General features: G+C 48.1%; 52 protein-coding genes (1 of these 52 only partly in view). 16 read left to right on the top strand and 36 right to left on the bottom strand.

What is annotated here, in order from left to right; all coding sequences use genetic code 11:
• On the bottom strand, nt 1-1,358 hold the start of the coding sequence (gene ileS / locus K7B07_RS12010; RefSeq protein WP_223709911.1) for an isoleucine--tRNA ligase. It extends 2,029 nt beyond the left edge of the window; only the first 1,358 of its 3,387 coding nucleotides appear in the window; the start codon lies at nt 1,356-1,358; its stop codon lies off the left edge, out of view.
• A gap of 264 nt (nt 1,359-1,622) precedes the next feature.
• On the opposite strand from ileS, the gene K7B07_RS12005 reads away from it, so the two are divergent.
• The gene (locus K7B07_RS12005) at nt 1,623-1,793 is read left to right on the top strand and encodes a hypothetical protein (protein WP_223709909.1); all 171 of its coding nucleotides are present in this window, start codon (nt 1,623-1,625) and stop codon (nt 1,791-1,793) included.
• Nucleotides 1,794-2,547: 754 nt separating this feature from the next.
• Here K7B07_RS12005 and K7B07_RS12000 read toward each other — a convergent pair.
• From K7B07_RS12000 to K7B07_RS11930, 15 genes are all read right to left on the bottom strand, one after another.
• On the bottom strand, nt 2,548-3,450 hold the full coding sequence (locus K7B07_RS12000; RefSeq protein ID WP_223709906.1) for a DUF6607 family protein: 903 nt from the start codon (nt 3,448-3,450) through the stop codon (nt 2,548-2,550).
• A 19-nt stretch (nt 3,451-3,469) separates the two neighbouring features.
• Nucleotides 3,470-4,546: an HmuY family protein gene (locus K7B07_RS11995; protein ID WP_223709904.1), complete on the bottom strand. Its 1,077-nt coding sequence runs from the start codon at nt 4,544-4,546 to the stop codon at nt 3,470-3,472.
• A 9-nt stretch (nt 4,547-4,555) separates the two neighbouring features.
• Complete coding sequence (locus tag K7B07_RS11990) at nt 4,556-6,598, bottom strand: TonB-dependent receptor plug domain-containing protein (RefSeq protein ID WP_223711363.1); 2,043 nt, start codon at nt 6,596-6,598, stop codon at nt 4,556-4,558.
• 499 nt (nt 6,599-7,097) lie between these two features.
• Entirely contained in the window at nt 7,098-7,628 is a 531-nt protein-coding gene (locus K7B07_RS11985) for a GNAT family N-acetyltransferase (RefSeq protein WP_223709903.1), read from the bottom strand.
• Nucleotides 7,629-7,719: 91 nt separating this feature from the next.
• Nucleotides 7,720-8,304, bottom strand: coding sequence for a DUF6882 domain-containing protein (locus K7B07_RS11980; RefSeq protein ID WP_223709901.1), 585 nt, complete (start codon nt 8,302-8,304; stop codon nt 7,720-7,722).
• Nucleotides 8,305-8,338: 34 nt separating this feature from the next.
• On the bottom strand, nt 8,339-8,653 hold the full coding sequence (locus tag K7B07_RS11975) for a DUF4253 domain-containing protein (RefSeq protein WP_223709900.1): 315 nt from the start codon (nt 8,651-8,653) through the stop codon (nt 8,339-8,341).
• A 118-nt stretch (nt 8,654-8,771) separates the two neighbouring features.
• Entirely contained in the window at nt 8,772-9,026 is a 255-nt protein-coding gene (locus K7B07_RS11970) for a hypothetical protein (RefSeq protein ID WP_223709898.1), read from the bottom strand.
• A 72-nt stretch (nt 9,027-9,098) separates the two neighbouring features.
• The gene (locus tag K7B07_RS11965) at nt 9,099-9,425 is read right to left on the bottom strand and encodes a four-helix bundle copper-binding protein (RefSeq protein WP_223709896.1); all 327 of its coding nucleotides are present in this window, start codon (nt 9,423-9,425) and stop codon (nt 9,099-9,101) included.
• A gap of 157 nt (nt 9,426-9,582) precedes the next feature.
• Nucleotides 9,583-11,616, bottom strand: coding sequence for a family 10 glycosylhydrolase (locus tag K7B07_RS11960; RefSeq protein ID WP_223709895.1), 2,034 nt, complete (start codon nt 11,614-11,616; stop codon nt 9,583-9,585).
• Between the two features lie 172 nt (nt 11,617-11,788).
• Complete coding sequence (locus K7B07_RS11955; protein WP_223709894.1) at nt 11,789-13,165, bottom strand: DNA/RNA non-specific endonuclease; 1,377 nt, start codon at nt 13,163-13,165, stop codon at nt 11,789-11,791.
• A 10-nt stretch (nt 13,166-13,175) separates the two neighbouring features.
• The gene (locus K7B07_RS11950) at nt 13,176-13,577 is read right to left on the bottom strand and encodes a nuclease A inhibitor family protein (protein WP_223709892.1); all 402 of its coding nucleotides are present in this window, start codon (nt 13,575-13,577) and stop codon (nt 13,176-13,178) included.
• A 318-nt stretch (nt 13,578-13,895) separates the two neighbouring features.
• On the bottom strand, nt 13,896-14,216 hold the full coding sequence (locus K7B07_RS11945; protein ID WP_223709890.1) for a ferritin family protein: 321 nt from the start codon (nt 14,214-14,216) through the stop codon (nt 13,896-13,898).
• Between the two features lie 91 nt (nt 14,217-14,307).
• Nucleotides 14,308-15,213: a DUF4267 domain-containing protein gene (locus K7B07_RS11940; protein WP_223709888.1), complete on the bottom strand. Its 906-nt coding sequence runs from the start codon at nt 15,211-15,213 to the stop codon at nt 14,308-14,310.
• A 93-nt stretch (nt 15,214-15,306) separates the two neighbouring features.
• A complete protein-coding gene (locus tag K7B07_RS11935; protein ID WP_223709887.1) occupies nt 15,307-15,894 on the bottom strand; it encodes a Crp/Fnr family transcriptional regulator in 588 nt (195 codons plus the stop codon).
• A gap of 86 nt (nt 15,895-15,980) precedes the next feature.
• Nucleotides 15,981-16,199, bottom strand: a complete 219-nt coding sequence (locus tag K7B07_RS11930; RefSeq protein WP_223709885.1) for a DUF4287 domain-containing protein — start codon at nt 16,197-16,199, stop codon at nt 15,981-15,983.
• A gap of 225 nt (nt 16,200-16,424) precedes the next feature.
• Here K7B07_RS11930 and K7B07_RS11925 point away from each other — a divergent pair, with 225 nt between their 5' ends.
• A complete protein-coding gene (locus K7B07_RS11925) occupies nt 16,425-17,432 on the top strand; it encodes a bestrophin family protein (RefSeq protein WP_223709883.1) in 1,008 nt (335 codons plus the stop codon).
• A gap of 1 nt (nt 17,433) precedes the next feature.
• On the opposite strand, the gene K7B07_RS11920 is transcribed toward K7B07_RS11925, so the two are convergent.
• On the bottom strand, nt 17,434-18,282 hold the full coding sequence (locus K7B07_RS11920; protein ID WP_223709881.1) for an SRPBCC family protein: 849 nt from the start codon (nt 18,280-18,282) through the stop codon (nt 17,434-17,436).
• A gap of 149 nt (nt 18,283-18,431) precedes the next feature.
• Between K7B07_RS11920 and K7B07_RS11915 the strand changes: the two genes are divergently transcribed.
• Complete coding sequence (locus K7B07_RS11915; protein ID WP_223709880.1) at nt 18,432-19,007, top strand: ORF6N domain-containing protein; 576 nt, start codon at nt 18,432-18,434, stop codon at nt 19,005-19,007.
• Nucleotides 19,008-19,077: 70 nt separating this feature from the next.
• The gene (locus K7B07_RS11910) at nt 19,078-19,596 is read left to right on the top strand and encodes a DinB family protein (protein WP_223709877.1); all 519 of its coding nucleotides are present in this window, start codon (nt 19,078-19,080) and stop codon (nt 19,594-19,596) included.
• A gap of 39 nt (nt 19,597-19,635) precedes the next feature.
• Here the strand turns inward: K7B07_RS11910 and hemL are convergent, their stop codons facing one another.
• The 3 genes from hemL to K7B07_RS11895 all read right to left on the bottom strand — a co-directional run bounded on the left by hemL (nt 19,636) and on the right by K7B07_RS11895 (nt 22,245).
• Entirely contained in the window at nt 19,636-20,928 is a 1,293-nt protein-coding gene (gene hemL, locus K7B07_RS11905) for a glutamate-1-semialdehyde 2,1-aminomutase (protein ID WP_223709875.1), read from the bottom strand.
• 159 nt (nt 20,929-21,087) lie between these two features.
• On the bottom strand, nt 21,088-21,927 hold the full coding sequence (locus K7B07_RS11900; protein WP_223709873.1) for an undecaprenyl-diphosphate phosphatase: 840 nt from the start codon (nt 21,925-21,927) through the stop codon (nt 21,088-21,090).
• A 66-nt stretch (nt 21,928-21,993) separates the two neighbouring features.
• Entirely contained in the window at nt 21,994-22,245 is a 252-nt protein-coding gene (locus tag K7B07_RS11895) for a DUF3098 domain-containing protein (RefSeq protein ID WP_223709871.1), read from the bottom strand.
• A 376-nt stretch (nt 22,246-22,621) separates the two neighbouring features.
• Here K7B07_RS11895 and leuS point away from each other — a divergent pair, with 376 nt between their 5' ends.
• The gene (gene leuS, locus K7B07_RS11890; RefSeq protein WP_420847744.1) at nt 22,622-25,495 is read left to right on the top strand and encodes a leucine--tRNA ligase; all 2,874 of its coding nucleotides are present in this window, start codon (nt 22,622-22,624) and stop codon (nt 25,493-25,495) included.
• Between the two features lie 79 nt (nt 25,496-25,574).
• Here leuS and K7B07_RS11885 read toward each other — a convergent pair whose 3' ends face one another.
• Nucleotides 25,575-25,967: a DUF4488 domain-containing protein gene (locus K7B07_RS11885; RefSeq protein WP_223709869.1), complete on the bottom strand. Its 393-nt coding sequence runs from the start codon at nt 25,965-25,967 to the stop codon at nt 25,575-25,577.
• Nucleotides 25,968-26,184: 217 nt separating this feature from the next.
• On the opposite strand from K7B07_RS11885, the gene K7B07_RS11880 reads away from it, so the two are divergent.
• Nucleotides 26,185-27,468, top strand: a complete 1,284-nt coding sequence (locus K7B07_RS11880; protein ID WP_223709867.1) for an OmpA family protein — start codon at nt 26,185-26,187, stop codon at nt 27,466-27,468.
• Between the two features lie 96 nt (nt 27,469-27,564).
• Nucleotides 27,565-28,803: a M16 family metallopeptidase gene (locus tag K7B07_RS11875; protein ID WP_223709865.1), complete on the top strand. Its 1,239-nt coding sequence runs from the start codon at nt 27,565-27,567 to the stop codon at nt 28,801-28,803.
• Here K7B07_RS11875 and K7B07_RS11870 read toward each other — a convergent pair.
• Genes K7B07_RS11870 through K7B07_RS11850 form a run of 5 tightly spaced genes read right to left on the bottom strand, consistent with a single transcriptional unit; the run spans nt 28,800 to nt 34,837 of the window.
• Nucleotides 28,800-29,762: a hypothetical protein gene (locus K7B07_RS11870; protein ID WP_223709863.1), complete on the bottom strand. Its 963-nt coding sequence runs from the start codon at nt 29,760-29,762 to the stop codon at nt 28,800-28,802. The two genes, K7B07_RS11875 and K7B07_RS11870, sit on opposite strands and share 4 nt — an antisense overlap.
• A gap of 60 nt (nt 29,763-29,822) precedes the next feature.
• Nucleotides 29,823-31,151, bottom strand: a complete 1,329-nt coding sequence (locus K7B07_RS11865; protein ID WP_223709862.1) for a serine hydrolase domain-containing protein — start codon at nt 31,149-31,151, stop codon at nt 29,823-29,825.
• A gap of 10 nt (nt 31,152-31,161) precedes the next feature.
• On the bottom strand, nt 31,162-31,824 hold the full coding sequence (locus K7B07_RS27800) for a LytR/AlgR family response regulator transcription factor (protein ID WP_223709860.1): 663 nt from the start codon (nt 31,822-31,824) through the stop codon (nt 31,162-31,164).
• A 35-nt stretch (nt 31,825-31,859) separates the two neighbouring features.
• Nucleotides 31,860-33,365 carry a TlpA family protein disulfide reductase gene (locus K7B07_RS11855; protein WP_223709858.1) on the bottom strand — a complete coding sequence of 502 codons (1,506 nt, stop codon included), beginning with the start codon at nt 33,363-33,365 and terminating at the stop codon, nt 31,860-31,862.
• Nucleotides 33,362-34,837: a sensor histidine kinase gene (locus tag K7B07_RS11850; RefSeq protein WP_223709856.1), complete on the bottom strand. Its 1,476-nt coding sequence runs from the start codon at nt 34,835-34,837 to the stop codon at nt 33,362-33,364. The genes K7B07_RS11855 and K7B07_RS11850 overlap by 4 nt, the downstream gene beginning before the upstream one ends.
• 220 nt (nt 34,838-35,057) lie before the next feature.
• Between K7B07_RS11850 and K7B07_RS11845 the strand changes: the two genes are divergently transcribed.
• The 3 genes from K7B07_RS11845 to K7B07_RS11835 all read left to right on the top strand — a co-directional run bounded on the left by K7B07_RS11845 (nt 35,058) and on the right by K7B07_RS11835 (nt 40,146).
• Entirely contained in the window at nt 35,058-37,337 is a 2,280-nt protein-coding gene (locus K7B07_RS11845; RefSeq protein WP_223709855.1) for an FUSC family protein, read from the top strand.
• Nucleotides 37,338-37,435: 98 nt separating this feature from the next.
• Nucleotides 37,436-39,562 (top strand): ferrous iron transport protein B, encoded by a 2,127-nt coding sequence (gene feoB, locus K7B07_RS11840; RefSeq protein ID WP_223709853.1) that lies wholly within the window; start codon nt 37,436-37,438, stop codon nt 39,560-39,562.
• A 191-nt stretch (nt 39,563-39,753) separates the two neighbouring features.
• Complete coding sequence (locus K7B07_RS11835; RefSeq protein ID WP_223709851.1) at nt 39,754-40,146, top strand: energy transducer TonB; 393 nt, start codon at nt 39,754-39,756, stop codon at nt 40,144-40,146.
• An 8-nt stretch (nt 40,147-40,154) separates the two neighbouring features.
• Here the strand turns inward: K7B07_RS11835 and K7B07_RS11830 are convergent, their stop codons facing one another.
• Nucleotides 40,155-40,304, bottom strand: coding sequence for a hypothetical protein (locus K7B07_RS11830; RefSeq protein ID WP_223709849.1), 150 nt, complete (start codon nt 40,302-40,304; stop codon nt 40,155-40,157).
• On the opposite strand from K7B07_RS11830, the gene K7B07_RS11825 reads away from it, so the two are divergent.
• Nucleotides 40,305-43,562 carry an amidohydrolase family protein gene (locus K7B07_RS11825; protein ID WP_223709847.1) on the top strand — a complete coding sequence of 1,086 codons (3,258 nt, stop codon included), beginning with the start codon at nt 40,305-40,307 and terminating at the stop codon, nt 43,560-43,562.
• Nucleotides 43,563-43,659: 97 nt separating this feature from the next.
• On the opposite strand, the gene K7B07_RS11820 is transcribed toward K7B07_RS11825, so the two are convergent.
• The 4 genes from K7B07_RS11820 to K7B07_RS11805 all read right to left on the bottom strand — a co-directional run bounded on the left by K7B07_RS11820 (nt 43,660) and on the right by K7B07_RS11805 (nt 48,014).
• On the bottom strand, nt 43,660-44,403 hold the full coding sequence (locus K7B07_RS11820; protein WP_223709845.1) for a M949_RS01915 family surface polysaccharide biosynthesis protein: 744 nt from the start codon (nt 44,401-44,403) through the stop codon (nt 43,660-43,662).
• Nucleotides 44,404-44,452: 49 nt separating this feature from the next.
• Nucleotides 44,453-46,195, bottom strand: a complete 1,743-nt coding sequence (locus K7B07_RS11815) for a hypothetical protein (RefSeq protein WP_223709843.1) — start codon at nt 46,193-46,195, stop codon at nt 44,453-44,455.
• A 32-nt stretch (nt 46,196-46,227) separates the two neighbouring features.
• Entirely contained in the window at nt 46,228-47,388 is a 1,161-nt protein-coding gene (locus tag K7B07_RS11810; RefSeq protein ID WP_223709841.1) for an ATP-binding cassette domain-containing protein, read from the bottom strand.
• 179 nt (nt 47,389-47,567) lie between these two features.
• Nucleotides 47,568-48,014, bottom strand: coding sequence for an MliC family protein (locus K7B07_RS11805; protein ID WP_223709839.1), 447 nt, complete (start codon nt 48,012-48,014; stop codon nt 47,568-47,570).
• A gap of 146 nt (nt 48,015-48,160) precedes the next feature.
• On the opposite strand from K7B07_RS11805, the gene K7B07_RS11800 reads away from it, so the two are divergent.
• Complete coding sequence (locus K7B07_RS11800; RefSeq protein WP_223709837.1) at nt 48,161-48,622, top strand: viral A-type inclusion protein; 462 nt, start codon at nt 48,161-48,163, stop codon at nt 48,620-48,622.
• 31 nt (nt 48,623-48,653) lie between these two features.
• On the opposite strand, the gene K7B07_RS11795 is transcribed toward K7B07_RS11800, so the two are convergent.
• Nucleotides 48,654-49,256, bottom strand: a complete 603-nt coding sequence (locus K7B07_RS11795; protein ID WP_223709835.1) for an adenylate kinase — start codon at nt 49,254-49,256, stop codon at nt 48,654-48,656.
• Nucleotides 49,257-49,406: 150 nt separating this feature from the next.
• On the opposite strand from K7B07_RS11795, the gene msrB reads away from it, so the two are divergent.
• Nucleotides 49,407-49,964, top strand: a complete 558-nt coding sequence (gene msrB / locus K7B07_RS11790) for a peptide-methionine (R)-S-oxide reductase MsrB (RefSeq protein WP_223709834.1) — start codon at nt 49,407-49,409, stop codon at nt 49,962-49,964.
• A 91-nt stretch (nt 49,965-50,055) separates the two neighbouring features.
• On the top strand, nt 50,056-51,057 hold the full coding sequence (locus K7B07_RS11785) for an SRPBCC family protein (protein WP_223709832.1): 1,002 nt from the start codon (nt 50,056-50,058) through the stop codon (nt 51,055-51,057).
• On the opposite strand, the gene K7B07_RS11780 is transcribed toward K7B07_RS11785, so the two are convergent.
• The 3 genes from K7B07_RS11780 to K7B07_RS11770 all read right to left on the bottom strand — a co-directional run bounded on the left by K7B07_RS11780 (nt 51,038) and on the right by K7B07_RS11770 (nt 55,371).
• Entirely contained in the window at nt 51,038-53,737 is a 2,700-nt protein-coding gene (locus K7B07_RS11780) for an alpha-L-rhamnosidase (protein WP_223709830.1), read from the bottom strand. The two genes, K7B07_RS11785 and K7B07_RS11780, sit on opposite strands and share 20 nt — an antisense overlap.
• A gap of 89 nt (nt 53,738-53,826) precedes the next feature.
• On the bottom strand, nt 53,827-54,840 hold the full coding sequence (gene obgE, locus K7B07_RS11775) for a GTPase ObgE (protein ID WP_223709828.1): 1,014 nt from the start codon (nt 54,838-54,840) through the stop codon (nt 53,827-53,829).
• Between the two features lie 99 nt (nt 54,841-54,939).
• The gene (locus K7B07_RS11770) at nt 54,940-55,371 is read right to left on the bottom strand and encodes an SET domain-containing protein (RefSeq protein WP_223709826.1); all 432 of its coding nucleotides are present in this window, start codon (nt 55,369-55,371) and stop codon (nt 54,940-54,942) included.
• A gap of 357 nt (nt 55,372-55,728) precedes the next feature.
• Here K7B07_RS11770 and pnuC point away from each other — a divergent pair, with 357 nt between their 5' ends.
• Together pnuC and K7B07_RS11760 are read left to right on the top strand one after the other, a co-directional pair.
• Nucleotides 55,729-56,328, top strand: coding sequence for a nicotinamide riboside transporter PnuC (gene pnuC / locus K7B07_RS11765; protein WP_223709824.1), 600 nt, complete (start codon nt 55,729-55,731; stop codon nt 56,326-56,328).
• Nucleotides 56,325-57,404, top strand: coding sequence for an acyl-CoA dehydrogenase family protein (locus K7B07_RS11760; RefSeq protein WP_223709821.1), 1,080 nt, complete (start codon nt 56,325-56,327; stop codon nt 57,402-57,404). Before pnuC ends, K7B07_RS11760 begins: the two co-directional genes overlap by 4 nt.
• Before the next feature lie 62 nt (nt 57,405-57,466).
• On the opposite strand, the gene K7B07_RS11755 is transcribed toward K7B07_RS11760, so the two are convergent.
• Nucleotides 57,467-57,655 (bottom strand): hypothetical protein, encoded by a 189-nt coding sequence (locus tag K7B07_RS11755; protein WP_223709820.1) that lies wholly within the window; start codon nt 57,653-57,655, stop codon nt 57,467-57,469.
• Nucleotides 57,656-57,671: the final 16 nt, after the last annotated feature.

Raw genomic sequence — 57,671 nt, 5'->3', positions numbered from 1 at the left:
CGCCAGCAATGAGGGTAGTTGTGTTCATATTTTTCTACCTTAAAAGCGCGGTTCTCCTTTTTCAGTCTTACGCTGATGTCCACATTTACATCCACGTAATCCTTCTCATCCTTATAATCTTTTACATAGCGTCCGCTGAACTCGCCGGTACCGTCAATAAATTTTCCTTCGCGGTCTACCAGCGTAAGGATACCGATATTGTTCTTCTTTCCTACTTTATAGTCATCCGCACCAAAGGCCGGGGCGGTATGTACGATACCCGTACCATCTTCAGTGGTAACAAAATCGCCGGTCATTACCCGGAAGGGGGTAGCACCTGGTGTGATCTCCTGTATCCGCTCCGGAGAATTGGATTCAAAAGGCAGGAGCTGCTCATATTCGACGCCCTCCAGCTGGTTACCTTTGAATTCCCCAAGGACCTTCCAGGGCAGCAGCTTGGTTTCTGCGGTGTATGCATCAAAGTCCCCGTTCTCTCCTTCCGCCTTGAAATATTTGCTTATCAACGCTTTAGCAATCACCACATTTACCGGGATATGGGTATAGGGATTGAAAGTGCTTATTAAAACATAATCGATATGACTGCCTACGGTAAGTCCCAGGTTGGAAGGCAGGGTCCAGGGTGTGGTCGTCCAGGCCATGAAGAAAAGTTCCGCTGGCTGAGCGCTGCCGGCTGACAGCTTAAACAGGAATTCGCTTTTTTCATTACGCACTGTTTTAAACAATACCGTGGCACTGGTGTCCTTTACATCCTTGTAGGTTCCGGGTTGGTTCAGCTCGTGCGAACTGAGCCCCGTTCCTGCAGCGGGTGAATAAGGCTGAATACTTACACTTTTATACAGCAACCCTTTGTTAAACAGCTGCTTCAATAAGTACCAGAGGGTTTCAATATATTCATTTTTAAACGTGATGTACGGATCATTCAGATCCACCCAGTAGCCCATCTTTCGGGTCAGGTCATCCCACTTGTCTTTAAACCGCAGTACCGCTTCCCGGCATTTCTGGTTGTATTCTTCTACAGAGATCTTTTTGCCGATGTCTTCCTTGGTAATGCCCAGCTCTTTTTCAACTCCCAGTTCTACGGGCAAACCATGAGTGTCCCAGCCGCCCTTGCGTTTTACCTGAAAACCCTGCATGGTCTTGTACCTGCAAACCAGGTCTTTAAGGGTACGTGAAATCACGTGGTGAATACCTGGCATACCATTGGCACTGGGCGGGCCTTCATAAAAAACAAAAGATTCCGCTCCGTCGCGCAGGGATACACTTTTTTCAAAAGCCTGTTGTTCCTTCCACTTTGCCAGTATCTCCTGCTCTATGGAGGGCAGGTTCAAACCCGTATATTCTCTGTATTTCACGCTCATATTTTACCAAAAAATGAGTGCAAAGGTAAGAAATATTAATGGGATGGAACAGCTAAAAACCGGGGTGATACAGGGTTAATGCGCCCGGAAAGGGCCAAAAAGGTGCTCTTTTAATAGGGTGGCGGGCCGGATGGCAGATTCCCGCCTGAAGAATCACTTATCAATCGATTGCGCCTGCCTGCCGGGCACTGAATGCCGGAAGTTCCCGGCTGTCTTTGGCTTTGTGACACCCGGGCAGCCAGAGGGCCTGCTCTGCAACCCGGAATGAGCCGAGCCTACGGCTCTCTTGTTTTATTGGTGGTGCTGATCAACAAACTGAAGTTTGTTGTTGGAAGACTAAGCGAGGCGCTGCCTCTTGCTTCTTATAGTCAGAGCGGGCCTGCGTGTCAGTTGGTGCATATTGGCCTGCTGGTGGAACATGTGCCGTTGTATTAAAACAGAAACCTCATACCCTTTTTTGCAAAGGCCGTAGGCCTGGTTCATTTTTACACCTCCGGAATTTATTCCGGAAACCGAAACTTGCTGCGGAGCACAGAAGTGCCGCAGCCACAGCCCATAAAAACATCCATCTGCCACACCAGCCCTCCTTATCCCGCCAATATAAACAACAACCTCATACCATTTTTTGCAAAGGCCGTAGGCCTGGTTCATTTTTATTCCTCCGGAATTTATTCCGGAAGACGGACCTTGCCGCGGAGCACAAAAGTGCCGTAGGCACGGCCCATAAAAACATCCATCTATCACACCCGCCCTTTTTATTCCACCCAATGCGGACAACAACCTCATACTCTTTTTCGCAAAGGCCATAGGCCTGGCGCATTTTTATACCTCCGGAATTTATTCCGGAAAACGGAACATACTACAGAGCACAAAAGTGCCATAGGCACGGCCCATAAAAACATCCATCTGTCACACCCGCCCTTTTTATTCCACCCAATGCGGACAACAACCTCATACTCTTTTTCGCAAAGGCCATAGGCCTGGCGCATTTTTATACCTCCGGAATTTATTCCGGAAAACGGAACATACTACAGAGCACAAAAGTGCCATAGGCACGGCCCATAAAGGCACCGCCCCGTCATACCAACCCTTTTTATTCCACCCAATGCAGGTCAAAAACGCAGCCGGGTTTCCGCACAAAAAAAGCCGCCCGTACAAATACGGAGCGGCTCAGCGATACATGAAGAAACTATTGGACGTGCTTTTCCAGCACTGTTTTTATCTTACTATTTACATCGGCAGCAGTAAGCTTTTTCTCCTTCCATTCATCTGCCATTTCAAACAGCCTTGCCATCAGATCGCTGTCCCCGGTCTTTTCCGTCAGCTTTATCCTGTTGCGACTGTCCAGGATCTTTGCCCATTCCTCTTCCAGCGCCAGCCAAAAGCCCTTGTGCTCCTCCCAGTATTTTTCACCGGCGGCACAGTCTTCCTTATCCAGTTTTTCATACCCATTCAATCCCCGCTCTTCCACCAGTAATTTATCGGTGCCGCTGGCCCGGATGATCTTTTTATTTTCCTGTACATGATCATACCCTTTTTCCGTAATCATCAGCCTGTTGGTACGGTTCAGGATATTATAATCCGAACGCTGCGTATATTCCCTTCTTGGCAGCGGTGCGTCGGCGGTACTTTCCCAGATAGTGCGGCCATTTACCACCTGCCAGGGAGCACTGCCCTGGTAGCGGGGTGCATCGGTTACTTCCCACACAGACTGGGACCACCTGCCTTTTACTTCGGCCGCAGGCAGGGAGGCTTTTTCCCAGACCTTATCTCCTTTGTATACCCATTGTACGGGGTTCTCATAAGTCCAGTCCTCGCGCCAGTGTTTTACGATGGTGCCATTGCCCATTACCAGCAGGTGCTGGATGACCACTTTCCGGTCTGTGTTTATAAGCGGCAGTGCCAGCTCTGTAACCCCAATGATCTGTTCCCGTTCGTGGAACTTATAGTCCTTTCCCGGGGCAAAGGTTTCTGCATATTTAAAACTTACTTCAAAACAGCCGCAGAGCTTGTCTACATTTTCTTTTCCTGTTTGTGCCATCGCTGTTGCCGTTGTAACAGCAGCACTCAGTATTAAAACAATTTTCTTCATGTGTTTGTGGATTTATATTCTAATTGATTAATGCATACTCGATCTGGGGTTTGCCGCGGGTGCCGCCATCCTGGGGAGCAAAACTCAGGAACTTCAGTTTGTACGTATTGCCGCTGCCATCTTTAACAATATAAAACCGGTTCTTTCTTACACCTACCGGTTCGCTTGATCCGCCGAGTGAGGAAGTAACCCGCCAGTTGCTGCCGATAATGTCTCTCCTGTTCTGAAAACTGTATTTGGCAACGCTATCCTTATTAAATTGGGAATAGGCGGCCGCTGCAACATCGGCTGAAGCATACACCCTTTCAAAAGCTGTTACACCGGCCAGGTTATTGATAAAAACAAGGTCCGAAAAGCTGTAAGGGATCGTCCCGAACTGGTATACACTCCAACCCCAAACGATGTCCCAGCCTGCTTTTTCCGGTTCCACATTCACCAGGGCGCCTGACAGCAATGAGGCGAACTGAAAATTAAAATCCGCATTTTTTGCGATCTCCAGTGTCCTGAACGTAGTAGCATTTAAAGAGGCATATTGCAATGTATACCCCGTTCCTTTTCTCAGCACCCTGATCTTAAAAATCTGATCTGCCGGCAATATAGAACCGTTGGTGCCGCCCTTTCTGTTTACCACATATACTTTGTTGTTGTCATCCGTTGCCGCCACTTCTGCGATCACGGTTTTAGTCAGGATACTTGATTCCCTTGGATCGTCAATAACAGCAAAGGAGCCATTGCCCTGTCCCAGTTTCAGGGTATCCAGGTCAACATCGGCTTCGGTTACAGCGTTGATATCTGTTTTGTTAATCGCTACAGCAGATACGCCATTGGTATTGTTCAGTATCACTTTAAATTCGTTCCCGCTGTAAAAGCCAAGATCCCAGCTGTCTCTTATCGCCGTTTTCTGTTTATCAGTGCTAAAATCTACAAAAACGGAATTCACCGCGGCGGCTTCACCTGTACCCCCGTCCAGTTGCAGGGTACTGCCCGATGAAGGGGGTATGATGATTAACGGGTCTTTATCCTTTTTGCACGCCACAAAAGCGGTAGCAATGAACGCAACTGCCATTGCCCTTGGTAAAATTGTTTTACGGTTCATGTTGTGTTTTTATTGTTTATTGAAACTAAAGCCCAACCCTATAAAGTATGATCTGCCATAGCTGACCGGTACCGGCCCGCTGCTGCTATGGGCGCCATCACCGCCGATCGTACTGTTTATATTGCTGATATTAAAAATATTCTTTACCCCTGCCTGTATGGAAAGCAGGCTCCATAACTTTTTGGTAAGGGTGACATCTGCCCAATGGAATGCCTCCGTTTTTGCCAGCTGTACTCCCTGACTGATATCTGTGGCATTTTTTAACTGGTATTGTTTCCGGGCGCCGGTAAATTTGTATGCAAGCGCCAGCTGCAGGGAGGGCCCGACAAAATTGTAATAAATATTCGCGTTCACTTCCGGCGACCAGTTCAGTTCGGGCAGCTCCTTATCCTCTTCTTTAAACCGGTTGTACCGGCCGATATAGCTCACACCCCAGTCCAGCTGCAGTTGCCGGAGCACCAGGTTCTGTTGCAACATCATACCGGCCGTTTTGAATTTACTTACGTTAAAAAGAAGGGTTGCCGTGTTATCATCAGGAGCGGTGGCATAATCGATCAGATCATCAAATACATTATAAAAGGCATTGACCGAAAAGGAGGTCTTCAGGTCAGCCCGGTTCCGAAATACATTCCAGGAGACGTTCAGGCTACGTGATGTTTCAGCCTTAAGATCCGGGTTGCCATAAATAGTGTGGTTGGCATCTACAAAATCAAAATACAGCTCGCGCAATGCCGGGGCCCGGTAACCATGTGCGTAAGACAAACGGAAATCGGAGGCTTTCGAAATGCCCAGTTTTATGTTTATTGCAGGAACTACCGGAGGTGCATCATAAATCGAATTTTTAATTACCCGGAAGCCCGGCCGGATATTGATCCGGCTGGAGGGCTTGTATTCCACCGATGCAAAAAGCGCATAATCTGTGATCACCGGATCTCCCTTAATGCGATTGCCCGAAGCATTATCCCGGTTGATCTCCATCCCCGGCTGCAATGAAAATTTTTCATTGATGGTATAAACGCCCTGTGTTCTGAAGAACAGGGTATTGAACTTTGCCAGATCCTGTTCTCCTGCGCCGGAGGTCAGTACCTCGTCCCCCGTTTCAAAATTATGACTGGTACTTTTGGTACGCCGCTGGTAGTCGGTATAAGAAAGAAAAGAGGTCAGGTTGAAACGGTCGCTCAGTTTCCATTGATCCTGTAACTGGTGCAGGTACCGGTTGGTTTTATACAACTGATCAAAGGCCCTGCGCACATCCAGGTTCAGTGCGCCTTTTTTTGTGATCGTTTCATCCAGTACATCCAGCCGGTAGTAAATATCATTTTTGGGAGTGTGATATCCCACGCGGATATTGCCCAGGTATTGTTCTTTGGGGAGCCAGGCTTTTTCTCTTCCGTAATCATCTCCTCCAAACCCGTTAAAAAGAATATGGCTGAGCCCCGCGCTGACTGACAGCGGTATTTTAAATTTATAAGATCCATTGATGGATTGCTGGTGCAGACCTTTGTAACTAAAGGGATAATATTCGTTCCCTGCTGTTTCTTCCTGTATCCTTGCCTGAATACTGTATTTTACAGCATCCGGATTTTTGGTGATGATATTGATCACCCCCGCAAGCGCATCCGAGCCATAGGTCACCGACATGGGCCCTTCCACGATCTCTATCCGGTCAATCGTCTGTACATCAATCTGGGAAAGGCTTTCACGCGTATCGTTCCGGTCCATTACCGGAACCCCGTCCAGCAGGATTTTTATAGAACGGCCGCTCATTCCCATCAGCTGTATGTCGGTTACGCCCAGTGTATTGTCATTGCTGAGCCGCATACCCAGCTGGGTATTCAGCACCTGCATAATGTTAACGGCACCCCGCGCCTGTATCTGTGCCGCAGTGATCACTCTTACATCGTAGACCGACTTTCTGAGGGATTGGGGCTGATACTGGCCCGTGATCACCACCACTTCTTCCATAGCCTGTGCAATGGTATCTGTTGTTACTTTTTGAGCCTGTGCCTGATAAGCAGCTGGCAGTAAACACAGGGTCAGCCAATATTTCATCAAAGTATTCGTCACGTTATAGGAATGAGGATGCAAAGATCGATCACCCACTACGGAACGCTTTTCGCATTCGGGAAAAGAAATTTCGAGATCGGGAAAAGTTTGAACAGGACGGCCGCAGCAACACTGAAACACAATACTGCCGGTTCTTTGACAGCCGCCAGGTCCTGCTTGTACAAAAAGCATAAAAAACCGCACGGATAAAAATCCGCACGGCTGTTCGATTGCTTATTATGAGAAGATCGTCCGTACATGCTTTTATGCATTGCCCGGGACGGGTGCCATAGGAGACAACTATTTATCCACTAACAATGATGCAAAGATGATCCATTCTTCCGGTATCTATTTTCAGAATCGGGAAAAGAAGTTTCGGGATCGGGAAAAATCTGAAACAGGATATCACAGCCACAACAGTGCTGAAACACGGTGCTGCCGGTACTTTGCTAAAAAAAGTTGCGGTCCGGGTTCACAATCGTGTATGCTGTGCTTTTTACTGCTGTCAGATATCCAGTCTTTTTTCATAGGCCCGCCGGGCGGCCCCGCGGAAATAGACTTCGCCGCAATACGTGTATCCCAGTTTTTCAAATACACGAAGCATGCCTGTGTTATCAAAGTTGGTGTCTACTTTAATGCTAAAAATGCCCTGCTTCCGGCATATCTCCTCCACGGCCTGCATCATCCAGGTACCCAATCCTTTTATTGCCTTTCCCTGATCGACAGCCAACCGGTGTATCACCGCATAGGGGCGTTCGGTAAGCCATTTGCCTTCCAGTGCTTCATAGGCCGGCTCCCCGTCAAAAATCAATGCCGTATACGCTACAATATGATCTGCATCATCGGTACAAACATATCCGTATTCTTTCCCGATATCTCTGGCTACGACGGCAGGGTTGGGATAACCATCCTGCCATTGGGAGCTTCCTTCCTGTTTTCTTTTTTCAATCGCCTGTTGGAGCAGCGTCCAGACAGGACCTGCATCGGTGTTGGTCGCTTTGCGTAAGGTCAGTTTTTTATCCGGTACTGATATCATTTAATATGTGCTTAATGTGCAATACTCGTTAAAAAAGGGGAAAAATCCATACATGGCCGACCAGCAATCCCTGCCGGGAAGGGATAGGTCATTATCGGCCGGAAGCAGAAGCAGTATCCACCCGGCGTATGTGTTTAAACAGCATAAAAGAAAAAAGAGAACTGTCTGAAGCCGGTGCCCTGTACGCGCCCTTTGCTTTTAAAAGATAAGCCGCTATAGCCGTCATCTCCCACCCATCCTGTTCATCAGCATTCCACTTGGCGGTCATCAGTTTTTTAAAATTCCGTTTAACACCAAATGCTTTTACTTTTCCTATTTCCGATTTTATTTTTGGTTCAATATATGGATTATCCCAGGCCCAAAGAAAGGTCTGTGATTCCATTGAAACAGACCCAACTTCTTCATAATCGATAGCCAGCTTTTTTATTCCCCCGTCACTAAAACTCAGCTCCCCTGTTAGCTGGTCATAGTACCAGCTCTCATATGCGCCTAAACCGTATAACTGTATACAACGATCCTGCTGCTGCTCCAGGTAGGCATTTGCTTTTTTTGAAAGGTTTTCATAGGAGATCGTATCCAGTTCTGCTATAGGCTTTGCAGGTTTTCCAGACCCGTTCCTGCAATTCGAAAACAAAACCAGGATCAGTAATAAAGTATATATACGGACAAACAGCATTTATAACGGATAATAAAATAATGTGCTCAATAACTTAATCCCACCAAAACTCCAGGCGCCGGTGTTGCTTTAGCTGTTTCGCAAGCGCCTCCACCGAACCCTCGCCCTGATCCACCACATCCGGACAAACGCGGTAGACCTCTTTTGCCAGCTGGTTCCAATCTACAGGCGGGCGGTGAATAATAAATTCACAATAATCTCCGGATGCACCGATCAGTTCCAGCTGGTATTTTTTGTCCAGCCCTTTTATTATAGCCAGCAGACTGTCGTTTGTAATATCATAATTGATACCATCCGTTTGCATCTGTTTCAGTAATTGATATTGATCTGTTCCCTTTACAATACCCATACTATGCCGCCAGTTATCTGAATCGCCTGTTAACTCTACACAGAAGATTGTGTACCCTCTGTTTTTCATACTGTCTTTCAGGCGGTAAATCAGATCGTAATTGTTGTCAATCGTTTCATTAAAAAATAACACCGGTCAAACGGATGGGTTCAAGCTCCGTCACGGTATTATTGGCGTACATTTTACTCCGGGAATAATGAAACGGCTCTACTTCGGCCGCAGTATATTTTCTCAGATCACGTATTATTGAGGGGTCCAGCTTCAGGCTATCACAAATGGCCTTTTCCGATCTGGTAAGTTGATAGCTGTCCTTATCCGGCTGTATAGCACAACTGGAAATAAGAGTGATCCACCCTGCTGCCCAAATTGCCATGAATATCCTTCCCGATTTCATCGCTGCCTTTTGAGCAGAAAGATACACAGATCGTGGAATATTTTCAACACTTTACGCCACCGCCGACTGACCGCATTCCACTGCACACTCATTACAGATCCCGGCACAGGCCCTGCAGTGGTCGTGATCATGTTTACCGCACTCATCCGCGCAAAGCTTACATACTTCTGCGCAGAGCAGTAACACATTCTGTTCGCCAATGCCCAGCTCCAGTAACTGTGCGGTGGTACGGCAAACAGTGGCGCAGGCAATGTCTGTACGTATACAATCGGCCAAGTGTTCCACGTCCTCCTCCCCGAGGCAGGCGGCAGCACAATGATCGCAAACAGCCGCACAACGGTTAAGCAGCGCCGCTAACTGATTTCCTATAAGTTCCATGATATATTTTTTTTATTAAAAACAGATCCCATGAAAGCGGCACAAACAATATGCCTTATTGAAGATCCTACCGGGTTATGACTAAAGCCCGGCAGTATATATTACCGGCTCCCTTCGTTACGAATGTAAGAACAGACCCTGTTTTCTCGCGGTCCTCTTATTGCTTCAGCAGTTCCTTTACCCTGTTTTTCACATACCCGTTCTCAAAAAAAGGGTAGATATTCTTGCCGGGGCAGGTGGTCATTTTACTATGGTTGCGATGAGTGGAAAGGGTTTCCGGTGCTATATTGTACTGTTTACAACATTGTGCAATAAGCCGGGAGAGTACGTCCAGCAAATGAGGCGTCAGTTCCTGCTGTTCATAATTCCCCAGAAAGCAGATCAGTAAATGTCCTGTAGGATCATATTCGGTATTGGTTTCTCCCACGGTCAGCGGGTCACGTCCTTCATATACAGTACCGTCCGGGGCAATAAGATAGTGGTAGGGAATATCGGTCCATTTACGATCGGGCCCCATGCACCAGGTTTGGATATTTTTTAAACGTCTGGCAGCACTGGATGTATCTGAGAGTACTTTGCCTCCCTCATGATGCACGGTTATACGCACCGGGGTATGTCGTTTATACGGTCTGGCCGGTGCAGCCTGCCAGCTGCTGCGGGATAATATGGTCACCTTATTCCATACCGCTTCGGTAGCTGCGCTTTCATTACCGCTGCGATCCACGGCAGATACTGCCACACGTTGCAGCAGGTGTCCGTCCACCTGCATGTTTAATTCCAGTGAACGAGTTGCCGGATCAAGGATCTTATAGTTCCAGCTATTGCCATATCGATAATAGACCACCCAGTGGTATACGTCCTTAGCATCTGTATGCGACCACTGTACCACAGCAGTATCTGCCTGCTGTGTGAGCGTTATGCGGGGAGCCGCGGGTGCCGCCGCATCCAGCCAGGAACTGGCAGGTACCAGTGCCTGTTTTTTATAGGGCCCTTCTGTCAGCGCATTTGCCAGACCAGGATTTTTGATAAGAGAAGAAATGCTCCAGTGCACCACCCCGCTGCCGGCAGGCTGCATACCCCGGTCGATCATGATCTGGTTAATAACCTCTGTTGTATTCGCCTTGCTCGTATCCCTTCCTACGCTGATGCCGGGCCAGAGATGGCGGCTCATCGTATTTTCCCCGGCCCACCATCCCAGCAGCACAGGATAGCTTTGGCCCAAACGGCTGGTGGGCCAGTAAAGCTGTGGCGAAAGATAATCCACCCAGCCTTTGTTGAGCCATAACCGGGCGTCCGCATACAATTCATCATACTGATCAAACCCGGTTACCGATGCAGGATGACCGGGACGCCAGATACCAAAGGGGCTGATACCAAACTTTACGTATTTTTTTTCTTTTTTTATCTCAGCATATAACCGCTGTATAAATGTATTTACACTGTTGCGCCGCCAGTCGCCGCGTGAAAGCCTGCCACCTGATTTCTGGTATTGTACCCAGCTAAGACTGTCCGGAAAATCCTGATTACCATTATAAGAAGGGTAGGGGTAAAAATAATCATCAAAGTGAACGCCATCGATATCATACCGTTTTACGATATCCATTACCACGCTGATGCCATGATCCTGTGTGGCTTTCAGCGAGGGATCAAACCACCAGTATCCCTCCTTCAGTTTCACTACCAGTTCCGGTTTTGTTTTTACAAGGGAACTTTCCGTTACCGGCCCACCGGAAATATGATGCGCACGGTACGGGTTCAGCCACACATGCAGTTCCAGCCCTCTCGCGTGTGCGGCATCGATCCAGAATTGGAGGGGATCATAGAAAGGTTCCGGCGCTTTTCCCTGTGTCCCTGTGAGATAATAGGACCAGGGCTCCAATGCACTTTTATATAATGCATCGGCCTGCGGGCGCACCTGGAAAATAACAGCATTAAAATGATGTACTTTTAAAAAATCCAGCAAAGTGATTGCTTCTTTTTGCTGCTCCGCCACCGGCAAACCAGGCTTTGAAGGCCAGCTGATATTGGCTACCGTGGGTACCCAGGCAGCCCGGAATTCCCGTTCCGCAACAGGAAAAGGCAGGTCTGCAGTAACAGTTGGCCTAACAGTACCGGCTACCGGCCTATGTGAAGTACAGGAATACAGACCAACGAGCGCAAACGAGTAAGCTGTAAAAAATAAAAAGCGCATATACATAGCAGATCAGAATAGATGGATAAATGTACTAAAGAATATAATACAGTGTGGAAATCAGCAACCGCTTTCACAAGAGTTCGTATTACAGGCACCATCGGTCATTCAATAAAAAACCCGCTCTTTAAAAAGCGGGTATCAAGTTAGTTAAAGGCACCGGTGTATTCCATTAGCCAGGGTCTTTTTTTGTTTCCACTGCATTCTGGATCTCTGTGCTTAATTGGGAAAGCAGGTTATATCCCGTTGCTGCTTCGATATCGCGCACTGTAGTGATATATTGTTTCCAATCCGCATTTACAGTGCTGGTATTGGGCGTATTTACCGCCAGCACCCGTGTATCGGCGGTCACACGCGTAAGATCGTTATCTCCGTTATCAATAAACACCACCACTTTCCATACATTGGCAGGCACCGTAATTTTACCGTTATCAATCGTACCAGCGGTTCCATAACTACCCATAATTACATAGGCTTCTTTACCCGCTGTTACCTGTGTACGGATGTATTGCTCCAGGTTATTCCAGGTCTGCTGATTATTCTGAGGCGTTTGGGGAATCATATTGGTCATCAGGAAGGTAGCAGAATTGGCGTCCACACTGCTGGTGCGGTCGGCGCTCGGGCAATTGTGGCCACGATCATAACCGGACCCCATGTAGGAACTGGACTGGACTTTATACCAACCACTGTACAAACCTGCCCAGGCTGCAAAATTATCCTGACGGTCCGCAGCGCCGGTAATATTGCTGGCGTCAATATGCCAGGCCACCCAGTTCGGTGTGGCCCTTGAACTGGAATAAGACTCGATATAGTAGTGCTGGTTGATAAGATAGTTCTCTGCCATAGTAAGCACGGAATCTGCACCGGACGGGTTTCCAAGCAGCAGGTTGGAGTTATCCCCTGTGAGCGGAGGTGCATCCGGCCCGGCGATCACATAGCGGCCCGCGGCCGGAACTGTCGTATCACCTCCTCCCGGTATCGTATCTGTCGGATCTTTAAATCCCGGGTCGCTGGACGCACCGGCAAAAATGATATTATCGATATTAATGCGGGTAGTTCCGGTTTTAATGATACGCACCTGTACCGGCTGTGTACCGGTGATAAGGAAACTGTCCAGCCGGAAGTCTTTGCTGTTTACCGTAACCGGACTGCCGATATTGGTAAAGGTCTGACCGTCGGTACTGGTCTGAAAATTCCAGGTAGAAGGTCCGTCCGATCCGTAAGTGGCAGACAATACATACACTTTTTTCAGGCCGTTGATTTTAAAATTGGTGGTGATGCTGCCTCCTCTTAAACGTACTGACCAGGAGCTGTCTTTTGTGTCGGCCGCCAAATTACCGATAAGGGCATCATTGAACGACCAGCTGCCCGTTCTTAATTCCACATCGGCCAGCGCATACGCAGTTTTTCGCCCGGACTCAAAACTTTCAGTAACTAAATAACTGCTGTCTTTTATCACGGGGGGCGGGGGCTCAATCGGTGGGTACTTGGAACAGCTGTAGAGGGCTACCAGCAACAGTAGCGTTAAGAAGGCGTTTATTTTTTTCATAACTGAGGGTTTACGATTCTATTGAGGTGGTCTTTATCCCGGCAACGGTCTGATCGGGCAACAGGCCCAGGATATAGATGGGCACCTGCACGCCCGCTTCCACACGGTAAACCTGCAGCTGCGTCAGCCGGGCATTTAAAAAGTCATACAATGCTTTTATCTTTTGTGCATTGGCCACAACGGGAGCGTCGGCGGGATCCGCCGTCCGTTGTACTTTTGAAAAAAACTGCTCCGCAGTATGGGCTTTTACCTGTGTGCTTTGCGCACCGGACAGCTCGGCTACTTTAGCAACTATTGAATCCGGGGACAGGGCATCCAGCTGCTGTATTTCAAAAGGATATTCCGATTCGCTGATAAAAACAACACCCCTGGTGTGTTCCTGCAATTGCGTTAAAAATTCTGATGTATTCATAAGGCTAAAGTAGCCAAATGCACTGCGTTATGATCCTGTTAACAGAAAAATAATCCACCGGCACAGCCGTCCGAATTGTTGTACAAACAGATCCGGTTGTGTTACAGGTAAATGTAACGGGCGAGGTTGGACCGGTAACACCTGGTATTGTTATTTTCCTGACAGGTAATAAAGAGTGTGCATCGGGCAGAGGGTATCACAGATCATAAAGGCCTATAAAAAATCATGCGGTAATCAAATAAATAACCCGGTAGTATACGGGGGCCCGATTCCCGTTATTAGTAACAGGAATTTACCCAAACCATAAACCGCGCACTGTTATGCACCCTCCGCTTTATCTTCGGCCTTTTCTGCGTTCTTTATAATATCTCCTTCCCTGAATAATATATTCTTCACAACAAGGCGCCATTCTTTCTTTTTACGCAGCAGGAATTCCAGGTCCATAGCAAAGTGGATGAACTCCTCCTGTTGGGCATGCTGCATTATTTTTTTGGCCTCCCGGTCCTTTTCAACGTGGATCCGTTGTTCGTACCAGTCGATGGCTTCTGCTTCTTCGATCAGCGACTGTATCATCCGGGCAAAAGTACGTACCGGTTGAGAGAGCTCTCCGGGCGGTTCATGGTATTGATCAAATCCCATTGTCTTTGATTTTTAAATGAACAGATATACAACGTAAAATACGATACAAATTTTAAGCCATGTTTATAGGTCGCTTTACGCAGTCTGGCTTTCAGGCTGGCATGGGAAAACAATAACGATTGATCAATGCATTTAACCGGCCGCATTTCCTGCCCAGCCAGGCAAGAAGCGCAAACAACGGCACAGCCATTTTAGCCATGCCTGCAGGTTTTGAATCGCTCAGGTATAAAAACAATGCCAGGTCGGTTAATCTTTTGGGAATTCCTCTTTTATTTGCCAAACCATCATTGGCCAGCCCGGTCAGTATTTGTCCGGCCTGTTCAAACCGGAGGTTACCCGGCGTTATAAGCGTTCTTATCCGGCAGCTCACGCCTGTATTATTATAAAACGAATGCAGCTCAAGGGCGTCGATTGTAATACGGTCCCCTTTTTTCAGTTGATAATAGTTACCGCTCTTGCCTACCTGAAGACGGCCTTCCAGCAATTCAAATGTTTCTGCAAACAAGGTATGATAATGCCAGGGCGTTTTATCTCCCGGGTAAATGGTGGCTTCTGTAACCGTTTCGGCATGACTGGCAGCAGAATGAATAACCTGCACCGGCTTACGCACAACAACAGGCACCTTCTTTTTACGTACAAGCAGTAACGGACCAATGATTATGCAAATAAGAACAGCTGTAAGATGTGGCATCAGTAACGCGAGATCATCGTTTTTGCTCCATACGATCAGCAGGTCTCCAAAAGGCACCACTGTTGCGGCCAGCAGACTGATCCCCAGCGCGCGACGCTGGTTGGTACAAACAAGCAGCAGAATCAGCAAACCGGAAAAGAGATCCCGGATACCCTTAATCATGTGAAAAGAAAAGTCACCGCTGGTATCAACGTTGACCCCGTAGGCCCGCATCGCAACTTCAGGATCGAGCAAAAAGCGGGCACCGATAAATAGCAGGCCCAGACCGGTAAGAAGGCAAACAGCCAATGCAATTTTTGTTGTCATATATTTTTATTTTGTTTCGACAACAAAATTCAGACAGGTATGCCGGCAATTGATGCACCTGGGTTAATAAATGATTTGCTCCTGTATGGTGTTTCAGAAATCTTTGGCACCCTGGTGAAGAATTCTTTTCCGGATGCGGCTAAGGGATTGAGGCTTTACCCCTACAAAAGATGCGATATGGTACTGGGATACCCGCTGGCCCAGGTCAGGATGTTCTGTGATGAATTTCCGGTACCTGGCTTCCGGAGTATCTGTATAAAAAGAATTAAGATCCGCCAGTGCCTGGATGAAGACCTGCTCAATAATGACCCTGCCCATCCGTTCGCCATGTTTTAATTCCTGATACAGCTTTTGCAGGTTGGCATAAGTGATCACATACAGTTCGCTATCCTCCAGTGCCTGTATACTTTGCAGTGATGGGATCCGGGGTACAAAGCTGCCGTAGTTGCTAATAAACTGGTGCTCCTGTAAAAAGCCGTAGGTCTTTTCCTCTCCGTCTACATTAATATAGAAACGCATCAGCCCCTTGCTGATAAAGCCTGCATACTTGCAAATCGCTCCTTCCGATAAAAAGTAAGATCCTTTTTTATACTTCCTCGCGGTAAAAAGCCGGCCAATGACCTGCTCCTCTTTTGAAGTCAGCGGAATAAGCGACCTGACCGCCTGGATTAATTGCTGCATGATTAAAAGCCCGTCTCGTTGGATAAATATAAGAAGGTTTTATGTGACAGAGGGTATCTGTTGTTTGTACCGTTGCATGCCTGAGATCATTCGGTCTTCCCCTTGAACGCCGCGTAGATCGCCATGGCATGCCCGTGCCCCAGTTCAAACTCCTCCTTAAGCCAGTTCGTGATCTCTGTTGCCTTTACCGCAGGTGCTATTTGTCCGCCTTTAAGAAACCCTTTCTTCTCTGCCAGTTTCTTAAAATCTTCGGGGCTTTTTCCCGTCTTCTTTTTAATGTTGTCTATGTACGCCTGAAATGACATGCTGATTCGTTTAAATTTATACCGGATAAGTTGTACTCTGCAAAAATAAATGGTCTTTACGAACATTAGGAACGAAAGCGCATTAAGAATGACCCATAACTCAACGGTGCTTAACTTCTTAATGGGTTAAAACATAAAGGAACTGCAGTATTCTATTGATTTTTGAAAGAGATGCAGCAATAAAGGAATTACTTATTAAATTCGTTGTACCTATTTTATACCATCATGCATACCGGACGAAGATATACTCCGCTTGAGTTTTTCAGGTGGAGTTTAAAAGATACGCTTTGGCTGCTTGTGATAGCCACGATCCCTACTGTATTGTACAAACTGGGTTTTTATTTCATTGCTCTTCCCTGGCAGCCGATTGCTATATTAGGCACAGCCCTGGCCTTCATTGTTGGATTCAAGAATAACGCAAGCTATGGACGGATCTGGGAGGCGCGGCAGATATATGGCGGTATCATTAATGACAGCCGCAGCTTTGCCTATACCCTTCGTGACACATTAGGCGGCGATCAGCCGGAACTGTTAAAAAAAATGTTTTACCGTCATTTTGCCTGGCTGACGGCTTTAAGATTTCAGCTCAGGGAACCCCGCAGCTGGGAGAATATGCAGCGGCACAGTAACCAGGACTTTTTGAAGGGACGATATCGTATTCCGGAACGGGAAAGCAGACTGGAGGATGAACTGAACAACTACCTGCCGGAAGATGAACTCCATTATATCCTTTCTAAAAAGAACCGGGCAACACAGCTTATTGCATTACAATCCGAGGCCCTGGCAATATTGAAAAAAGAAGGAACCCTGAACGATTTTCAGTGGGTCACGCTACAGAACAGTATTACTAAATTTACAGACGGACAGGGAAAGGCAGAACGGATCAAAAATTTTCCTTATCCCCGCAATTTTGCTTCTGTAACTACCTACCTGCTCTTTATCTTTATTGTATTGCTTCCTTTCGGCCTTTTAAAAGAGTATAGTAAACTTGGGGATGGCACGTTCCTGGAAGGATATACCATCTGGTTCAACATTTTTCTTTCGGCTGTGGTGGCCTGGGCCTTTCATATACTTGATACCATTGGGGAAAGCGCGGTAAACCCGTTTGAAGGCAGCGCCAACGATATTCCTATTACACAGATCAGCCGCACGATCGAGATCGACATGCGGGATATGCTGGATGAAAAAGCACTTCCGGAGCCGGTTCTTCCAAAGAACAATATTGTTTTGTAAATCAGGTGTCATACACTGCTATTGCGGCCTCCATGCTTCTTCCCGTACGATCAAACAACAAGGTAAGGTTTGTCTGAAAGGAAGACTGCATCAGTTTTTGTTCCCAATCTTCTGGGGTGAAAAGGAAGCGGTCTGACATTTTTTTCAGAAACCGCTCCCACCCCGGATACGATTCTTCAACAGTAATGCAGCTACCGTTTTTTGTAAACAGGTCAAGGCAAATTTCGTCGGTGGTAATAAGATCCCTTTTATAAGCAAAAATCGTTTCGATATCAGACCAGTAATAATAGCTGCGCAGGTATTTTTCCTGCAACAAAAATCCCTGGTTCGTGTAAGAAAAAACGCCGGCGCATTCCAGTACCTCTAACTTTTGTTCTGCATTCAATACATGCATTCCCATTGCTGATTCTGCAACAACTTTTATCACCTTGTTGCGCTCTGTTAAAAAACGGGTGAGGTATCGTTTCATAATAACGGCATCTACCAGGCGCCCCAGCATGCCCAGCGGCGATTGAAAACAAAATACATCTTTCATCAACGTACCGTTTTCCACTTTATGAAAATAATGATCGTGCTTTATAAACCGGAAAGCACCCTGGAGTTGCTCATCCCTGAAATGAACCGGCCGGTTGTATGCGGTGATCTTTGATGTCAGCTTTTGACGCACTCCAAAATGGGTTGCCTGCCAGGTTACGGTTTCTCCCGCACCAATAAGACCGCTGGTTCTTCCTCCAACGGCTTTTTCGTTTGTTTGTGCCGTGGACAAACTATGCAGATCGATACTCCTGGAAAGATCAAAACAGGTTTCCGCAGCTGCATGAATGATGGTTTCCAGTTCTATCACGGGCATATCTGCTCAGATTTTGAATGCTGAATAATAAAAACAAAGGTACAGCACGAAACGGACAAGGCGGGATATGCGCTCCGGCAGCATAACATCCTAGAAAAACAAACACTTTACAATTATTTTTTATATTTTAGCGTTAAATACCTGACCATATGCAAATCATCCGCAGTATCCAAAACCGCATCTATACCATCCGTGGAGAAAGAGTGCTCCTTGATTTTGACCTGGCACTATTATATGAAGTTGAAACGCGGGTTTTGAACCAGACGGTGAAAAGAAACAACAAGCGATTCCCTGCTGATTTCATGTTTCAGCTGACAAAAGAGGAGAAGCTGCTATTAATACCGCAAATAGAAGCATTAAACAATAATAATCAATCGACTACGGGTATGTCATCACAATTTGTGATGACATACCCTGGAAAACGGCCCAAAACAGCACTCCCTTACGCTTTTACGGAACAGGGAATAGCCATGCTGAGTGGTCTGTTAAACAGCGAAAAGGCCATCCAGATGAATATCGCTATCATGCGGGCCTTTGTGGAGATCCGAAGGATCCTGCTGGAGCAGGGCGATATAAAAGAACAGCTAAAACAGCTTCAGCAGCATATTACCGAACACGATGTACAGCTTTCTTCCATCTATGATGCTATAGAAAATCTGCTGGATGAAAAAGCGGCGCAACAAAAATGGAATGCCCGCGAACGGATCGGGTTTAACAGGCCATAGGCACTTTGATGAAGATCAAATACAATTAACAGTAAAGAAGTCGGTGGTAATTTGGTAAGTTCGCGACAAGATGTTAACAATTCCGGAATCACTATCTGCATTCAATAACAGCATCCAGCTGTGGATCGGTTATCTTGATGCTTACACACTGCAGCAACTGCAACAACGCCCCGCCCCGGTAAGCTGGTCGCTGGGTCAGGTTTACATGCACCTTATCAGTGATACCACATTTTATATGGAACAGATGGAAGCGGCCCTGGCAACAGATGAACATGTAAGCAGCGAAATGACGCCTGCAGCCACTGCTATGTTTACTTCCAATGCCTTCCCCGATCAGCGGCTGGAGAATCCTTTTAACGATATCAATCTTCCTCAACCCCTGAGTAAAGAACAGCTCTTCCGGGAATTAACGGCCATCAGGGAAAAAGTCATTCAGCTCTTCGCTGATGCAGATCACCGGGGAGGTAAAACACTGCATCCGGGGTTTCAGTATTTCAGCGCTGCTGAATGGCTGCAGTTTGCAGCGATGCATTTACAACATCATCTGCGGCAAAAAGAGCGGATCGATGCGGTAATCGCAGCAACCTGACCTTCCGGCAAACATATCAGCTTGGCAGCCAACATTAAATCATCCGATCTCTTCCAGGCTTTCTTTTACCGCCTGTATTGTTTGATCCAGGTCTTCCTGCGTCAATGCATTATTCAGAAACCAGCTTTCAAAAGCTGAGGGAGGAAGATAAATACCGCGTTTCAGCAACGCATGGAAGAATTGGTTGAACCGCGCAATATCCGATGCCGCCGCTGTTGCAAAATTTACCACCGGTTGAGCAGAGAAATGGATACTGATCATACTGCCAAACTGATTGACCACATAGGGCTGCCCCCAGGCGCCCAATACCTTATCCAGTCCGTCTTTCAGGTAGATCGTTTTTTCATCCAGTTCCGTCAGCAATTGCGGATGCTCTTTCAGTGCTTTCAGGAGGGTCAGCCCGGCCGTCATTGCTACCGGGTTACCGCTTAAGGTGCCGGCCTGGTATACGCCACCCAGCGGTGCCACCACCTCCATAATATGCCGTTTGCCCCCAAAGGCACCTACCGGCATCCCGGCCCCGATCACCTTACCATAGGTTACCAGGTCCGCATTAATTTTCAGCCGCTCCTGTGCACCACCCAATGCCAGGCGGAACCCGTTCATCACTTCATCAAAGATCAAAACAATCTGCTCTTCATCGCAGATCCGGCGCAGGCCTTCCAAAAATCCCGGCTCCGGAACGATACATCCCATATTACCCGCCACAGGCTCCACAATGATCGCCGCGATTTCACCTTTGTTCTCATTCACCAGTTGCGCTACTGCTGCCAGGTCATTGTACGCACAGGTAAGCGTGTCATTGGCCGCACCGGCAGTAATACCCGGAACGGTTTGAATATTAAAGGTAGCCACACCACTGCCGGCTTTTACCAGGAAGGGATCGGCATGACCATGATAGCAGCCTTCAAATTTGATGAATTTATTGCGTCCGGTATACCCCCGGGCCACCCGGAGCACACTCATACAGGCCTCGGTTCCGCTGTTCACCATACGGATCAGATCTACATTGGGCACCATGGATTTGATCAGTTCGGCCATTTCCACCTCGATCTCCGTAGGCGCACCAAAAGAGGTAGCTTTTTCCACTTGTTGTTGAATGGCTTTTACCACCGGCTCATACCCATGTCCCAGGATCATCGGGCCCCAGGAAGCGATATAATCGATATAACGTTGTCCTTGTACATCGTACAGGTAAGCGCCTTTTGCTTTCTCAAAAAATACGGGTGAGCCTCCCACACTTTTAAAAGCCCGTACAGGCGAATTGACTCCACCGGGAATACTTTGCTGCGCACGTTCGAATAATGTTTTGCTGGATTCGTATGTATACATGATGTGAATAGTGAATGGTCAATTATGAAGCGGCGGATACCGAACTTAAACGTAACAGGATGGCCAGCATTTTGTTCGTTAAGGATCGTCAATTTGGAGTCATGGTATTAAAGCGGCGGTGACTCTATGACTTTTCACGCTCCACTTTTTCCTATTTCCTTATCCGGCGATCACCCCTTTGTAAATCAATATCAGCAAAACCGCCCCGGCAATGATCCGGTACCAGCCAAAGGCTTTAAAACCATATTTTTTCAGAAAATCAATAAAAAATTTAATCGCCAGAATGGCCACCACAAAAGCCACCACATTCCCTACAATAAAGGCAATGGTATTGTCCTTTGAGGCAAGGATAAGTTCATAGCCTTTTTGGGTAACACCGCTTTGGGTCCATTTCTTTAAGAACAGTGAATACAGTGTGGCTGCTGCCATGGTGGGCACTGCCAGGAAAAAGGAAAACTCTGCTGCTACATTCCGGGTCATTTTCTGCTGCATACCACCGATGATAGATGCCGCACTACGGCTCACTCCCGGAACCATGGCCACCACCTGCCACAGCCCGGTGACAAACGCCCTGGAAAAGGAGACCTGGTCGATTGTTTTAACGGTTGGATGATTGAACATCCGGTCGATCACTAAAAGCACAAATCCCCCGGCCAGCAATGTTATTGCAACCACCTTTGGACTTTCCAGCAGTTCATCGATCTTATCAGAGAATAAATACCCCAATACCAGTGCAGGGATAACACCGGCGATAAGTTTAAGATAAAAGGTCCAGTTAATGCCGCCTTCCGCTTTTGAAGGAAAGAACCGGCGCCAGTACAGTACCACCACGGCCAGGATAGCGCCCAGCTGTATGGAGACCTCAAACAATTTGGTAAACTCTTCTTTTTCGATGCCCATAAACGAACTGGCGATGATCATATGCCCGGTGGAAGAAATGGGCAGGTACTCTGTAATACCTTCAACAATTGCGATAATGATGGCCTGAATTATACTCATAAAGTGCTTTTAAAAAATAAGGCGACACAAAAGTAGCCGCCTTAAATTTCTTTTATTGAAAAACGCTTAGTTTTTTTCCGTCGATGATTTTTTAAAAATGGCATAGATCTCAATGGCCAGGCCGATAAAAATAAGTATCGGTGCAACAGTAATGCGGGTAGCACTGTAGACCGCGTTCTTGTCGAACACATGCGGGTCGTCGCTTTTTCCGCCCGACATTAAAAACATACCCAACGCCATTACCACAGCTCCGATAAGCATCCACATATAATTGGACTTTGAAAACATGGAAGGAGTATTGCTGTTTGATGTAGCCATTGTCTGTCGATTTTTGGACTGCAATATAAGTAATTATGAGAAATGGCCCGGTGGGAACAACCAAATGGGGGTACATTTATTCATTTTTTACCAAATACGATCTACAGGTGACCGGTTATACTGCCCGGGCATCGAAGGGCTTCCGCAGACCCTGCCCGCTCAGCGCCGGTTGCACCCAGACCGGTAGCGGATGCCCTGGTGATTGCTTTTATTTGCGGCCACCTGAATCCGGCCACATCATTGTTTTCCTGTAGTCCGCCTTTATCTGCGGATCCGTGGCTTCATTTGCCTTCAAAATACCGCCCGGACCTGCTTTTTTGAGCATACATTGCTTAAATTTGCCCCCCAAGCCAGGTTTCCTGATTTTTTGTTGAAAATGAAGCACAAAAATCCTTTTCAAACGCTAAGGAAGGGACCGGATCAATACAGCATTATGGAGTATAATTTTAACGGAATAGAGAAAAAATGGCAGCGCTACTGGGCTGAGAACAGCACCTACACGGTTTCCAATAAAAGTGATAAACCCAAATATTATGTACTGGATATGTTCCCTTATCCCAGCGGGGCAGGGTTACATGTGGGACACCCCCTGGGCTATATTGCCAGCGATATTTATGCACGGTACAAACGGTTGAAAGGATTTAATGTGCTGCACCCTATGGGATATGACGCCTTTGGCCTTCCGGCCGAACAATATGCCATTGAAAACGGCATTCATCCGGCTGTCTCAACCGAAAAAAATATTACTACTTTCAGAAACCAACTGGATAATATCGGTTTTTGCTTCGACTGGAGCCGGGAGGTGCGCACCAGCGACCCGGGGTATTATAAATGGACCCAATGGATCTTCCTGCAATTGTTTGAAAGCTGGTTCAACCGTAAAACACAGAAAGCAGAAGGCATCCGGCAGCTTGTTGAACTTTTTCAGCAGGAAGGAAACAGGAATCACCCGGTTCCCAACGAAAAATTTCAAATCCCGGGTCTCGGTTCTCAACGGTTCACCGCAGAAGAATGGAATGCGTTTGATGAAACCACCCAACAGGCCTTATTGATGGAATACCGCCTGGCCTACTGCGGTTACGGGGAAGTGAACTGGTGTGAAGCCCTGGGCACCGTTCTGGCAAATGATGAAGTGGTGAATGGTGTAAGTGAACGCGGAGGCTATCCTGTAATAAAAAAGAAACTGCGCCAGTGGTACCTGCGCATTACGGAATATGCGGATCGCCTGCTGGAAGGCCTACAGCAGGTCGACTTCAGCGAAGCAATGAAAGAAATGCAAAGCAACTGGATCGGGAAGTCCAGCGGCGCAGAAATTGATTTTGACATCAAATCCCAGATCTCAGATCTCAAATCTCAAATAAGAGTATACACCACCCGCCCGGATACCATATTTGGTGTGGATTTTATGGTGATCGCGCCGGAGCTGGACCTGGTGGACCAGATAAAAACACCCGGACAGGCCGCGGCGGTAGACGAATACATTGCTTATGTAAAAAGCAGGAGTGAACGGGAACGGATGGCGGAAAAAAAGATCACGGGCGTATTTACAGGCGCTTATGCCATCAATCCCTTCGATGGCCGCGAGATCCCCATCTGGATCAGCGAGTACGTACTGGCCGGCTATGGCACCGGAGCCATCATGGCTGTCCCCTGCGGCGATGAGCGTGATTTTAAGTTCGCCGGGCATTTCAATATCCCTGTCACCAACATCATCGGTGCGCATTTTAATGGCGAAGAAGCAAATCCTACCAAAGATGCCATACTGGAAAACTCCGGTTTTTTGAATGGCGTTCCCATGCGGGAAGCCATGGAAACGGTGATCAAAGCGATCCAAGAAAAAGGGATCGGTACCCGCAAAGTAAATTATAAAATGCGCGATGCTGCTTTCAGTCGCCAGCGTTACTGGGGTGAGCCCTTTCCGATCCAATGGAAAAAAGGTACCGCTTACCCGCTGGACGCAGCTGCATTACCGCTGGAACTGCCACAGGTGGACAGCTACAAACCCGGGCCGGAAGGAGAGGGCCCCCTGGCCAATATCCCCGAATGGGTGGCCCGTGAGCTGGAGACCAATACCATGCCCGGTTATGCCGGATCCAGCTGGTACTTCCTCCGTTACATGGATCCCAAAAACGATCAGGAATTCGCCGGCAGGCAGGCCACCGATTACTGGAACCAGGTAGACCTTTATATCGGCGGTACCGAACATGCTGTGGGGCACCTGCTGTACAGCCGTATGTGGACAAAAGCCCTGTATGATCTCGGGTACATCGGTTTTGACGAACCATTTAAACGCCTGGTGAACCAGGGTATGATCCAGGGAAGCAGCCGCTTTGTATACCGGATCAATGGTACCAATGAGTTTGTCTCGCACGGACTGATTGCCGCTGATGAGACCTATAACGGCCAGGTACTGGATAAGATCCATGTAGACGTGAATTTTGTGGATGGGGTGGAGCTGGATCTTGAGGCTTTTAAGAAATGGAAAAATAATGAGTTTGCAGCCGCAACATTTATCCTGGAAAATGGGAAATACCTCTGCGGCACCGAGACCGAAAAAATGTCCAAAACCAAGTTCAATACCGTGAACCCGGATGACCTGGTGGTAAAATACGGGGCCGATACCTTCCGTATGTACGAAATGTTCCTGGGGCCGGTGGAAATGAGCAAACCCTGGGATACCAAAGGCATTGAAGGGGTGCACCGTTTTCTTAAAAAATTATGGCGGCTTTTCTATAAAGAGCAGGCCGACGGCAGCTTTGCCGCTGTTTGGACAGATGAAGCACCCACCGCCGCCGAACTGAAAGCATTGCACAAAAGCATAAAGAAAATAGAGGACGACAATGAACGTTTTAGTTTTAATACCGGTGTAAGCGCCTTTATGATCCTCGTGAACGAGCTGACAGACCTGAAATGCCATAAAAAACAGGTACTGGAACCCATGCTGATCATGCTTTCCTCTTATGCGCCGCATGTTGCAGAAGAGCTGTGGCAGGCACTGGGCAACCGTTCCAGCATCCTGGACGCCGCCTTTCCCGTATTTGAAGAAAAATACATCCGGGAATCCGATAAGGAATATCCCATTTCCATCAACGGGAAAATGCGTACTACCATGATCCTTTCACTGGAGGCCTCACAGCAGGAAGTGGAACAGCTGGTGCTGGGAAACGAAACCGTACAAAAATGGGTGGAGGGTAAGACACCCAAAAAGATCATCTATGTAAAAAACAAGATGGTGAATATTGTAATCTGATAACAGCCGCGCAAAGACGGATCATTAAAAGCCGAATAAAAGACCCTGCCTTTTATTCGGCTTTTCTGTCTGGTTTCAATCACTGACCGCCAATCAGCTTCAGTTTTTTATATTCCTCGGTGAAGGACTTCCCCTCAACCTTATACGAAAGATGCAGGAGGCTGTCGCCGGCAAGCCGGTATTGTACCAGCTTTTGCGTACCATTCTGTTCGCCGAAAGAAGAGCGGATCGTCTTTTCCACATACCTTCCGGATGGACGCAGTTCATAGGTCCCCTCCAGCGAGATTCCAAAGCCCTCATCCCCGAGACCAATGTTTATTGTGGTGCCATCCGCATTAAACTGCTTCAGCAGTCCTGTAGATGCCCCCTCCATCTGAAGCTCCCAGATGCCCAGTAACGGGTTTTGAGGTTGCGGTGCCAGCGCCATTAACAGGAGTGCCATTCCGGGGATCAAAAAAAAGCGCTTTTTCATGTTATTGAGATTTGATGATTGAAAGATAAAGGATTCTTCCCGTTGTACGGTTTTTGGCTGCGCGGGTCTTTTTTAACAGAATTCCGGATTTTACTTATATGTTCTCTTTCTTAGATGCCTCATTTTAAGTTTTTTATAAAAGTGGCATATTTTTAGATAGAATTGAATGGCGCCACCAAAATGCGCTGTCTTTTAATCAAACTAAAAAACTCAAACTATGTCAATCAACATTGTAGATCTTGTTAAGAACTATGTTTCACAAGATTTGATTGCAAAAGCCGGCTCCTTTTTGAACGAAAGCGAAGGAAACGTTTCCAACGCCGTTTCCGGGATCATTCCAGCAGTCCTGGGTTTATTTGCTTCCAAAGCCTCATCCGGTGAGCAGGGAGCATCCGAAGTGCTGGATTCTGCCAAGGGCTTTTTTAACAGTGGCATACTCAGCAATTCTGGTTCCCTTTTCGGGAATGCGGATATCCTTTCAAAAGGCACCGGTCTTTTTAAGGGGCTGCTTGGGGATAAAACAAATAGCGTTATCGACACCATTTCCAATTTTGCCGGAATAAAATCCTCGTCTTCCGGCTCATTGATCAGCATGATCGTACCCCTGGTACTGGGACTACTGGGTAAACATGCTACCGAAAATAATCTGAACGCGAGCGGCTTTTCCAGCTTACTGGGCAGCCAGAAGAACAATATCCTTGGGGCACTGCCCTCTGGACTGAGTTCCCTGGGAGCCGCACTGGGACTGAATTCCATCAGTGATGGTGTTCATCAGACCGTTTCCAACGTTCAGGAGGCCGCTGCTTCAACCTATAACTATGCAGAAGACACCGCCCGGAAAGCAGGAGGCGGCGCCAAATGGCTGCTGCCACTTTTGCTGCTGGCGGTAATCGCTCTTGCGTTGTGGTACTTCCTTGGAAAAGGCTGCAACAATCCGTCCACAACAGGAACCGGTACGGATACTTCAGCTGTTGCTCCTGTAGACACCAGTACAGCTGTACCCGAAACACCCGCCCCCGCCACCAGGACGCTGGCAGAAGTAGTACTGCCCAACGGCACAAAGCTACAGGCATACCCCGGTGGTATTGAGGACCAGCTGATCCAGTTCATCCAGTCGGATGCCTACAAAAACGCCACCGACAGTACGTTAAAAGAAAAATGGTTCAATTTTGATGACCTGAACTTTGATTTTGGCACCACAAAACTGACCGATTCTTCCAAACGCCAGTTGGATAATATAGCAGCTATCCTGAAAGCCTTCCCTGATGTGAAGATGAAGGTGGGTGGCTACACCGATAAAAAAGGTGATGATGCCGCCAACCTGAAACTTTCCGACGGCAGGGCAAAAGCCGTACAGGCTGCATTGAAGGCCGCCGGCGTAGGCGCCCAGGTACCGGAAGCAGAAGGCTATGGTGAAAAACTGGCCCAGGTGGATGAGAATGCTTCGGATGAAGCACGCGCAGCCGACCGGAGGACCTCCGTACGGCTCCTCAAAAAATAATTATATGTAAACCCTGAATACAGCCGTCTCTCAAAAGGAGGCGGCTTTTTATTTGCCGGCTGCTACCGGAAACAGAATTCATCTTACTTTCGCTGAATGATACGGTTTGACAGATTTACTTTAGAGAACGGGTTACGGGTGATCGTACACCAGGATACTGCAACACCCACTGTGGTAATGAACATTTTGTATGATGTGGGCGCCAGGGATGAAGTGCCGGAGCAAACGGGCTTTGCACACCTGTTTGAACACCTGATGTTTGGCGGGTCGGTGAACATTCCCGAATACGACGAGCCATTACAGCTGGCGGGCGGCGAAAACAATGCCTATACCAGTAATGATCTTACCAACTATTATATCCAGATCCCGAAGGAAAATATAGAAACGGCATTCTGGCTGGAGAGCGACCGTATGCTTTCCCTGGCATTCAGTGAAAAAAGTCTTGAGGTACAGCGGAAAGTGGTATGCGAAGAGTTCAAGGAACATTATCTGGAAAAACCCTACGGGGATGCCTGGTTCAAATTACGTGAGCTGGCTTATAAGAATCATCCCTACCGCTGGATGACCATCGGCAAAGAGCTTTCACATATCGAAAATGCCCGGCTTCAGGACGTGAAGGATTTCTTTTTCAAACACTACCGACCCAATAAGGCTGTAATGGTGATCGCCGGCAACATTACTACTGAAGAAGTAAAGGCCCTGACTGAAAAATGGTTTGGTGATATCCCGGCGGGGGAACCCGTAGGCAGACAGCTTCCGGCAGAACAGCTGCAAACCGAAGCACGAAAAGAAACAATTACGGCCGCTGTTCCGTTAGATGCATTTTACAAATGCTGGCACATGGGCAACCGTCTGAGTGCTGAATATTATGTGGCAGACCTTTTAACCGATATCCTTGGCGGAGGCGAATCCTCCCGGCTGTTTGAAAAACTGGTAAAAGAACTGCAGCTTTTTGTAAACATCCAGTGTTATCATATGGGCAGCATCGACCCGGGCATTATCTGCATCGAAGGGAAGCTGGTGAAGGGTGTCGATATGAAAAGGGCAGAAGCCGCTGTAGAAGAAGTGCTCCGGCTTTTAAAAGAGACCCCCGTTCCGGAATCAGAATTGCAGAAAGTAAAGAATAAAACAGAAAGCATCATGGCCTTTGAGGACATGAGCCTCCTGAACCGCGCCAACAGCCTGGCCTTCTACGAACTGCTGGGTGACGCCGGTATGATGAATACCGAGCTGGACCGGTATGGGGCGGTAACCACAAACGATATCCGGGAAACGGCGAAAAAGATCTTTCGGGAAGAGAACAGCAGTACCTTATATTACCATTCGCAGGACTAATATTTTGAATACACGGCATCTGGTGCCTGTTCATTCGCAGTCATCGACTTTCTGGCAGATTTTTTACCAAACAATAGTTTCGTGCGGGTTGTTTTGTTAAAACGTAGCAAATAGATTTTTAGTGCATTTTCGAGATCAGGGCTTTTGACACTGCTGTTCTTTAAGGATGTCTTTATTTCCTCACCGGGAGCCCCGGCACTAATTGCAGTTAAACAAATAACCAGGAATTCCTCTGCCCCCTTCCGGGATAAGCCGGCTTCAACAGGGTCGCTGTCATCCATATAAACCTGATCCACCGTGTCCCAGGGAATAAATCCCCTTTCTTTATTCCAGAACCCCTGGGGGGATAAGGTAAAGCGGATCGTTGGGAAAAAGAATTTATACAGACTGCATAAACTTATGCCTGACAGTAGCAATACGACGATCACCAGGCCTGAATCAATCTCTATAGTACCTGTTTTTTCGTAACGCATTTGCAGCATTACAGGAATACTTGCAGCAAACAGGAGGAACATTGTCAGGTAATGGCGTTTTGCCCCTTTCACAATCAGCTCATCAGGAAACAACGGATCATCTTCCTGCGGTATCAGCAGTTGACCGGTATTCCTGCGATATGCCAGCAGGTCATTAAGCCTTTGCCGGTCACCGGCAGAAATCACTGCCCATTTTCCCGGTAGTTCTTTTTTCCCGATCACCACTTTTGATGACGCCCGCCGGATCAGCTCCTCCAGGTCATCTACATTTTCATAGGCCCAGATCCGCCATTTGTTAACAACATAGGACCCTATAACAAGCGTGGCAAAAAGAGGCAATAATAACACGATGGCGACAGATGCGGGCCATTGATAATTATCGGCAAGAAGAATCAGAACCATACAAACGACAAAAAATGCCATACAGATCCCAAAAATCATCCGGCTGGCCTTTTTTAACACATACGCTACATTTAGTTTTTTCATAAACAGTTGCTTTAGCAGGAGCAAACTTAAGAAAAAAGCGATCAGCTGTACGTAAAATAATTAAAGCTGGATTTCTTTCTTAAACGTCACCTTGTGCCCGTTCTGCAGCAGTATCATGGTGCCGTCTGTTGTATTGAACTCAAGCTCCACATTGGTTGGATCATGACGGAATTTATTTTTTGCGATAGTCCGCATCGTATATACCGGCTGATTTGTCGGGTGTGCCTGCAATACATTCCCCGCTGTGCTGATCGTGATCTTTAATGGCACTTCCGCTGAAGTATAATTACCGGTATAGGGTTTCAGCTCCGCTTCTGTTACCGGAAATACAGAGAACTCAGGAATTTCAAACGGAAGATTGTAAAAAGCTTTTACCGCAGCAGCCGCAACCGTATTCAGATTATAGTTATCTCCATTGGCAAAAACTGCCAGGCAAACAGCATCTTCCGGAAAATAAACATAAACCGACCGGAAGCCATCGATGCCGCCGGTATGCCCCCAGCCTTTTTTCTCTGCCAGGGTCATGGGAAACATTCCTATGCCGGCCCCGTCCTGCGCGGTCTGCATCCGGGAAAGCGTTGCCGGTGAAACCAGATTGCCTCCAAACAAAGCATGCACCAGCCTGCTCAGGTCAGCAGGTGTGCTTTTGATGGCACCGGCGCCCAGCGGGATCGACAGATCGGTTTCGGGCTCCGGCTGCCAGCCCTCTTTATAGGAATAAGAATGCGCATCATTACGGGCATCATCGATCTTGCCACCAAAAACGGTACGTTCCAGTTTCAACGGGCTGATGATCTGTTTTTCCAGGATCCCTGCGTAAGACTGATGATATATGTTCTCAAGAATAAATGTCAGCAGCACGTAATTAGAGTTGCTGTATGCCATTTTACTGCCTGGTTCAAAATCGCTCCCGCCTGCAATAATGGTGTCGAGCAATTGCTTGCCGGTGCAGGGTTTGGTGCTCCATAACCGGTATGATGGGCTGCTTGTAAAATTAGCAATACCGCTCCGGTGGCGCAGCAGCTGTGCAATAGTTATCCGGTCGCTGTTCTTTATTTCCGGAAAAAATTTCGCTATGGTTGCACCGGTGTCCACTAACCCGGCCTCGGCAGCTTTTAATACCAGGGCAGCGGTAAATGTTTTGCTGATCGATCCGATGTGATACAGGGTGCTGTCGTTATTCTTCGCACCGGTTTTTACATTCCGGTATCCGACGGATCGTTTATAAACAGGCGTTCCGTTCCGGGCAAGCATTACACTTCCCATAAACAGGTGGTTTGCGCCCAGCGTGTCAAAATAAGCATCCAGCTTTCCCCTGTCGAACTCCTGGGCCGGCAACCGGAGGATGTATAAAAAAAGAACGAGGATCGTTAAAGCGGGATATCTCATAAAAATGGTTTTAAGCAAACTGATAGCTGTTGCCAATGGGAAACTCCAGCAGGTCGATAAATACGGATTGTTTATTAAAGCGGGTCACCTTATCCCGGGCCACGATATAACTACGGTGAATCCGCGTAAATCGTTCGGCCGGCAGCAGTTGCATCATATCATTGATGGTAATGCGGGTCATGATCTTTTTATTTTTCAAAACCACGTTCAGGTAGTTGCCTGCGGCTTCTATATAAAGGATCTCATCCAGCATTACCCGCACCTGTTCGTAACCGTCTTTTAGGAAGACGGCATCCACCTCCTGTGTTTTACTGTTCTTAAGCGAGAAAAGTTCCTGCGCCTTGGTACAGGCCTTTATAAACCGGACGAGGGAAAAGGGTTTCAGCAGGTAGTCGACGGCATTCAATTCAAATCCTTCTACCGCATGCTCTGTATAAGCGGTGGTAAAGATGATCATCGGCGGGTTTGCCAGGCTTCTGGACAGTTCAATACCACTGATATCCGGCATTTTAATATCCAGGAAGATCAGGTCAATTTTATTTTTTTGCAGATAATCGATCGCTTCAAATGCATTGGTAAATACACCCTCCAGTTTGATAAAGGGCACTTTGGCCGAAAGGGTTTTGATCACTTCCAGCGCTATGGGTTCGTCGTCTATGGCTATTGCATTCACAGGGAAATTTCTTTTAAGTCCAGGAGTATATTGTATTATTGATTCAAAAAAGATTCGATTTGTCTATACAGCACTTCCTTCCTGCTCGGCCGTTCAGCCTTTGTCACTACCAGCTTTCCTTTTTTATCAAAAATAAAATACTGCGGATAGTATTCGCTCTTGTCCGCTGCGTTCTCAAGCAACTCTTTCCAGAAAGGTGCCATTTGCTCCCGGGTCTTTCTCAAATGAATGCCGGTGAGTTCATTCACCTTGATAAATTCTTTCCAGGCGGCATCCTTTTCGTCGTCATCCATATCCAAATATACGAAGGCCACTTCTTTGCCTTTAAAGTACTGCTTCAATTGCGGTGTAAATTTCAATTCCTGTTTGCAGGGTCCGCACCAGGTTCCCCATATATCCAGGTAAACGACCTTTCCTTTTAACGAATCAATAACCGGGAAAACAGAAGTAATGGTTTCATAATGATCAACGATCCGTATCGACTTATTGTGTTCATTCCGGGCGAGTAATACTTCCAGTTCGCCTACATTCTTTTTTAATGGAGGGTGATACCTGCTGTCCGGATACGTATTTTTCAGTTCTTTAAGAAGCACGCTTGCATATTTCAGATCCTTCTCGGCGTATTTTGTAAATACCTGCTGTGCCAGGTATGCCTCGGCAATATCAGGGCTGTTCGTATTTTTTACGGCCAGCCAATTGATATAGGGCTTCCCCTTTTGCTTTATAAGGGCCGTTCCGCTATCCAGGCTAACAGTATAATACTTCAGAGGTTCTGTCTTTTTATTGCCGGAAGCCTTCAGATCATTCATGGCATCTGACTCAAGATACCCATTGTAATAATCAACAAACCAGTAGTACATAGGGCCGGGATTGCTGACGGTTGATTTTGGAGAAACCGACCCATACAGCCTTTTATAAAAAGCAGCCAACTGGTCCCTTTTCATAAAGCCCTGCATTGCAAATTCGCTGGCTTTGCAATAGGCAGCAGAACGGACCTCCTGTATAAATAATTTCTTTAGTCTGCCGGAGATCGTGGTTTTTTCAATGGCCGTTGCCTTTTCCTGTGCGTGCTTTATCCAGGGCTGAATGTAGCGGGCATAAATGATGTCTGGTTCAAACTTTGCCAGGGAATCCCGGATGGGGTCTATTTCTAAAAACACTGGGTATTCCAGCGGATCCGCCTCAAACAGCACTTTATTTTCTTTAAACAAAGAGCCTCCGGTCGGCTTTAGGCCCGCTCCGGTGTTGGCCCTGCCCACAACCAGCGATTGGCCTGGGCGGGCAAGGACCAGGACCGATGCTTTATCATACATTACCCGTACCAGCTTTTCCTTATCCAGCGGAAAGCGGAAATTAAACCGGCCGTCTTTTCCCACCGGCACCTCCAACCCGCTTTGCGCGAAAAAGTCGTATACAAACGGCACCTGTATCCGTATCACGCTGTCTTTCAGCCCTTCGATCCGGCCGCTGAGCTGGAACTGCGCCTGTACCGGCACAAGGATCAGCAACAGTATTACCATTTTAATTATTCTCAGCATCATAAATTGATTGTCAGGTGTACAAAAAAATCCCTGGCAGTCTGACGGATCACCAGCTCATGCCGGTCGGGGTATTCCAGCTGCAGCCGTTCCTTCACGTTCATAAGACCAATGCCGCTTTTCAGTTTTTCGGGATCACCATCCGGTTTCAGGTGGATGCTGTTCTGCACATCAAAATACAGCACATTGTTCTGCGTATGAAGTGTTATGGTAATATAGGAATGTTCTTTCAGACTGATCCCGTGCTTGAATGCATTTTCTATAAAAGGGATCAGCAGCATGGGAGCGATCTGAAGCCCGGATGCGGGTTCATCGATCTTTACCTGGATGATGATATCGGAAGAGTTGACGATGCGCAGTTTTTGCAGGTCGATATAATTATTCAGGTATTCCACTTCCCGCAGCAGCAGGATCTTGTCCTGTACATTTTCATGCAGCATAAAACGCATCATATCCCCCAGTTTCTGGATCCCCTCCCCGGTACGGTCGGCATTTTCCTGTAAGGCCGTTCCATAAAGTGTGTTCAGTGCATTAAACAGGAAATGCGGATTGATCTGCGAACGGAGAAAGCTCAGGTTGGCCTGGGAGGAACCAAGTGCGCTCTTCAGCCCCAGTTTTTCCTTTTGATTTTTATAGATCCACCAGGCCAGGGGCACCACCACCGCGCCGGTCCACAACAGCAGCAATACATAGATACCCAGAAAAGGGGAGCCTCCGTTCGTTGCTGCCTTACAGAAAACCGTAGCAATAAAATTGATCAGTATGATAATGGGAATGATCCGCGACAGGTAGTACCCGCTCCGGGCGCTCTTTACCGGCAGACCGGGAATGAGCACATAAATATGGATGTACAGCACCAGCAGCGCATAGGGCAAAACAACAGACCACAGGATAACAGCAAAAGGAGCTGCATTATTGGAAGCCAGCATAATGAGTATGATGAGCCAGGCCAGGATGCTCAGACCGATAAAAAGAATGCGGGATCCATTGCTTTCCTTTAATTTCTTTTTCAGCAAGGGACTAAACAGCAGCTCCTTCAGTCCATAATAGATCAGGTAAAACAGAAAACTGATGGCGGCCACCGCAAAACCCTCTACAAAAAAGGACACCACTACATCCCGCTCGGTGGCATAGCCATTCTCTCCATACCGCCAGGCAAAGATGTAAGTAAAACAGACAGACAGGCCCACGGCCAGCAGCAGGTAGGTGCAGATCAGCAATGTAACCTTAAAAAAGCCCTTTGTTTTTGTTTCCACGTATTGCGTAAGGAACAGGAATATCAGGTAACTGAGCAGCGCGATTGCCGTATTAGGCTGCAGGTAATTGGTATAAAAACTGTAGGGGATATGATTGTCGGTAAACTGGTGCCGCTCGAATGAATAGTTCCGGTTTGTTGCCAACATGAATATCCAAAAGCCCGTCAGCAGGGTTGCTATCAGGATCTCTACTTTCTGGAAAATACTTCTTGCTTTCATACTACAAGATTAATACAGGTTGGGCATTCGGCACTTACAATTGTTATGGAATTGCGGTTTTGTGTGACGAATTTTTAATATCCGCCTGCTTTAGGGGGGCCGGTAAAACCGGGCTATTTTACGATACAGCCCGCCGGAGGTAGTGCAATTCTTAAAACGGAACGCCGGCCGGCCACAACATGTTTCTTAAACCTGTTTCTTGTTTGTAAATTTGTAGGAAATGGATTACATAAAGGAATACCGGCAGTTTGTAAGCAGTTATTATTTTAATGAGGCGGTCCGCATCACGGTGGGGATCACCCTCCCTTCCGTTATTCTCAATTTCTTCGGGATGCTGGAGATCGGCCTCATCGCCTCGCTTGGAGCCATGGCCGTAAGTGCCGCCGATATTCCCGGTCATATCAAAGAACGCAGGAATGGTATGCTGGCGGCCCTGGCACTGATCTTTTTTGTAGACCTGGTTACAGGATTTGCCCATGTAAGCCAGCCGGTTACCGCATTGGTGATCCTTACCTTCAGCTTCTCCCTGAGTATGCTGGGTGTGTACAATGCCCGTACCAACGCCATCGGCTTTGCCGGGTTGCTGATCATGGTGCTCACACTCTACCACAAAGCCACCGGCTGGAATGTGGTGCTGGATGGCATCTACCTGCTTTGCGGGGGGCTGTGGTATATCGGCCTCAGTCTTGCACTGCATGGGGTCCGTCCCTATAAAGTGATCCAGCAGGCCCTGGGCGATTCGATTATCGCTGTTGCCGACTACCTCAAAACCCGTTCTTATTTTTATAATGAAGGCGTCAACTACGATAAAACCTATAAAAACCTGATGCAGCAGCAGCAAAAGGTGCAGGACAAGCAGATCCTGGTGCGGGAAATGCTTTTTAAAAGCCGCAATATCGTAAAATCCACTACCCTTACCGGCCGCGGGCTCCTGGTCATTTTTGTAGAATCGGTGGATCTCTTTGAAAAGGCCAACGCTACATTTTACAATTATGAGTCCATGCACCGGCGCTTCGACGGCACCAATATCCTGCCGCATTTCCGGAAAGTGATCCTGGGGATGGTGGATGAATTGTATGAGATAGGGGTATCCGTACAGGAGGGCCGCCGCTCCAGGGTTTCCAAGAACCTGAATGATGAGCTCCGTGAGCTGAAACAGCATTTTGAAAAATTTGTAAACACCCACCGTAACGCAGACAACCTGGAAGCGCTGATCAATATGCGCAAGATCATGCAGTCGATCGAAGATATGATCCTCCGTATCTATACCCTGCACCATTACACCCGGTACGAACGCAAGGAAGTAAAGGACTATCTTTTATCGGATAACTATGACTCCTTTGTGGAAAAGACAGATCTGGACGGGGACCTCATCCGGGAGAACCTTTCCCTGCAATCCAATACGTTCCGTCATGCCCTGCGGCTGGGCATTGCCATGACCCTCGGTTATATAACTGCTGTTCTGTTGCAGCTGGAATACAGTTACTGGATCCTGCTTACAGCACTGGTGATCTTAAAACCCACATACAGTGTTACCAAACAGCGCAATTATCAACGGGTGATCGGCACCATTATCGGTGCTATGGGGGGCATCGGGCTGCTGTTCCTGTTACAGACCCAGACCGGCAGGTTCACCGCAATGATCCTGCTGATGATTGCCACCTATAGTTTTATGCGGACCCGCTACCTGGTCAGCGTCACCTTTATGACTGCCTATGTGCTGATCCTGTTTTTTCTGCTCGACAGCCGCAATTTTCACGTGGTGATCGAGAACCGCATCCTTGATACCATTATCGGCTCTGTCATTGCCGGTCTTACCACGTATATCATCCCCTCCTGGGAAAAGAAACAGGTAAAGACCTATATGGCTGCCGCACTGGAAAAGACCCGGGCCTATTTTGAAACCGTGGCCAGCGCCTATATCAAAAATGAACCCGCACCGGACTATAAGCTCAGCCGGAAAGAAGCATTTGTAGCACAGGCCAATCTTTCCGGTACCTTTTCCCGGATGCTGAGCGAACCCAAAAGCAAACAGAAAAACATCAAAACCATCCACCAGTTTGTGGTGATGATCTTTACCATTAATTCACATATCGCCACGCTGGCCCATTATTCCCGGCTGCTGGCCGCCAAATACCGCTCGCCGGTTTTTACACCGGTTATTGAAAATACCATTCATGAACTGGGAAATACGTCTGGAATGCTTTCTGATGAAACAGTAGCGCCACAGGTGGCACACAGTGATACACAGGCACTTAAAGCTGCTGTAAAAGACCTTCTTGAAAAACGGAGGCATGAGATCCAGCAGGGATTGCTGGATACGGAAACCAAGATCACCCTGAACGAGTTAAAGCCCATCATCGACCAGTTTTTGCTGATCAGCCGTGCTTCCGGCGATCTGAACAAACTGGCCGAAACGCTTACCGGTCTTAAGCCATCCCCGGAAGCTGAAAAACTGCCGCTGGAATCCCTTTCGGCCGGCGAACATGCAGTACAGTAACCGCAGCCGCTTTTTTTCCGGCCGGCCATCAGCCTTATCTTCAGAAACATCGGAATTCGTAAATGATCATCCGCCGGGGATCCGTAATTTTGCGGCTCTTGAGGATTTTGGAAAATAAGCAGCTACATATAGCATTAGTAGGAAACCCCAACAGCGGAAAAAGCTCCCTGTTCAACTCCCTAACCGGTCTGAGTCAGAAAGTAGGCAATTTTCCCGGCGTAACTGTTGATAAAAAGACAGGAACTTCTAAAGTTGGTCAGTTTAATGCAAAGATAATCGACCTGCCGGGTACTTACAGTCTGTACCCGCGCCGCCTGGATGAGGAAGTGGCCTATAAAGTGATCCTGAACCAGGACAAAGACCTGAAGGCAGATGTGATCGTGGTGGTGGCCGATGCCAGCAATCTGAAGCGCAATTTATTATTCTGCAGCCAAATCATCGATCTCAAGCGCCCGGTGGTAATGGCCCTTACCATGATGGACCTTGCCCGCAAAAAAGGCATTCATATCAATATCAATGAGATGGAGCGGGAACTGGGTATCCCCATAGTAGCCGTTAACCCCCGGAAAAACAAGGGTATCGATCAGCTAAAAAAGGCGGTGGAGCTGGTTTCCGGCAACCTGTTTAAGGCCCCCGTGCACAATTTTATCGATGTGGAAGCACTGGCACCCCAGGCGATTGCCGGGGTACAGCATCTGGTGCCCGGTATCAGTTCCTATGAAGGAGTGCATTACCTGATCAACCATGAGACCTTTACCCTGCCGGATCAGTTGCAGGAACAGATCGAGCAGACAGAGATCGACAACCATTTTAATCCCACAAAAACCCAGGCAGAAGAGATCTTACAACGTTACCAGCGCATCAGCAATGTGATGAATGTATCGGTGACGCAACCGGATCCCAATAAAAAATCGATCCTCACCGATAAACTTGATCATATTTTCCTCCACCGCTTCTGGGGATACTTTATTCTGCTGGGAGTATTGTTCCTGATGTTCCAGTGTGTGTTCCTGGTGGCATCCTTCCCTATGGACTGGATCGAGTCCGGCACTGCCGCCTTCAGCGGGTGGCTGAGTGAAGTGCTTCCTGAAAATAATTTTTCGGACCTGTTAATAAACGGGGTCATTGCAGGCCTTGGCGGGATCATCATATTTGTACCGCAGATCATGATCCTTTTTGGCCTTATCACCCTCCTGGAAGACACCGGGTATATGGCCCGCATCAGTTTTTTAACCGACCGGGTAATGCGCAGTGTGGGCCTGAACGGAAAAAGTGTGATGCCCATGATCAGTGGCTTTGCCTGTGCCGTTCCGGCCATTATGAGCGCCCGCAGTATTGAAAACCGTAAAGAGCGGCTGCTGACTATTTTGGTCACGCCCCTCATGAGCTGTTCGGCCCGGCTGCCGGTGTATGTGATCCTGGTAGGCCTGGTCATTCCCAAAACCTACCTGCTCGGGTTCATCAGCCTGCAGGGTTTAATGATGATGGGACTTTACCTGCTGGGCCTGGTATTTGCCCTGCTGGTTTCCTATGTAGCCAAGTTCTTTATAAAGAACAAGGAAAAAAGTTATTTTATCCTGGAGCTGCCCACCTACCGGGCTCCCCGCTGGAAAAACGCCCTGGAAACGATGATTGAAAAAGCAAAGATCTTCGTGGTACAGGCCGGTAAGATCATTATGATCATCAGTGTGATCCTCTGGTTCCTGAGTTCATTTGGTCCCAAACAACGCATGCACGCAGTACAACAGGAATATGAAACCGCACTGGCCCGGCCCGGTGCAGATACCCTGCTGGTGGAAGAGACCCGTGCAGCAGCCAAGCTGGAAAATTCCTATGCGGGCATCATGGGCAAGACCATTGAGCCGGTGATCCGCCCGCTGGGTTTCGACTGGAAAATAGGTATTGCCCTTGTTACCTCGTTTGCCGCCCGCGAAGTATTTGTAGGCACGATGGCCACCCTTTACAGCGTGGAAGACGACGGAGGTGCCAATATGGCCCTGCGTGAAAAAATGGACAAAGCCACTTTTGATGATGGCTCCAAGGTATTTACCGTAGCCACAGGTGTGTCACTGCTCATCTTCTATGTATTTGCCATGCTGTGTATGAGCACACTCGCCATTGTAAAACGCGAAACCGGGTCCTGGAAATGGCCCATTGTACAGCTTGCTTATATGACCGGCCTGGCATTTGTGCTTAGCTTTATCGTTTATCAGCTATTGAAATAACAATACATTTATGGGCTCCCGGCTGAGGAACATCCATCAGCAGCGGTCCGCCGCCCGGCTGCAATCTTTGCGCTCTTCACAATGCCCGCGCGGCAAAGGATTTCCGCCTAAGCGGCGCAGCCTCTCAGCAGCTGTCTGATAATGGCCAGAAATTGGATTATGGAAATTGCTTTTTCCCGGTCTTATTAAAAGTGAAGACTTTATTGACTTTATTATTCGTTGTCCTCTGTATCGGAGCACCGGCGCAAACCAAAAAAGATGCCATTACCGGATGGGAACATACCATTTGCGGGCAAACAGCAGCCCTGTACCCGGGAGGGGAAAAAGCATTAGTACGATATCTAAAAAAAAGTATCACAGATCATCCCTTTATCAAAAAAGAAGCCATTGAAGGAAAAGCACTGATCCGGTTTAAGATAGATACTTCAGGAGCTATCGCTGAAACGAAGATGATCAAAAGCCTGGGACCGGATGTTGATGCTGTAATTATCCGTGCCGTTGCTTCTATGAAACCCTGGATACCTGCCACCCAAAGTGGCATAAAGGTTTTTTCTTATAAAACCCTGCCGGTCTTATTTAAATGAATTGTTCATTATCGTGTGAAACATGCTGCCCGCATTCTTATTTTGCCGGTCGAGGCAACCATCTGATCTTCTTTAAAATACATCCCGGCAATACCGCCTAATTTGCTACATTCGGCACCAGAACCATCTTTTACTTTTTTTAAAAAACAATCAAGCACATGCGGTTTTTTTTCTTAATCAGCCTTTGTTTTATCGGGCTTTCCCTGGACGCACAACCCCAAAAAGACACTTCCAAACCGGCATCATCCAAATGGGAGGTGAATAACCCGCCGGGGACCCGCTATAAAGAAGTATCCTTCCAGGTAAACGAAGGCACCTGGATGAACCTGGATGTATCGCCGGATGGTAAGGAGGTGGTTTTTGACCTTCTGGGAGATCTTTACAGCCTGCCGATCGCCGGCGGAACCGCGCGCGTGCTGCGGCAGGGGCTGGCTTATGAAGTGCAGCCGCGCTTTAGTCCGGATGGTAAAAAGATCCTTTTTACCTCCGATGCGGGAGGCGGTGATAATATCTGGGTGATGAACCGGGATGGCAGCAATGCCCGGCAGGTGACCAAAGAAAACTTCCGGCTGCTGAACAATGCCGTATGGTCGCCCGAAGGCAATTATTTTATTGCGCGCAAGCATTTTACCGCGTTCCGCTCGCTGGGTGCCGGCGAGATCTGGATGTACCATATCAACGGCGGCGAGGGCATCCAGCTCACCAAACGTAAAAATGATCAGCAGGACGTAAATGAACCTTCGGCATCGCCTGACGGACATTATATTTATTACAGCGAGGACATGTATCCCGGCGGATTCTTCCAGTATAACAAGGATCCGAACAATGAGATCTATGTGATCAAACGTTACGACCGTGAAAAAGGGGAGAGCGAAACCATTACCGGCGGTGGCGGCAGTGCCTTCCGGCCGCAGGTTTCACCAGACGGAAAGACACTGGCTTTTGTAAGAAGGGTACGCACCAAAACCGTATTGTACCTGCGGGACCTGGAAACCGGCGAGGAGTGGCCGGTTTACGACAAGCTCAGTAAGGACCAGCAGGAGGCCTGGGCCATCTTTGGTGTTTATACCGGCTTTGCCTGGATGCCCGGGGGAAAAGAGATCGTTATATGGGCCAACGGAAAACTCAACCGCATACCCGTCAGCGGCAGCAATACAGCAACAGAGATCCCCTTCACCTGTAACGTAACACAAAAAATTGCGGATGCCATCCGTGTAAAACAAAACCTCAACAGGGACCAGGACACCACTCATGTGCTGCGCGGTCTTGTAACCGCTCCTGATGGAAAATACATTGTATACAACGCACTGGGCTCCCTGTGGAAACAGGAACTGCCAAAGGGGGTACCGGTCCGCCTCACAAAATCAGCTGATATAGAAGATGCGCCTGCTTTTTCAAAAGACGGCCGGTGGCTGACCTATGTCGGCTGGAATGATACGGCCATGGGCAGCATTTATGTAATGGATCTTGCAAAGGGCAACTCCCGCAGACTGAATATCGAAAAAGGCATCTACAGTGCTCCGTCTTTTAGTCCGGATGGAAAAACGATTGTGTATTGTAAAGAGGGCGGCGACAATGTACTGGGAAATGCCTTTAATGTAAATACCGGCATTTATACTGTGGATGCTGCAGGAACCTCCCGGCCCGTCCGTGTTGTTGATAACGGCAGCGCTCCTTACTTTGAATCAGAAGGGAACCATATCTATTTTCAGAAAGGAAAGAACCTGTCCATCTGCAAAAAAGACGGCACCGATGAAAAAACAGCGGCCACCAGTACCTATGGCAGCCAGTACATCGTTTCCCCGGATGGCAACTGGCTGGCATTTGTGGACCTGCACAAAGTATACATCGCCGCTTTCCCAAAAACCGGCAAAACACTGGAGATCGCCGGCGGTTCCAATGCCATTCCAGTACAGCTGGTGGCAAAAGATGCCGGCTATAACCTGCACTGGAATGCCAACAGCCAGGAGCTGCATTATAACCTCGGTAATGAATATTTTACCATTCCGCTGAAACAACATTTCAAATTCCTGAATGAAAAGGATACCACCACTGCGCCGGCTGTTATAAAAGGCATCCCGGTTGGCGTCATTTATGCACCCGACCGACCCAAGGGGATGATTGCCTTTACCAATGCCCGCATCATTACCATGAACGGCAATACGGTTATTGAAAAAGGTACCGTGCTGGTGGAAGGAAATATCCTGAAAGCAGTTGGTTCAGGCGACGAGGTAACCATTCCTTCCGGGGCAAAAATAATCGACTGCGCAGGAAAGACCATTCTGCCCGGATTTGTGGATGCCCATGCACATGGCAATCATTTCCGCAGCGGCATCACCCCGCAGAAGCACTGGCCCTATTATACCAACCTTGCCTTTGGCGTAACCACCATGCATGATCCGTCTGCAAACAGTGAGCTGGTCTTTGCACAAAGCGAAATGATAAAGGCCGGTAAAATGGTGGGTCCGCGTGTATTCAGTACCGGAACGGTATTATATGGTGCCGACGGGAGTTTTAAAGCCGTTATCAACTCGCTGGATGATGCGCGGAGTGCTATCAGAAGAACAAAAGCATTTGGAGCCTTTTCGGTAAAAAGCTATAACCAGCCCCGCAGGGAACAGAACCAGCAGATCCTTACTGCCGCCCGGGAACTGGGCGTAATGGTCGTTCCGGAAGGTGGTTCTTTCTTTTACCACAATATGGCCATGATCAATGATGGTCATACAACCGTTGAGCACAACCTGCCCATTGCCGTTCTCCAGGACGACGTGATCCAGCTGTGGAAACGCTCACAAACGGCGTACACGCCCACACTTATTGTAAACTACGGCTCCGTCTCCGGTGAGTACTACTGGTACCAGCACACCAATGTATGGGAAAATGAAAAGCTGCTGAAATACACGCCCCGCGCAGTTATCGATACCCGCAGCCGTCATCGTACGATGCTTCCGGAAGAAGAATATGAGAACGGGCATATACTAAGCGCCAAAAGCATCCGGAAACTGGCCGACGCGGGAGTGACCGTAAATATGGGCGCCCACGGACAGATCCAGGGCATTGGTGCCCACTGGGAAATATGGATGATGGCACAGGGGGGCATGACTCCGCTGCAGGCCCTGCAGACCGCTACCATCAATTCTGCAAAAAGCCTCGGACTGGACGACTGGATCGGCTCCCTGCAAACAGGAAAGCTGGCCGACCTGATCATACTGGATGCCAACCCCCTGGAAAATATCCGGAATACCGAGTCTGTAAAATATGTAATGGTAAATGGTCGTTTGTATGATACGGATACGATGAACGAGACCGGCAACTATCAAACGCCCCGCAGCAAATTTTACTGGGAACTGGGAAGACGAAGCAGCCTGTTTAACTGGCAGGACGGTGGAGGCACACACCTTATGGATACGGATTAATAACTAATGCAGCCCCCTTATAAGCAAAATGGCCGGAGACGCCTGGTACTCCGGCCATTTCTGTCCGATCTGTATATGATCATAAAACCATCGCCGGCTAATCGCCCCGCTCGCTGAAAAAGGTCCGCTTTTGTTGCAGGGCCTTTTGCCAGCCATAGGGGAAGAGCGCATGCCCGCTTTCCGTCATGCGTACCATTTTTTCTTTAACCGATTGCTGAAGCGCTGCCGGCAATGCATAAATGGTCTTATCCACTCTGGTATCTCTTTCATCATCCAGTACACCATTCTGATGCCGCAACGCAATTTTCTGTCCTTTGTAATAGATGATAAATTTAACACGGCCATCATCATATCCATTCATACCCCAGGTACCATACGTGATCACCGGTTCCTTCAGTCCGTCGTTATCATAATCTTTGAAATCAATATATTTCGACCAGAACCAGATGGATGTTTCATTGTGTAAGGCCTCAATATGATCATTCAGCTCCCATACTTTGGTAAAGCCATTCGCCTCGGATCGCAGGTTCACGGCCTTCAGGCCGGAACTGATGGTATCCTTTGCCGTCACCGAATCCCTGCTCTCCGTAAGTACACAATAATACAAACCCGACCGGTCGGTATATTCATAGATCCGGAAAACGGGAAACTTCAGGCCCAGCGCAGCTTTTAAGGAATCGGTAAAGATCCCGGCGATCTCTTTTTCCGGAAGGATCCGCCCGGCGGATGTTTGCTGGGCCTGTGCCGTTACAGCAATAAACAAGAGCACGGCAAAAATCCGGAAGACCCTGAAAGCCAGCTTACGATTTACGTTTTTAAATTGTTTTATCAGCAGTATCATAAAGAACAAAAGACAACCGGGCAGGGCCGGTCTTAAAGATCTGTAAATTTTATTTCTCCGGCAACGCCCGCCACTTTCTTATAACGGAAGTGTATATTATCATAAAAATAAAGCCAAGGGCCAGCAGCACATAGTTCCAGTATACTCCCAAAAGCTCCAGCAGCGACTTGTGCGGTTCACCATACCCCGCTACCGATAGGGTGCGGTAATGCTCCTCCTGGTGCAGTGTAATTATCAGCAGGATCAGGAAAAAATAAGGCACAATGCCTACCAGGGATATATTGATAAGGATCCCCTGCACCGATTTTCTCCGGAACCGGAAAACGGGGATAGAGCCCAGCAGGATCAGGGTTCCTACGGCAAACACCAGATAGGAAACCGTTAGTTCACCCTGGCGGCCCTTTGCAAGCCCCAGTGTCAGTGTCAGCAGCGCTATTAAAATCCCCGTCAGGGTTGCGGTGATACCTGCAAACAACAGCAGCCGCAGGTTGGTGATCCGGAAAGCAAAAAGCAAGGCGGCCAGCGCAAAGGCAACCCATAGCGCTACATAAATAACCAGGTCAAATACGGAGAACACCTGCACGCTTTCTATGCCCGAGAACAGGCGGTTCAGATCGTTGGCATCAAAACAATACCTCGTTTTGCGCTCTTTATAATAAGGGTCTGCCTTTGCATCTTCAACCGTTGCAACAGCAGCAGCGTCATCCCCGGTGGACGGCGGGGCATACATGTCGACCCCGTGATTGCCGATAAAATAGGTAACCGGAAAATTTCCGGGATGATACATCAGCTCAAACCATTTGTCCGGGGTCAGATCGGTGCTGATGTTAAATCTTTTGGACAGTTCCAGGAAATCCGTCAGCAGTTTTTTTATTTCCTGCGGCTGATTCCGCTGTAATAATTCGTATACCTTCCTGTTGATATCTTTCGAGCGCTGCTCGCTGCTATATGCCGGTGCTTCTTTGTATGGGTAGGAGTTATAATAAAGCAACCCACCATCATCTCCGAAACCCTGCCGGGAATAATTGTAAAAAGAGGGAACAGCAGTAACCAGCCCCGAAACATCTGCCACTTCTTTTTTATAATAGATGATCTCTGAACTATCGGTTGTTTCCCTGTTGATTTCCCGGTCATCAGCAGCCGTTGCGGTGGCTGTATTATTCCTCGGAATCCTTTTTTTCCCAACCGTGTAAAACTGGTATTCGTCCATATCCCGCGTCAGGTAAGGCTTTGAGAAATCAATCTTTTTCTCATTCGTTTCGCAATAAAGTGTATCAAAGGGAGCGGGGTAGCGTTTGTTATCAATTGTATACGCGCCAAAATCAAATGTGAGAAACGCAGCAGCAAGATTTGCCTGCGCTACCTTGCCTTTCAGCCATGCCGCAGGGTAGTTGTTTTGAACATAGTGTTTATATCCTGCGATATAAGAAATATAGAAGGTGGTAGCTGCAAAAAATACCAGGAAATAAAGAAAAAAGCTGCCGAACAACTGCCGCTTCCCCGTGGGATAAAAATTCTTAAATGCATTGTTACGGAACAGCACCAGCAGCCACACCACCAGTATCAGCACAGAAACAATGATACTGAACAACAGGGCTCCGTTCTCCACAAACAGCTCCGGCGCATTATAGTGCTTGAACAGTTCTGTATTTTTGAAAACATTGTATCCCATAAGGTAAAAACAGCCGTGAACCAGTACACAGTAGCCCAACATCCAGTACACCCTTGTATTCCAGAGCAGCGGGTAGCGTTCCAGGAAATAATGATTCACGCGTTGTATAAAGTTTTTCATTTGTCTTGTTTTATCTCATTGCATTCCGGGCTTCACGACATAAAGAGCCGGCGGGTGGAGGAAGAAATATCCCTGATATAAATGACCCGGCATTTGCTTCTTCCCAACACTTCCAGTACCTCCGGGAAGACGGCACCCTGTTTGAAATAGGCGATGTATACCCCGCCGTTATAGTTGAGCCGGTCCAGCGGCAGCGAATCAAGCGCTGCCTGCAGCGTTTCCCTCGGATCGCTGCAGTCTATTTCCACGATCAGTTCCGCAGTTTCAGCAGCAACGCCGGTTCCTGAACGCGCCGTTTCTACCGGCACACCGTTCCGCAGGAATATTACGCGGTCGGAAACCTTTTCCACTTCATACAGTTGCTGGGAACTAAGGATCAGTGCAATGGGGTTGTTCACAGAATTGGCAATCGATCTGAGGTCTTCAAGGATCACCTGCTGCGCTACAATATCAAGATTGGCCAGCGGCTCATCCAGCAGCAGCAGTTCCGGTTTTCGCAGCAAGGTACGCGCCAGTTCAAACCGCATTTTATAACCGGAGGAAAGCTCATTCCATTTAAGATCCCGGTATTTCCAGAGGCCCAGCCGGGCGATCATCATCAATACCCTTGTTTCATTTTCGGACGGCGGAACACCGTAGGCCGTAAGTACAAATTTAAGATTGTCTTTAAGACTCCCATACCAGCGCTGCGTACGTTGTGGAATGTACACCAGTTTTGTGCGTAAATCAAAAGCATCACCTGCCTTGTATCTTAGGTTATACAAAAGGTTACCACTGTTGCAGGACAGGTCGTTGGCCAGGATCCGCAGCAAGGTGGTTTTTCCGTTTCCGTTCTCACCCACCAGCCCGTACACCTCCCCTTTGCAGATGGTAAGCGAGACGGGACCCAGTGCAAAACTGCCGCGTCCATAGTTTTTCCGGATGCCGTCTGCAACGACCACCGGTGCGGGTGCATCGTATTCCGTTACGGGGATGCGTTCGACCTTTTCCAGCAGCTGCCGGCATTTCTGAATGAACAATTCCTGCTCTTCTTTATGCTGCTCATTCCAGTCCGTCAGTTCAATAGCCTCCCGGTACACCAACATATCCTGCGTATCCATCGCCAGGTCCATCAGCTTCCGGAATCCCGGAACGGTATCATTATTGGAAAAAAAGGCAGCTGTTTCGAGTATGCGTGTTTGTGTTTTTCCCATATTCTTTATTTCAGCCAGTTGCTTTTACTGTTGTTCCGGCTAAAATAGGTTGTTATTGTCATTTTTCCAATACCCCCGGAAGTTTAAAAAGCCGGTATCAAAAGTCATTTAACAACATATTGTCATTTTGGGCCGGGTCCGGCACCTGACGCAATGTGGACTTTTGATACGGCTTCTTTTTATTTTACTTCCTTATAAACTGTAACCACATTGTCTTTTTCCAGTGTGGCTTCTCCGTCTTTTACTTTCCAGGTAAGCTTGCCGTTGGTGTAGGTGGTAGCTCCTTTTTCTTTTTCCCCTTTCATCAGTTTTATATCTTCCCCGTTTATTTTCAGTGCTGCCACTCCCATATTACCCGAATCATGATAAACTGCGGTGATCGTTTCCCCCTTGTCGTTTGAATACTTTTTTTCGTTCTTATCCACGTGCTCCTGAGCCACTCCGCTGCTGTCCACATTTGCCGTGTTTACAACCACACTGTCCGCCGGATCGGTTATAGGGGTCACTGAAGGCAGCGCCTGCGAGTCGCCCGGAGGTGGCGGCGAAGTGCTTTCTGCTGAAGGGTTATTGTTGCAGGCCGCCAGTATGGCAAAAACGGCCGCTATCATCATGTGTTGTTTTTTCATGTTACTTCCTTTTGTTTAAAAATCCATAGGCAATGATGAGCCCACCAGTTTTAAGCCCAGGTATTTCAATCACTATCCTGCAAGAATCATTCCTTAACAGGCAGTGGGAAAACTGTTGTACCTTTAGGCCCAAAATTTCTACATCAATGAAGTTCTTATTTATTCCTTTAGCACTGTTTTTACTGATGGCCTGCGGCGATGGCAACCCTGCGGCTCCTGCTGATACCGGTGATGGCCCGAAAACCCAGGCCGACAGTTTACTGCAGGATGTGATTGATGGTCATGATGTGGCAATGCCCAAAATGAAAAAGCTGGAGCGGCTGATGAAAGAATCAAAGTCAGCCATTGACTCACTCGACAAGCTGCCGGCGGCAGCCCGGAAGCAGAACAGCGAGCTGAAAGTGAAGCTGGAAGCGGCATTCAGCGATCTCAGCAATGCGGACAAAGCGATGCATGAATGGATGAACGGGTTCCGGTATGATTCGCTGGAAAACAATCAGCCCGAGCGCATCAAATACCTGCAGGACCAGAAGACAAAGGTAAACCTGATGAAGGATGCGGTACTCAGCAGTATCAGTAAGGCGGAAGAAATATTAACCGGTAAATAAAAAAGGTCCGGTTAGTTCCGGACCTTTTTCTTTATTCAAATGCTTCCTGTTGTTGCCGGTCCAGCGTTTTGTCGATCTGCTCGCTCAATGCAGCGGAGATCTCTTCCACAGAACCCTCACCGGGAATCGCTTTAAATTTATGCTGTGCCTTATAATGATCTGCAACCGGTGCTGTTTCGTTCTGGTAAACAGAAAAACGGTTGCGGATAACCGCCTCGTCCGTATCATCAGAACGCCCGGAGGTTTTGCCTCTTTCCAGCAGGCGTTTTACCAGTTCTTCTTCCGATACCTCCAGCGCCAGTACGTTGTGGATGGTGGTTCGTTTCAGCTCCAGCAGCTTGTCCAGCGCCTTTGCCTGGTTCGCCGTACGTGGAAAACCATCGAATAAAAAGCCTTTGGCGTCTCTGTGCTGCTCCAGGCTGTTGTCGATCATGCCGATCACCACTTCATCGGGCACCAGCTGACCTTTATCAATAAAATTCTTTGCTTCAATTCCCAGGGGTGTTTTTTCAGCGATTTCCGAACGGAGCAGGTTGCCTGTAGACAGGTGTACCAATCCATATTTTTCGACTAACCGGTCGGATTGAGTTCCTTTTCCGCTTCCCGGAGGTCCAAACAATATTAAATTAAACATTTACGCTTTTCTTTTAAAGTGATGCCAACAAATATAGCAAAGCTTAGGCAAAAACAACATTTTTAGGATATTTATTAAAAATTGTTTAAAGCAGCGCTTTCGGTCACCGGAACTTTTTCAGCGGTATCTTTGTTCTTTATAAAAGTCGCTATGAAATATTTACCGGTATTATTATTTACTATCAGTGTGTTATTTCAGCATTGCGGCTATTCTCAATCCAAACCCGGCAAGCCGGACTCAACAAATATGAAAAAAGAGAATAACCCGGTCTACTCCCGCACCGACAGCTCAAAAGTGAACCTGTCGGAAGACGAATGGAAAAAGGCACTGCCCGAAGAAGTGTATTATATCGCCCGGCAAAAAGGAACCGAACGCCCCTGGAGCAGCAAATACGAAACATCCAAAGAAATAGGCACCTATTATTGTGCTGCCTGTGGTAATCCCCTGTTTAAGAGCGATACCAAGTTTGAAAGCGGCTGCGGCTGGCCCAGCTTTTATCAGCCCATCAGCAAAACCAGCGTCATTTACCTGGAAGACCGTTCGCATGGAATGGTAAGAACAGAAGTGGAATGCGGACGCTGTAAAGCGCACCTCGGACATGTGTTTGAAGACGGTCCGCCACCCACAGGGCTGCGCTACTGTATCAACGGGGTGATCCTCGATTTTGAAAAAGCAAAGAAAGCGGAAGAAGACTATAAAAAGCAATAACAACCGCCGGAATCCCTTCTCCAAAGTTTACATCCGCTGAAAATGCAACCACAACGGGTTAGTGGTTATTTTTGTGCGTAAAAACACGCGCATGAAATTTATCAGAAGCCTTCTGTTGTTCCTGGTTTTTGTGGTCATTTCCCTGTTTGCACTTTCCTTTCTTGCTCCGGAAAAGCAGGAAGTGGTAAAATCCATTGTGATCAATGCCCCTGTAAAAAAAGTGTACGACCAGATGATATTGCTGCAAAACTTCAACAACTGGTCCGTGTGGGGGCGGTCCGACTCCTCCATCCGTTATACCACCAACCAGTTACCGGACGGACAGGTAGGAACAACCGTAATGTGGGAAGGCAATGCCTTATTATCAGGAAAAGGCAAGATAGCGCTGACCGGGCTCCTGCCGGAAAAACAGATCATGCATCACATCAGCCTCCTGGAACCCCAGAAGCTGGAAGCCGACTCCAGGTTTGATCTTGCCTCACAAAACGGCGCCACTACCGTTACCTGGACTTTCACCATCCCTTCAAAAAAGCCCTGGAATGTATTCAACCTGTTTTACAGTCTTGAAAAAGAAAAAGGCGGGGAGTTTGAACGAGGGTTGCAGGCGTTGAAACTGATCATTGAGAAATCGCCGGTCCGGGACAGGAACGCGCCCGGGGTCACCACCGGCTACATTCAGCTGACCAACTATGTGGCGATTAAGCAACGGGTGCTCTGGGCGGATCTGCCCAGCTTTTTTACCACGCATTTCCGTCACCTGGAGCATTATACATTAAAAGACAGCGCCACCTCATTATGGCGTACCGGCCTTTTTTATAAGAGGGATGAAAAGGAACTGCAAAGCGACGTGGCGGCGGCCATCGAGATCCCCGCAGGATTTCATCCACAGCTGCAAACACCCGAAGAACTGATCAGTGTGCCGGCATCAAAAATCGTCGAAGTCAGATTCAAAGGCGATCAGGTCATAAAAGACCTGGCCTATAAAACGCTGGACGATTACGTGGCAGAAAAGCAGCTGAAGATAAAAATGCCGGTAATGGAGCAATACAATACCAAGGACTCTACAACACGTATTATTTACCTGGCAGACTAAACCGGTATTTACCCGAACCGGCTTCCACCTTCAGATAGCCATCTTCGGCGCCGAGCGTCCGGATCTCTTTCACAGCAGGCAACGGCTTACCGGATTCGGTGACCGCCGCAACATCCGTAGCCGGGAGGTAGATGGTGGCAGTTGTGTTTGCAGGCACTTCCACCTCCATCAATATATTGCCGCCCTCCACCTTCCAGCCTGCGGCTGTAGTACCATAATAGGTTTTTAAAGTGGCCGATGCATTTTTGAAATTACCACCGATATGGGGTTTTACTTTTATATGTTTGTAACCCGCACCGTCCTCTTCGGTATCCAGTCCCACCATTTTCCGGTACATCCAGTCGCCGATAGCCCCGTAGGCATAATGGTTATAGGAGTTCATCGACGGTGTCTGAAAACTGCCATCCGGCTTGATGCCATCCCAGCGCTCCCATATAGTAGTGGCGCCCATCTTTACAGGATAAAGCCAGGAGGGATAGGTTTCCTGCAATAATAATTTGTAAGCAAGATCGGTATAACCGAAACGGGTCAGCACATGACACAGATAGGGCGTGCCCAGGAAACCGGTTGTAAGATGGTTGCCATAGCTTTTAATATTTTCAGCCAGCCGCTCTGCCGCCTGTTTTCTCAAAGATTCGGGCAGCATGTCAAAATGAAGTGCCAGCACATAGGCCGTTTGGGTACTGGAAACCAGCCTGCCGGAAGGTGTCATGTATTCCTTTACAAAAGCCTCCTTTATCTCCTTCAGCAACCGGCCATAAGCTTCGGCATCTTCACGGTTGCCAAGCACCGTTGCCGCATTAATAAGCAGCTGAACCGAATGCGCATAAAAGCATTGGGCGATCAGATATTTGTCGGTAACCGCAGAGCGGCCGTCGTTATCATCCCCCGGCCGGTAAAACAGCCAGTCTCCAAAATGAAATCCCGTATTCCACAGGTTGTCCTTTGTGGTTTTGCGTATGCTTTCCACATAGTTTTTCATGCTGTTGTACTGGGTGGCCAGGGCACGTTTATCGCCATAGGCCAGGTACATCTCCCAGGGAATGATGGTGGCCACATCGGCCCAGCCGGCGCTGTTGGCGCCGTTGCCCAGGATATTGGGGATCACAAAAGGCACCCGCCCGTCGATCTGATCGGCTTCAACATCGCGGAGCCATTTGGTAAAAAAGTTATTCACGCCCATGTTAAAGGACGCCGTACGGAAAAAGGCCTGCGCGTCACCCGTCCAGCCCAGCCGCTCATCCCGCTGCGGGCAATCGGTAGGTACATCCAGGAAATTGCCTTTTTGCCCCCACTGGATATTATGCTGCAACTGGTTGATGAGCTGGTTGGAGGTGGTAAAGGTTCCTGTAGGTTCCATGGCTGAATAAAAGGCCACTGCTTCAAACTGGTCGGGACTGACCGTTCCGGGATAACCTTCCACCTTTACATACCGGAAACCCTGCCAGGTAAAATGCGGATAAAAGGTCTCTGTATCCCCACCCTTTAATATATAGGTATTCTTTGCCTTCGCCGAGCGCAGGTTTTCGGTATAAAAATTTCCGGCCTTGTCCAGTACTTCAGCATGGTACAGGGATACCGAATCGCCGGCATTCCCTTTTACTTTTACACGCACCCATCCCACGAGGTTCTGTCCGAAGTCGAGGACCGTTTCCCCTGCCGGTGTCTTCAGCACTTTCACCGGTTTAAAGACCTCATGCGCTTCGATCATCTCATTATAAGTGGCCAGCAGGTTCCCTTTATCAAAGGCCTCGGTTTTTACGGGCGACCAGTTGCCCTCATCGTATCCTGCAAGCATCCAGCCGGTCTTATCTTTCCGGGCGTCGATGGTTTCACCATTGTAGATCTCGGAATAAACAATGGCCCCGGTGGCTGATTTCCAGGATCCGTCTGAAACGACCAGCTCCTTTGTTCCGTCGGCATATTCAATATCCAGCTGCAACAGCAGCGCAATATCTTTTCCATAAAAATTATGATGATTGGCAAACCCGATGGTGCCCCTGTACCAGCCGCTTCCCAGGGTCACCCCGAGAGCATTCCTGCCTGCCTTCAGCAAACCAGTCGCGTCATAGGTCTGATACTGTAATCGCTTTTTATAGGAAGTCCATCCCGGAGTGAAATGTGCATCGCCTACCCGGTTGCCGTTTATTGCCGCCTCATACATGCCGTGCGCCGTTATATACGCGGTAGCCCGGGTGATCTTTTTTGTAATGTTGAATTCCCTGCGCATCAGCGGACTTGGCCGTAACACCGAATCTTCCGGATAACCCGGTGTGATCCATTCCGCTTTCCAGTCGGATGGCTGCAGCAATGCCATCTGAAAAAAAGCCGGACGGCTCCATGCCGATCCCTTTCCGTTGTTGTCCCAGACCCGCACCTGCCACTGGTATTTTTCACCGCTTTTGAGCGCCGGTCCTTTATAAGTAACATGCACCGAGGAATCGGAGGCCACTTTTCCGCTGTTCCATACATTGGTATTCTTTTGCAACAACCGGATCTCATAGGCGGTTTGCATCACGTTGCGCTTATCATTTTCCAGCTGCCAGCTAAAACGGGGCTGTATCACATCCAGACCAACCGGATCGATGCGATTCTCTATACGCAGGTTCCTGACTTCGGATTGTGCGGTTACGGTAAGGGAACATACCAGGGCAGCAACTGCCAGTAATTTCTTGTTCATGAGCAAGCTGTGTAATTGTTTATCAACAACATCGTTGCTCCGAAAATACAATTAAATGTCTGGCGAACTGTCCTGCACAGTCCTGAAAGCTAAGCACTTTCAGGTTCCGGCGCGGTATTCAATATTTCCCAGAGTTTGTCTTTTAGCTGGGTAAGCCCCTGCTGGGCCACTGATGAAATAAACAGGTGGGGTATATGTTCCGGCATTTCTGCGCTGATGGCCGCTTTCAGCTCATCATCCAGCATATCGCTTTTGGAAATAGCAATTAAAAACTGTTTATGTAACAATTCGGGATTGTATTGTTCCAGTTCGCTCATCAGCACCTCAAATTCTTTGCGATGGTCATCACTGTCGGCGGGGATCAGGAACAACAAAACCGGGTTGCGTTCTATATGTCTCAGAAAACGGTGGCCCAGTCCGCGACCCTCGGCCGCGCCTTCAATAATGCCGGGCATATCGGCCATACAAAAGCTGCGTCCGTCGCGGTATTCCACGATACCCAGGTTAGGTGTCAGTGTTGTAAAAGCATAGTTGCCAATTTTAGGTTTTGCAGCGCTTACCACAGAAAGCAGGGTTGATTTACCGGCATTGGGAAAGCCCACCAGCCCTACATCAGCAAGCACTTTCAGTTCCAGTACCTTCCAGCCTTCAAGACCCGGCAAACCCGGTTGTGCATATTCCGGTGCCTGGTTAGTGGGAGTAGCAAAATTGGCATTGCCCAATCCGCCTTTTCCGCCTGGCATCCAGATCAACTCCTGGCCGTCTTCCAGGATCTCGGCTTCTTTTTCACCGGTTTCTTCATCCAGGGCAATGGTTCCAAGCGGCACTTCGATCACCACATCCTTTCCGCTGCGTCCTGTTTTATTATTATCACCTCCGTTTTCACCGTTCTCCGCCAGTATGTTTTTAAAATACCGCAGGTGCAGTAAGGTCCACAGATTGCGGTTACCTCTTAAAATAATATGAGCCCCTCTTCCTCCGTCGCCGCCATCCGGCCCGCCTTTGGAAGTAAATTTATCCCGCAAAAAATGCTTGATGCCCGCACCGCCATGTCCGCTGCGGCAAAATATCCTGATCTGGTCTACAAAGTTGCTTTTTTCCATTATCCTGCAAACAAAGATAACAGCATTCCCTTAGATGTGCTCAATGAAAATGCCCGGTCATTGATGCCGGGCAGGATATCTTTTGCTTAAAAAAACAGTTTATCTTTTTGTTTTTTCCTGTTCCCGGTCGATGCGGATGTTTTCCTTTACCTGTTTCCAGTACTGGGGTCCATAGGATACCAGTATCTCCCCGCCGGCAGGAATATCGGTTTTTGCTTTCAGGAACACACGGGCACCTTCTTCCACATACTCCGTATTATTGCGGATGCCTTTCACCCGCTCCAGTCCTGCCGCATCATTGGCATAACGGCCAAATGAAGACAGGTCATTCCTGGCGTCGATCACCGTTTCGTCATCAATATGAAAAATGTATCCGTTGTCTGCATCATCCGCCACATCTTTCCAGGGAACGACATGCCCTGTATACTCTGTAACGATCTCATTTTTAGCAATTGCTACTTTGGTAAATAAGCCCTTGCCGGCATTGGGAAGGGTGGAAATTTTCACGAATAAACGCTTGGACGACGGCATGTAAAAAAATTAAGCGGAGCGAATATATTACAAATCACAACCAAAGTATAAAACAAGGTAAAAATTATTTTCGGCCCCCGGCATACGCTAAAGCCATACCGCTCCTGATGCTCCGGCAGGGCCGCCATACCCCTTTTATAACCTGCATTCCCCGTCCGCTCTCCATGCTGCCGGCTCCGGTTCATTCTTTTTACTTACCTTCACGCCCGAATGGGGTGCCTTTGCCGTTACACGGCATGAAATCAGGGCTGAGAATATACCCATTGAAACCATTCAGGGTTTCAGGAACCTGATCCGGGTAATGCCGGCGTAGGAAACAGCAGTCGCTCTGCCTGACCCTGTATTTATTTTATTGATATGGCAAACTGGGTCTCCGTTTTTCTTGAGGAATTAAAAAATATCAGCATACTGGAATGGGTAGGGGTAGCATTTGGTGTAGCACAGGTATTACTAGCCAAAGCCAATAAGGTGGCGCTTTACCCAACCGGCATCATCGCCGTTCTCATCAGCATTTATATATTTATAACAGCCGGACTGTATGCCGAAAGTATTTTGAACCTGTACTACCTGGTCATGAGTATCTACGGATGGTGGTTCTGGGTCTTTAAAAGAACGGCGGCGCCCCTGCCCATTACCCAGGCTGCAAAAAGCGACTGGAGGACGACCCTGATGATTGTTCTGGGCGGATTTGTTCTCCTGTACCTGGCGCTCCGGTATTGCACCGATTCTACCGTGCCTGTAATGGATGCTTTTGTAAGCGCTACGGCCTGGGCCGGAATGTGGCTACTGGCAAAACGCAAACTGGAGAACTGGGTCCTGCTAAACATCAGCAATGCCGTAGCAATCCCCCTTTTATTTTATAAACAGCTTCCGCTTTATGCCCTGCTCACCGTTTTCCTGTTTGTTGTTGCGGTGTTCGGCTTTTTTGAATGGAAGCGCATACTGGAAAAAAAATGATCGACCCGCAAACCGCAGCCACACTGGCTTTATTTGCAGAAAACGCCGACCGGCAGGCGCGGCTCACACCGGAGCAACTGGATATTATTTACCGGGAAAAATGGTTCCGGCTCTTTGTACCGGCCTCCCAGAACGGACTGGAATTATCCCTGCCGGAGGGCCTGAGAATAGAGGAAGCACTGGCAAAAATTGATGGCAGCCTGGGCTGGACCGTTACGCTTTGCAGCGGTGCCACCCAGTTCACCGGCTATTTATCCCCGGAACTTACCAGGTCTGTTTTTAAAGATGATACCGTTTGTTTTGGCGGCAGCGGCGCACTCTCGGGCATAGCAAAGGAAACGGCCGGTGGTTACCGCATCAATGGTTCCTGGAAATATGCTACCGGCGCGCCTTACTGCACCCACTTTACCGCAAACTGCAAAATTGAAAAAGACGGGAAGCTACTGGTGAATACGGAGGGAGTACCGGTTTACAGATCCTTCTTATTCCAACGGTCTGAGGTCACCATCGTTGACGACTGGGATACGATGGGCTTAAAGGCCACTGCCAGTCAGCGTTTCAGCATCGCCGGGCTGGAAGTGCCACGGGAACGGAGTTTTACCATACACCCGTCGGCAGCGATCCTTCCCGGAGCGGTTTACAGGTATCCGTTCTTACAGTTTGCAGAGGCCACACTGGCGGTGAATACCCTTGGGATGGCCCGCCATTTTCTGGAAGAATTTGAAGAACTGATCCGGCAAAAAACAACTCCTGCCGGCCCGGATTCAGCTGGGGTACTCCTGCAGCAAAAATGGCAGCAGGCAACAGCCACCCTGCAATTCCTGCGAAACCGGTTCTATACCGCCGTGGACGATTCCTGGAGCCGTCTCACCACACAGGGAGCGATCCCCGCGCCGGTACTGGACCAGGTTTCAAAACAGAGCCGGCTGCTGGCCCGCCGGTCAAGAAAGATCGTGGCCGATCTTTTTCCGTACTGCGGTGTGAGCGCCACAGCGAACGGCACCACACTGAACCGTATTTTCCGGGATGTCTTCACCGCCAGTCAGCACCTGTTGCTCAACTTCGAGACCCCATAAAAAAAAGGCCCCGTTAAACGGTGCCTTTCCGGCATAGTAAAAAGGACTTTGTTTGTACGAGCTTAAGACGCGGACGTTGCATCGGTCTGACCTGCCTGCTTTTTTAAGTTGGCAAGGCCGCCTTTTAGCTTGTTTCCAAGGTCGGATACTTTATTTTTTACGTTCGATTTTTGCTCCGGGCTCATTTTGTACCAGGCTGCCGCAGCAGCCAGGCCAAGCGCCAGAAGGCCGTTTCTTGTATTCTTGTTCATTTCCGAATATGTTTTT

Source organism: Niabella beijingensis (assembly GCF_020034665.1).
Lineage (GTDB): Bacteria > Bacteroidota > Bacteroidia > Chitinophagales > Chitinophagaceae > Niabella > Niabella beijingensis.
The sequence above is the reverse complement of the archived record's forward strand: the minus strand, read 5'-3'. Positions and strand labels throughout refer to the sequence as shown.

Coding starts and splice junctions, on each gene's coding strand:
- K7B07_RS12005 (WP_223709909.1), top strand. CDS start 1,623: ATGAGCCGAGCCTACGGCTCTCTTGTTTTATTGGTGGTGCTGATCAAC.
- K7B07_RS12000 (WP_223709906.1), bottom strand. CDS start 3,450: ATGAAGAAAATTGTTTTAATACTGAGTGCTGCTGTTACAACGGCAACA.
- K7B07_RS11995 (WP_223709904.1), bottom strand. CDS start 4,546: ATGAACCGTAAAACAATTTTACCAAGGGCAATGGCAGTTGCGTTCATT.
- K7B07_RS11990 (WP_223711363.1), bottom strand. CDS start 6,598: ATGAAATATTGGCTGACCCTGTGTTTACTGCCAGCTGCTTATCAGGCA.
- K7B07_RS11985 (WP_223709903.1), bottom strand. CDS start 7,628: ATGATATCAGTACCGGATAAAAAACTGACCTTACGCAAAGCGACCAAC.
- K7B07_RS11980 (WP_223709901.1), bottom strand. CDS start 8,304: ATGCTGTTTGTCCGTATATATACTTTATTACTGATCCTGGTTTTGTTT.
- K7B07_RS11975 (WP_223709900.1), bottom strand. CDS start 8,653: ATGGGTATTGTAAAGGGAACAGATCAATATCAATTACTGAAACAGATG.
- K7B07_RS11970 (WP_223709898.1), bottom strand. CDS start 9,026: ATGGCAATTTGGGCAGCAGGGTGGATCACTCTTATTTCCAGTTGTGCT.
- K7B07_RS11965 (WP_223709896.1), bottom strand. CDS start 9,425: ATGGAACTTATAGGAAATCAGTTAGCGGCGCTGCTTAACCGTTGTGCG.
- K7B07_RS11960 (WP_223709895.1), bottom strand. CDS start 11,616: ATGCGCTTTTTATTTTTTACAGCTTACTCGTTTGCGCTCGTTGGTCTG.
- K7B07_RS11955 (WP_223709894.1), bottom strand. CDS start 13,165: ATGAAAAAAATAAACGCCTTCTTAACGCTACTGTTGCTGGTAGCCCTC.
- K7B07_RS11950 (WP_223709892.1), bottom strand. CDS start 13,577: ATGAATACATCAGAATTTTTAACGCAATTGCAGGAACACACCAGGGGT.
- K7B07_RS11945 (WP_223709890.1), bottom strand. CDS start 14,216: ATGGGATTTGATCAATACCATGAACCGCCCGGAGAGCTCTCTCAACCG.
- K7B07_RS11940 (WP_223709888.1), bottom strand. CDS start 15,213: ATGACAACAAAAATTGCATTGGCTGTTTGCCTTCTTACCGGTCTGGGC.
- K7B07_RS11935 (WP_223709887.1), bottom strand. CDS start 15,894: ATGCAGCAATTAATCCAGGCGGTCAGGTCGCTTATTCCGCTGACTTCA.
- K7B07_RS11930 (WP_223709885.1), bottom strand. CDS start 16,199: ATGTCATTTCAGGCGTACATAGACAACATTAAAAAGAAGACGGGAAAA.
- K7B07_RS11925 (WP_223709883.1), top strand. CDS start 16,425: ATGCATACCGGACGAAGATATACTCCGCTTGAGTTTTTCAGGTGGAGT.
- K7B07_RS11920 (WP_223709881.1), bottom strand. CDS start 18,282: ATGCCCGTGATAGAACTGGAAACCATCATTCATGCAGCTGCGGAAACC.
- K7B07_RS11915 (WP_223709880.1), top strand. CDS start 18,432: ATGCAAATCATCCGCAGTATCCAAAACCGCATCTATACCATCCGTGGA.
- K7B07_RS11910 (WP_223709877.1), top strand. CDS start 19,078: ATGTTAACAATTCCGGAATCACTATCTGCATTCAATAACAGCATCCAG.
- hemL (WP_223709875.1), bottom strand. CDS start 20,928: ATGTATACATACGAATCCAGCAAAACATTATTCGAACGTGCGCAGCAA.
- K7B07_RS11900 (WP_223709873.1), bottom strand. CDS start 21,927: ATGAGTATAATTCAGGCCATCATTATCGCAATTGTTGAAGGTATTACA.
- K7B07_RS11895 (WP_223709871.1), bottom strand. CDS start 22,245: ATGGCTACATCAAACAGCAATACTCCTTCCATGTTTTCAAAGTCCAAT.
- leuS (WP_420847744.1), top strand. CDS start 22,622: ATGAAGCACAAAAATCCTTTTCAAACGCTAAGGAAGGGACCGGATCAA.
- K7B07_RS11885 (WP_223709869.1), bottom strand. CDS start 25,967: ATGAAAAAGCGCTTTTTTTTGATCCCCGGAATGGCACTCCTGTTAATG.
- K7B07_RS11880 (WP_223709867.1), top strand. CDS start 26,185: ATGTCAATCAACATTGTAGATCTTGTTAAGAACTATGTTTCACAAGAT.
- K7B07_RS11875 (WP_223709865.1), top strand. CDS start 27,565: ATGATACGGTTTGACAGATTTACTTTAGAGAACGGGTTACGGGTGATC.
- K7B07_RS11870 (WP_223709863.1), bottom strand. CDS start 29,762: ATGAAAAAACTAAATGTAGCGTATGTGTTAAAAAAGGCCAGCCGGATG.
- K7B07_RS11865 (WP_223709862.1), bottom strand. CDS start 31,151: ATGAGATATCCCGCTTTAACGATCCTCGTTCTTTTTTTATACATCCTC.
- K7B07_RS11855 (WP_223709858.1), bottom strand. CDS start 33,365: ATGATGCTGAGAATAATTAAAATGGTAATACTGTTGCTGATCCTTGTG.
- K7B07_RS11850 (WP_223709856.1), bottom strand. CDS start 34,837: ATGAAAGCAAGAAGTATTTTCCAGAAAGTAGAGATCCTGATAGCAACC.
- K7B07_RS11845 (WP_223709855.1), top strand. CDS start 35,058: ATGGATTACATAAAGGAATACCGGCAGTTTGTAAGCAGTTATTATTTT.
- K7B07_RS11825 (WP_223709847.1), top strand. CDS start 40,305: ATGCGGTTTTTTTTCTTAATCAGCCTTTGTTTTATCGGGCTTTCCCTG.
- K7B07_RS11820 (WP_223709845.1), bottom strand. CDS start 44,403: ATGATACTGCTGATAAAACAATTTAAAAACGTAAATCGTAAGCTGGCT.
- K7B07_RS11815 (WP_223709843.1), bottom strand. CDS start 46,195: ATGAAAAACTTTATACAACGCGTGAATCATTATTTCCTGGAACGCTAC.
- K7B07_RS11810 (WP_223709841.1), bottom strand. CDS start 47,388: ATGGGAAAAACACAAACACGCATACTCGAAACAGCTGCCTTTTTTTCC.
- K7B07_RS11805 (WP_223709839.1), bottom strand. CDS start 48,014: ATGAAAAAACAACACATGATGATAGCGGCCGTTTTTGCCATACTGGCG.
- K7B07_RS11800 (WP_223709837.1), top strand. CDS start 48,161: ATGAAGTTCTTATTTATTCCTTTAGCACTGTTTTTACTGATGGCCTGC.
- K7B07_RS11795 (WP_223709835.1), bottom strand. CDS start 49,256: ATGTTTAATTTAATATTGTTTGGACCTCCGGGAAGCGGAAAAGGAACT.
- msrB (WP_223709834.1), top strand. CDS start 49,407: ATGAAATATTTACCGGTATTATTATTTACTATCAGTGTGTTATTTCAG.
- K7B07_RS11785 (WP_223709832.1), top strand. CDS start 50,056: ATGAAATTTATCAGAAGCCTTCTGTTGTTCCTGGTTTTTGTGGTCATT.
- K7B07_RS11780 (WP_223709830.1), bottom strand. CDS start 53,737: ATGAACAAGAAATTACTGGCAGTTGCTGCCCTGGTATGTTCCCTTACC.
- obgE (WP_223709828.1), bottom strand. CDS start 54,840: ATGGAAAAAAGCAACTTTGTAGACCAGATCAGGATATTTTGCCGCAGC.
- K7B07_RS11770 (WP_223709826.1), bottom strand. CDS start 55,371: ATGCCGTCGTCCAAGCGTTTATTCGTGAAAATTTCCACCCTTCCCAAT.
- pnuC (WP_223709824.1), top strand. CDS start 55,729: ATGGCAAACTGGGTCTCCGTTTTTCTTGAGGAATTAAAAAATATCAGC.
- K7B07_RS11760 (WP_223709821.1), top strand. CDS start 56,325: ATGATCGACCCGCAAACCGCAGCCACACTGGCTTTATTTGCAGAAAAC.
- K7B07_RS11755 (WP_223709820.1), bottom strand. CDS start 57,655: ATGAACAAGAATACAAGAAACGGCCTTCTGGCGCTTGGCCTGGCTGCT.